The sequence below is a fragment of the Burkholderia sp. BCC1998 genome, from assembly GCF_905339875.1.
Taxonomy (GTDB): Bacteria; Pseudomonadota; Gammaproteobacteria; order Burkholderiales; family Burkholderiaceae; genus Burkholderia.
Genome location: NZ_CAJPHE010000012.1, coordinates 56813 through 112880 on the forward strand (window position 1 = coordinate 56813; position 56068 = coordinate 112880).

The following is a 56068-nucleotide window of genomic DNA, read 5'->3' on the forward strand; positions in this document are numbered from 1 at the left end:
ACCGTCGAAAGTGAACGCATTATATAACCACAATAATACCAGTCAACGGACTGGTATTAGAGAGGTGAAAATCGCCGGAAGCCTTGCCAGGCAAGCGGTTTAGTAGCGGGAAAGCCTTTGTTTACAACATGATGCAGGATAGGGATTTACCCGGATTGGTATCCAAGGGGACAATTCCGGTGCCGGATTTGACGGGTTTGGGGCGCTGAAAACGATACCTGAATAGAACCAGTTCGGCCGACTGGTATGCATCCGGCGGCGTGCCGGCGCGCCGCGTCAGTGGAACTCGCGGCTCGACGTGCGCAGGCCGCCGAGCAGCGGCGTCAGGTCCTCGAAATGCTGCGCGACGAGGTGCCGCACGTCGCTGACGACCTGCCACACGCCCGACGCCGCGAGCAGCCGCGAATCGAGCGTTTCGCGGCGCTGCCGCGCGAGCAGTTCGGGCCGCACGATCACGTTCACGCAGCCCGTCTCGTCCTCGAGCGTCATGAACATCACGCCCTTCGCGGTGCCCGGCATCTGCCGCGCGATCACGAGCCCGCACGCGCGCGCGAGCCGGCCGTCGGGACGGTCGCGCAACTCGGCCGCGGACGACAGCCGCTGCGCGCGCAACGCGGGCCGCAGCAGCGCGACCGGGTGGCGGTTCAGCGTGAGGCCGGTGGTGTGATAGTCGGCGAGGATGTCGTCGGCTTCCGACGGCGCGCCGAGCACGGGCTGCTCCGTTTCGTCGATCGGCGCGGCGGCGAGCAGGTCGCGTTCGGGGGCCGCGGCGACGGCTTGCCATAATGCATCGCGGCGATGGCCGGCGAGCGTCGCGAGCGCGTTCGCGGCGGCGAGCGCTTCGAGATCGCGCCGTTCGAGCTGCGCACGGCGCGCGAGCGCGTCGACGTTCTCGAACGGGCCGGCCGCGCGCGCGGCCTCGATGCGCCGCGCGGCGGCCTCGCCGAGACCGCGCACCAGCGACAGGCCGAGCCGCACCGCGGGCTGGCCGTGCGGCGGCGGCTGGCCGGGCAGCGCTTCGAGCGACGCTTCCCAGCCGCTGCGCGTGACGTCGGCCGGAAACACCTTCACGCCGTGACGCTTCGCGTCCTGCACGAGCTGCGCGGGCGCGTAGAACCCCATCGGCTGGCTGTTCAGCAGCGACGCGACGAAGATCGCGGGTTCGTGGCATTTGAGCCAGCTGCTCGCGTACGCGAGTTTCGCGAAGCTGGCCGCGTGGCTCTCGGGGAAGCCGTATTCGCCGAAGCCCTTGATCTGCTCGAAGATCTGCTCGGCGAATTCGCGCGTGTAGCCGCGTTCGAGCATGCCGTCGACGATCTTGTCGTGATACGGGCCGAGATCGCCCCTGCGCTTCCACGCCGCCATCGCGCGACGCAACTGGTCGGCCTCGCCTGGCGTGAATCCGGCCGCGACCATCGCGATCTGCATCACCTGCTCCTGGAAGATCGGCACGCCGAGCGTGCGAACGAGCACTTCCTTGAGCGCCTCGCTCGGATACGTGACTTCCCCCTCCTCTTCGCCGGCCACGATCCTGCGCCGCTTCAGATACGGATGCACGGCGCCGCCCTGGATCGGCCCGGGCCGCACGATCGACACCTGCACGACGAGGTCGTAGTAGTTGCGCGGCTTCAGCCGCGGCAGCATCGACATCTGCGCACGCGATTCGATCTGGAACACGCCGACCGTATCGGCGCAGCAGATCATGTCGTAGGTTGCTTCGTCATCCTGCGGAATATGCTTCAGCGTGAATGGCTCGCCGTCCTGCTCTGGCCCGCGCCATGCGGTGCGCATGTCGAACGCACGATGCAGCGCCGACAGCATGCCGAGCGCGAGCACGTCGACCTTCATCAGCTTGAGCGATTCGAGATCATCCTTGTCCCACTGAATGACGCGCCGTCCGTCCATCGCCGCGTTTTCTACCGGCACGAGCCGCGTGAGCTTGCCGCGGCTGATCACGAAGCCGCCCGAATGCTGCGACAGGTGGCGCGGAAAGTTGAGCAAGCGCCCCGCGAGTTCGGCCCATGCGCGAATGATCGGCGTGGCCGGATCGAGCCCGGTCGACGCGAATTGCTGCAGCAGGTCGCGGCTGCCGTCGAACCAGCGATGCCCCTTCGCGACGCGATCGACCAGCATCGGATCGACGCCGAGCGCCTTGCCGATTTCCCGCAGCACGCCGCGCGGGCGATACGTCGAAACGGCCGCCGCGAGCGCGGCGCGATGCTTGCCGTATTTTTCGTAGATATGCTGAATGACTTCTTCCCGGCGCTGATGCTCGAAGTCGACGTCGATATCGGGCGGCTCGCCACGTTTCTCGCTGATGAAGCGCTCGAACAGCATCGTGCTCTGGTCGGGATCGACTTCGGTGATGCCGAGGCAATAGCAGACGACCGAGTTCGCCGCAGAGCCGCGTCCCTGGCACAGGATGTTCTGGCTACGTGCGAACTTGACGATGTCGTACACCGTCAGGAAGAACGGTTCGTAGCTCAGCTTCGCGATCAGCGTCAACTCGTAGCCGATCCGCTCCATGACATGAGCCGGCGGCTCCCCGGCATAGCGACGACGCGCGCCCGCCAGGGTTTCCTGTTCCAGATAGCTCGTCGGCGTATGACCTTCAGGCACGATCTCGTCCGGATACTCGTAGCGCAGCGAGTCGAGTTCGAAATCGCACGCATCGAGAATCGCGCAGGTCTCCGCGATCTCGTCCGGCGCAAACAGCTTCGCAATCCGCCCGCGCGCACGCAGATGCTGCTCCGCATTCGGCGCGAGCGCATAGCCGCATTCCGACACCGGCATCCCGACGCGAATCGCCGTCATCACGTCCTGCAGCGGCTTGCATGAACGCCGATGCATCGTCACGTCGCCGAGCGCGACGACAGGTACGCCGCGCCGCTCGCCTGCGTCCCGAATCTCGTCGCGCTGCGGGCCGTCCAGCGCGCGCTGCAACTGCACGAGCCCGAGCCGCGCACGCTCGCCGAAGGTCGCGCGAAACCATGCGACCTGCGCATCGAGTACCTCCGCACGCACCGGATACGTGGGCACGAGAATCGCGAAACAGTCGGGCATACCGCGCAGATGAGCGAAAGCCTCGGGCGGCCTCGACAACATTCTCGACGTCAGCCGGTAGGTTCCCTTCGGCGCCTCCATCCGCCGCCATGAAATCAGCTCGGACAGGTTGCCGTAGCCTTCGCGGTTCTGCGCAAGCAACACGAGCCCGAACGCGCCGGGGCCCGGATCGTGGCCCGGTGCGACCTCATCCGGCGTGACGTCGAAATACGAACCGATGACGAGCGGCAGCCCTTGCGCTTTTGCCGCGACATGCATGCGCGGTGCGCCGGCGAGCGAGCATTCGTCGGTGATCGCGATCCCTCGATAGCCGAGTTCCACCGCGCGCTCGACCAGTTCCTCCGCATGCGACGCGCCATGCAGGAACGAGAAGTTCGAGCGGCAGAACAACTCCGCGTAATCTGGCAGCAAACCGAATTCCGCAACCATCGCCGCTCACCCGAACAGGCCGTGCAGGAACCAGTGCGGTTCGGCCTCGCTCCCCGCCCGCTCCCTGAACACCCAATAGCACGCGCCCTCTTCGTCCTGCGCGACGCAATAATCGCGCGCCACGTGCTGACCGTCGAACCACCCTGCCTCGATCCGTTCGGGCGACGACATCATTCTCAGCGGCGTATGAAATACCGGCCGTTCCCCGCGCATCAGCAACGGCAGCGGCTCGGCCAGCAGCCACGCGGGACGCGGCGGCGCAGCCGGCAGTCCGTCAGCCGGCTTGCCCGCCGGCGCATCGAGCGGCAGCCAGCGGTTCGCGGCCTCGGGCCGATAGTCGGCCACCGGCGCCGCGCGCAGCACGTTATCCGCGCCGAGCCGCGCGACCAGCAGTTCGAACAGCCGCGCGCGCGTCTCGCGCGTGCCGCCCGGCTCGGGGAAGAGATCGTCGGCCGGCGGTGCGACCGATTCGACGCGCGTGGCCTTCAGCCGCACCGCGATCACCGCGGCCGGCAACTCGACGCGCGCGAGCCGCTCGCCGAGCAGCCGCATGAAGTGCGTCTCGTCGCGCACGGGCGCGGCGAACGCGAGTTCGAGCGGCGTCGGCGGCACGGCCTGGCGGCCGCGCTCGTGCTCGAGATCGAGCGTCATCGCGGCCAGCGACAGCTGCCGCGCGGCCAGCCACCCGCAGAGCTGCACGACGAGCCGCCGCGCGGCGAACAGCACGGCTTCCGCGTATTCGACGCGCTCCGGCAATTCGAGCCGTACGTCGAACACGGGCGGCACCGCCATCCACGCGAGCGGCTCGACCGCATCGCCGTACGCACGATCGAGCGCGGCCAGCAGCGCGGGACCGCAGCGCCGCTGCAGCCCCGCGCGCGGCAGGCGGCGCAGATCGGCGAGCGTGCGGCAGCCGAGGCCGTCGAACCAGCCCGCATACGGGCGCGCGTCGGGCAGCAGCACGCACGGCAAACGATCGAGCGTACGAACTAGCGAAGCCGGCCCGGCCACGCGGCGCCGGATACGCGCACGCGCCGACATGCGCGCGAGCAGCCACGCGCCGCGCCCGGTCGGCGCGGCGGACAGGCGCGCCGCATAGCCGAGCGCCGCGAGCGTCGCGCGCACCTGGCGGCACAGCGACGGCAGGCCACCGAACAGGCGCAGGCTCGGACCGACGTCGACGATCAGCGTCGCTTCGTCGTCGAGCGCGACGCACGGCGAGAAGCGCAGCAACGCGAGCGCGACCGCGCGCAGCGCATCGGCCTCGCGGGCGGGATCGCGTTCGACGAGCCGCGTGTCGGGCGAAAGCGTCAGCACGCCGCCGCGCTTCATGCCCGCGCGCACGCCCTGCCGGCGCGCCGGCGCATCGGCAATCAGCACGACACCCTGCTCGAGCACCGCGCAGCCTGCGTCGTCTGCGTCGCCTGCGCCGTCCGCCGCGCCGTCAGACGGCGGCGGGGCGCACACGTCGAGCGGCAGGCGCGGCAGATGGATGCCGAGCAAGACGCGCATAGCGGCTCTCCACGATGGGCGACGGCAAATCGAGTGCGAGCGGCTCGCTGCGCGCGGGCCCGCGACGCTTGACGATGTCGAGCGACACGCCGCCCGGCACCGGATGCAGCGCGACGCGCAGCACGGCCGGCGACGGCTGTTTGGCCGCCGACAGCGGGCGCAGCATCACGAACAGCGTGTCGCCGGTGCGCGCGGCCGCGAGATGCAGGCGGCGCAGCGCATCGGGCCGCGCGTCCTGCCAGAGCAGCAGCGCACCGCAGCAGCCTGTCCTGAGCGCCTGCTCGGCAGCCCACAACGCATCGGTGCGGCTGCCGGCGCGCAGCCACAGCAGCGCGTCGGCCGGCACGCCGAGCGCGGCCAGCGCGGTCGCATGCGGCGACTGCGGCGGCGCGACGAGCGCGAGCGGCCGCCGCGCGTTGACGGTGCGCGCGAGCGCCGGCGCGAGCAGCCGCATCTCGCCGCAGCCCGGCTGCGCGGCCAGCAGTTCGACGAGCCCGCCGACCGGCCAGCCGCCGCCCGGTAGCTCGGCGGACAGCGGCGCGAAACCCGTGTCGATCGTGCGCGAATCGCCGCGCGCGAGCTGCGAGCCGCGCCAGAGCGATGGATGAAGGGATTCGGGAGAAATGGAGGATGCGAGCATGACGCCACCCACAACTGTATGGATATACAGTATATGGCAATGCGTTCATGTCGCACAGTACTAGTACGAAACGGGGGTTTCGTCAGAGGAAAAACGCAGGAAAAGCCGGCGCCCCGTCATGTGACGGCGAGCCGCCCCGGGCGTGGCGGGCGCGTGTCGGCGGAACGACCGCCCGCCGCAATCCTCCGGCTCCGAAGCGACGCCGATCCTGGCGCAACGCGTCAGCCGCCCTTTCCGCTTTACGTTATGCTGTCCGCCGACCCGATCCACACCATCGGAGGGCCTATGAAACGGGGGATCCGTGCGATCGCATGCGCGGCCATCGCGCTAACGCTGCCGGGTGCGGCATTCGCGCTGACCGACGGCTACGCGCAATACGACGACTGCATGCTGGGCGCGCTGCGCGAGAGCCGCAACGGCGTGGCCGCGCAGCTGATCCAGCGCTCGTGCGACGCGCTGTACCGCAACAACGCGATGCTGCTGCCGCGCGAGCGGCGCTTCCACGAGTGCGTCGTGCAGTCGCTGCCGGGCGTGCGCGACAACTACGCGATCCAGCAGATCATGGCGATCTGCTCGCGGCGCGGCGAGATGTGAGCCCGCGCTGAACGCCGCGCGCCGCGCAATGGTCTGCCGGCCGCACCAACGAAAAAGGCCTGCGCGATGCAGGCCTCTTCGTTTCAACGGTCCGACCGGTGTGCGGCGTTCAGAACGACGCAACCATCGAGCCCTTGAACTGCTTCTTGATGAACTCCCGCACTTCCGCCGACTGGTACGCCTTGACCAGCTTCTTCACCCACGGCTGATCCTTGTCCTTCGCGCGCACGGCGATCAGGTTCGCATACGGGCTCGTCAGCGATTCGAGCGCGATCGCGTCCTTGGTCGGCTGCAGGTTCGCGGCGAGCGCGTAGTTCGTGTTGATCACGGCGGCGTCGACGTCCGACAGCACGCGCGGCAGTTGCGCGGCGTCGAGCTCGGAGATCTTCAGCTTCTTCGGGTTCTCGGCGATGTCGAGCACCGTCGCGTTGTTGCCGCCCGTGCCGGCGCCGGCCTTCAGCTTGATCACGCCTTGCGTCTGCAGCAGCAGCAGCGCGCGGTTCTCGTTCGACGGATCGTTCGGCACCGCGAGCTTCGCGCCTTGCGGCAGGTCCTTCAGCGCCTTGAACTTCTTCGAGTACACGCCGATCGGCGAGATGTAGGTCAGGCCCGCGCTGACGATCTTGTAGCCGCGCTGCTTCACCTGGCTGTCGAGGTAGGGCTGGTGCTGGAAGCTGTTCGCGTCGAGGTCGCCCGAGTCGAGCGCCGCGTTCGGCTGCACGTAGTCGTTGAACTCGATGACCTTCACGTTCAGGCCTTCCTTCTCCTTCGCGACCTTCTGCACGACCTGCCACACTTCCGCATCCGGGCCGGCCACCGTGCCGACCTTGATGACCTTGTCCTCGGCGTGCGCGCCCGCCGACAGCGTCAGCGCGGCACCGGTGGCCAGCACGGAAAATACCTTCAGGAGACTGCGACGCTTCATCTGTTTCTCGCTTTCTTGCTAACTGAAAATGGGGCGCGATACGGGTATCCCCGGACTCGCAGGAAGGGGCAAATGGTGTCACAGGATCGGCCGGAAGTGAAATACATCCCGCTCATATGGGTATGCACCGCGGCGGTGCTGGTGGACGATGCGCGACGACGGCCGGCACGACAGGGAACGGCCGCTGTGCTAAAAAGACCGGCCGACCGGCACACCACGCGCCGGCGACAATTCCAGGGCCATCCATGTACGTCATCGACATCCACTACAACGCATCGCTCGAGCGCATCGACGATGCACTCGAACGCCACCGTGCGTATCTGCAGCCGCTGTTCGAGCGCGGCATCTTCATCGCGGCGGGGCCGAAGGTGCCGCGCGAAGGCGGCGTGATCCTCGCGGCCCGCATCGACCGCGACGAACTGGACGCGATCCTCGAGACCGATCCGTTCGTGACCGAAGGGCTCGCGACGTATCGCGTGACGGAATTCCGGATCACGCGTGCCGCGCAAGGCTTCAACGTGCCGGCGCTGCCGTAACGCGCGCAAGCGCGTCAGCGCACGAATGTTCATACGCAGCCGCCCCGCGAGGCGGCGCATGCAGATCGAGGAGAAGAAGGAGGAATGCGTGACGGCGCGTCGCGGCCGTCACGCGTAGCGCCAGGCGAGCGCCCGGGCGAACCTGCGGCGTACGCCGTTCAGTCGACCAGCAGCTTCAGGTCGTGGACCCACGGGCCGGGGCCCTGGCCGTCGCGCACGAACAGGCGCAGCTTGCCGTCGCGATCGAACACGTAGCTCGCGGCGGTGTGATCCATCGTGTAGCTGCCGGGCGTCTTGCCGGGCACCTTCGCGTAGTACACGCGGAAATCCTTTGTAACCTTCTTGAGCTGCGCCTCGTCGGCCGGCCGCAGGCCGATGAACGACGGATCGAACGCAGGCACGTACTGGCCGAGCAGCGCGGGCGTGTCACGCTCCGGATCGATGGTGACGAACAGCACCTGCACACGCTTCGCGGCATCGGGGCCGAGCTGCTTCAGCGCTTCGGACAGTTCGGCCATCGTCGTCGGGCATACGTCCGGGCAGTGCGTATAGCCGAAGAACACCACGACCGCCCGGCCCTTGAAGTCGCCGAGCGTACGCACCTTGCCCGCCGTATCCGGCAGCGAGAAATCGCTGCCGAACTGCGTGTTGCCGGTGATGTCGAGATTCTGGAATTTCGGCGCGTTGTCGCAGCCGGCGAGCAGCGTGGCTGCCGCGAATGCGCACGCGAGCATCCAGCCTTGGCGCACGCGGCGCCCGAACCATGAATGGAGCATTGCGTTCAAACCGTGCGGTTACACGCCGAGCAGCGGGCGCGCATAGTGATCGACGAGCAGCGCGGCGAACAGCAGCGACAGGTAGACGATCGAGTAACGGAAAGCCTTGCGGGCGAGTTCGTCCGAATAGTCGCGATGGATCTTCCACGCATATGCGAGGAACACCGCGCCGAGCAGCACCGCGCTCGTCAGGTAGACGGCCCCGCTCATCCCGGAGATGAACGGCATCAGCGTGACCGCGAACAGGATCACCGTGTACAGCAGGATGTGCAGCCGCGTGAACTTCTCGCCGTGCGTGACGGGCAGCATCGGCAGGCCCGCGTTTTCGTAGTCCTTGCGGCGATAGAGCGCCAGCACCCAGAAATGCGGCGGCGTCCACACGAAGATGATCAGCACGAGGATCCACGCGTCGCCGGGCACCGCGCCGGTGACCGCGGCCCAGCCGAGCGCCGGCGGCATCGCGCCCGATGCGCCGCCGATCACGATGTTCTGCGGCGTCATCGGCTTGAGCAGCAGCGTGTAGATCACCGCGTAGCCGACGAACGTCGCGATCGTCAGCCACATCGTCAGCGGGTTCGTGAAGGTATAGAGCGTCCACGCGCCGACGCTGCCGAGCACGGCCGAGAACAGCAGGATCTGCGGAGTCGTGATCTCGCCGCGCGCGGACGGACGCCACGCGGTACGGCGCATCATCGCGTCGATCTTCTGCTCGACGAGGCAGTTGATCGCGAACGCGGCGCCGGCCAGCAGCCAGATGCCGACCGTGCCGCCGATCAGCACATGCCACGGCACCATGCCCGGCGTCGCGAGAAACATGCCGATCACCGCGCAGAACACCGCGAGCTGCGTGACACGCGGCTTCGTCAGCGCCATGTACTGCGAGAACCGGCTACCGGGCGATTGGGAAAGGGTGCTTTGCATGGGGACGGTCACGCCGGGGCGGCGTCGCGCGCGGGCTGCACGACACGGCCGGGGCGGCTTGAAAGGATGCGAAAGTTTAACATGACGACGAGCAGCAGCAGGATCGCGGCACCGCCGTTGTGCGCGACGGCGACCGGCAGCGGCCACTGCAGCACGATGTTGGTCAGGCCCGTCAGGAACTGCAGCAGAACCACCAGCAGCACGCCGTTCGCGGGCCGGCGCAGCGACTCGAAGCGGCGCATCTTCAGCGCGAACGCGACCAGGTATGCGACGACGACGAACGCGAACGTGCGGTGGGTCCAGTGGATCGCGACCAGCGCGTCCTGCGTGATCGCGTCGCCGTCCTTCGTCATGCCGAGCGCGCGCCACAGATGGAAGCCCTGGCCGAAGTTCATCGGCGGCATCCACTGACCGTTGCAGGTCGGGAAGTCGGTACACGCGAGCACCGCGTAGTTGGTGCTCACCCAGCCGCCGAGCGCGATCTGCACGACCAGCAGCACCAGCGCCGCGAGCGCGGCCGCGCGGTAGCGGCCGGCCTCCGGGTCATGCGACGGCAGCGGCGTCTGCCGCGCCGCGAGCCAGCCGAGCGTGCCGAGCAGCATGAGGCCGAGCAGCAGGTGGGTCGTGACGATCACCGGCTGCAGCTTCATCGTGACCGTCCACGCGCCGAACACGCCCTGCACGACGATCAGCAGCAAGAGGCTCGTCGGCCACCACGGCGACACGTGCAGCGGGCGGCGGCGCAGCCGCGCGGACCAGGCGATCACGACCTGCGCGATGATCAGCACGCCGATCGCCATCGCGAAATAGCGGTGGATCATCTCGATCCACGCCTTCGTCATGCTGACGGGGCCGGTCGGCATCGCCTGGTGCGCGGCCGTGATCGCGGCGTGCGCGATGAACGGCGACGACGTGCCGTAGCAGCCGGGCCAGTCGGGGCAGCCGAGACCCGAATCGGTCAGCCGTGTGAAGCCGCCGAACATTACCAGGTCGAGGGTCAGGAACGTGGTGATCCACACCAGCTTGCGGAACTTGTCGTCATCGGCCTTCACCCACACGTACGACAGCGGCAGCAGCGCGATGCAGAGGCCGATCAGGCCGAGTTGCAGTAGATACGACATCGAATGGTTGCCTCGTCGTCTCGCCTTAGCCGATGCTCGACCACTTCAGCAGCTTGGTCACGTCCGACTTGATCTTGCTGGGATTCGGGTCCTTCGGGAAACGCATCATCAGGTTGCCGTTCGGATCGACCATGTAGAGGTGGTCGCTGTCCTTCGTGCCGGCGTCGGCCGGCAGCCATGCAGCCACCGCGGCCGGATCGGCGACCAGCCGGCGCGTGTCCGGATAGGCTTCCAGAACCTTCTGCGGAATCGCGTCCGCATCGCTGCGCAACCACACCATCGTGATCCGGTGCCGCTCGCCCGCCTGCGTGACGCGGATCTGGCGCATGAAGTAGAGCTTTTGCGCGCATGCATCGTCGCACGCGCTGCGGTCGGTCATCACGAACAGCCACACGCCGCGCAGCGACGACAGCGGCACCGTCTTGCCGGTTTCGTCGGTGACCTGCAGGTCGGCAGGGATCGGCCGCTGCGGCTCGATCAGCGTGCCGTAGTTGGTCGAGCCGCCCTTCGGCTTGATCACGTAATAGGTGAAGTACGACGCGATGATCGGCGCCGCGCACACGAGACCCAGCAGCACGAGCATCCAGCGGCCGCGCTTGCGGGCCGCGGGCGAGATCGGCGTAGCGGCCGGACCCTGACGGGAAGATTGCATGGACAAATCAGACCTCTCGAAACGAACCCGCGGCGCGTGCGCCGCGTCCTGCCATGGCGCTCACGCGCCGGCCGACTTCTTCGCCGCACGCCGCGCGGCGTACAGGCCGAAGCCGAGCGCGACCGCCGCCATGGCCCACCACTGAAACATGTAACCGTAATTGCGCTCGACGCCGGTCGTCGCCGCCGGCCAGTCGCGCACGAGCTTGTCGCCGTCGTCGCTCGTCTGCTGGATCACGAACGGCTGCAGCGGCAGCCCCGTTTCCTTCGCATACGCGGCGACGTCCAGGTTCTGCCGGATCTTCTGGTGCGCGGCCGAGCCGCCTTCGCCGAGTTCGAACGCGCGCGACGCGTCGGCGCGCGCGATGCCTTCGATCTCGATCTCTCCGTCGGGCGTCGGGAACGGCTCGATCGCCGTGCGATCGGCGATGTTGCGCGGCAGCCAGCCGCGGTTCACCAGCACGACGCCGCCGCCCGTGAGTTTAAACGGCATCACGACGTAAAAACCCGGCTGGTCGTTATACGGCCGATTGTCGAGGAAAACCGCCTGCTCCGGCAGGAAGCGGCCCTTCGCCCGCACGCGGTGGAACTCGATCGACGCGAGCGGAATCGGCTGCGCACCGACGTCGACCGGCGCCGCGTGCTCGTAACGCACGACGTTCGCCTGCAGCGCTTCCTTCTGGTGCGCGCGGTCGCGCTGCCAGAACCCGAGGCGAATCGTGACCGCGACGACGACGAGAATCAGCAGCGCAGGCAGCCAGCGGATCTTCATCGGGCCACCCGCGAGGCGCATTCGCGAAAGCGAAGTGCGATAATTATCCTCTTCCTTTCGAATTGCCGTCGTCCGGTTCGTGTCATGCACATCCTCGTTCCCATCGCCTTCGTCCTCATCGTCGCCAGCATGGGCTCGGCGCTCTACTTCATGATGCAAGACCGCGGCCATACGAAACGCATGGTGTGGTCGCTTGCCACCCGCGTCGGGCTGTCGGTCTCGCTGTTCCTGTTCATCCTGTTCGCGAACTGGATGGGCTGGATCCATTCGACCGGCCTGCCGATCGGGCGTTGACGCCTTCACCGCGCCGGCCTCTGTAATCGCTGTGACATTTCGCCGCACAGCGGCGCTACCAAGCAAAAGCGCCGCCTGACTGAGTCGCGGCGGCGCCGGATTGGCGTTGAGCGCAAGCAGCCGGCCGCTGCCCCGTCCCCGCCAATGAAAACGGCCCGCGCATCGCTGCGCGGGCCGTTGTTGCATTTACAGCCAGTAGACGACGACGTACAGGCCGAGCCAGACGACGTCGACGAAGTGCCAGTACCACGCGGCGCCTTCGAATGCGAAGTGGTGATCAGGCTTGAAGTGGCCGCGGATCATCCGCACCAGCACCACCGCGAGCATCGTGCCGCCGAGGAACACGTGGAAGCCGTGGAAGCCCGTCAGCAGGAAGAACGTCGAGCCGTACACGCCCGAGTTCAGCGTCAGGTTCAGTTCGTTGTACGCGTGGTAGTACTCGAAGCCCTGCGTGAACAGGAAGCAGACGCCGAGCACGAGCGTCGCGGCCAGCCATGCGATCGCCTTGTTGCGATGATTGTCGCGCAGCGCGTGGTGCGACACCGTCAGCGTCGCGCCCGACGACAGCAGCAGCGCCGTGTTCAGCGTCGGGATCGGCCACGGGCCCATCGTCTTGAAGTGACCGGCGAGCGCGGCCGGGCCTTCGTTCGGCCACACGGCGGAGAAATCCGGCCAGATCAGCTTGTAGTCGAGGCTGCCGAGCTGGTGCAGCGCGATTTCACGCGCGTAGAACAGCGCGCCGAAGAATGCGCCGAAGAACATGACTTCGGAGAAGATGAACCAGCTCATGCTCCAGCGGTACGACTTGTCGACGTTCTTGCCGTAATGACCGCCTTCCGACTCGGCGATCGAATCGCCGAACCAGTGGTACAGCGTGAAGAGCAACCACAGCAGGCCAAGCAGCGCCGTGTACGGAGCCCAGTCGTGACCGTTGATCCACAGCGCCACCGACGCGAGCATGACCAGCAGGCCGCAGGCCGCGCTGATCGGATGCTGCGACGGATGCGGCACGAAATAGTACGGGGTCTGGTTTTGACCGCTCATGCTTGATTCTCCACTTCAGTCCAATTTGTGTACCGGAAACCGCTCCGGCTTTATTTCTTGCACGGCACGACCGCCGCCGCTCTTTCCCGCACGCAGCGCCCGGGCGCTACGCACTGCATTCTTTCGTGGCCGCGAGCCTCAGCCCACGACCGCACGCACGATCAGGATCAGCACGCCGATGAACACACCGGCCGCGATCAACGCGACGATCAGCACGTGCAGCGGATTGAGCTGCGTCGCGTCGGCCTCCAGGTCGCGCCGCTTGCGCACCCCGAAGAACGACCACAACACCGCTCGCAACGCCTGGCCGAACGACCCGCTCCGCTTCGTCTCTGTCACTGCCCCGTCTCCGTCGTCATGCGTCCGGCTTCGCGTCGCCCTGCGCCGCCGTCTTGCGCGGTGCCGGCACTGGCGCGGCCGGCGTGTTCAGCTCGAAGAACGTGTACGACAGCGTGATCGTCTTCACGTCCTTCGGCAGCTTCGGATCGATCACGAACACCACCTGCATCTTGCGCGACTCGTTCGCAGCCAGCGTCTGCTGCGTGAAGCAAAAACATTCGATCTTCTTGAAGAACTCCGTCGCCTGCTTCGGCGCGTAGCTCGGAATCGCCTGCGCCACCACCGGCCGGCCCTGCCCGTTGGTCACGTCGTATACGATCGTCGTCAGCTCGCCCGGATGCACGTCGAGGCTGTTGCGCTCCGGCTTGAAACCGAGCGGGCCGCGCGCATTCGCATCGAACTCGACCGACACCGTGCGGCTCATGTCGACCTGCGAGTTCTTCACCTCGCGTTCGCTGACATCGCGCTGCACCAGGTTGTTGATGCCGGTGATCTGGCAGATCGCGCGATACATCGGAATCAGCGCGAAGCCGAAGCCGAACATCAGTCCGGCCACGACGAAGAGCTTCACCAGCATCGAACGATTGAATGCGCGATCGACGGCGCCCTCTTCCGGCTTCGACATACGACGACTTCCTCGCTACTGCGTCAGTTACTGCATATCAGTGAGTGGACAGCCACCACTGCTTGATCACGACACCCACAAAAAAAACGGCGGCGATGACGAGCAGGATGAGGCCGAGCCGCTTGTTGCCCGCGCGAATCTGCTCGGGCGTTCGTCTTTGTTGTGGATTCCGGTTCATCTGAAACTTCGCTGAAACTTCGCTGATACATCGATCCGGCGCCCGCCGCGCCTGCCTGCGCGGCAGGCAGCGGCGGAACGCCGGGTGAAACTTATTCGACGTGCGGCGGTTGCTCGAACGTGTGGAAGGGAGCCGGGCTCGGCACCGTCCACTCGAGGCCCGTCGCGCCATCCCACGGCTTGTCCGACGCCTTTTCCAGGTCGCCGCCGCCACGGTAGGCCGGCAGCGCGACCGCGAACAGGAAGTACACCTGCGCGAGGCCGAAGCCGAATGCGCCGATCGTCGCCACCTGGTTGAAGTCCGTGAACTGCGCCGGGTAGTCCGCATAACGACGCGGCATGCCCGCGAGACCGACGAAGTGCATCGGGAAGAACGTCAGGTTGAAGAAGATCATCGACGACCAGAAGTGGATCTTGCCGCGCGTCTCGTTGTACATCCAGCCCGTCCACTTCGGCGCCCAGTAGTACCAGCCCGAGAACAGCGCGAACAGGGAGCCTGCCACCAGCACGTAGTGGAAGTGCGCCACCACGAAGTAGGTGCCGTGGTACTGGATGTCGAGCGGCGCCATCGCCAGCATCAGGCCCGTCAGGCCGCCGAACGTGAACACGAACAGGAAGCCGATCGCGAACAGCATCGGGGTTTCGAACGTCATCGAGCCGCGCCACATCGTCGCGAGCCAGTTGAACACCTTCACGCCCGTCGGCACCGCGATCAGCATCGTCGCGTACATGAAGAACAGCTGACCGGTGACCGGCATGCCCGTGGCGAACATGTGGTGCGCCCAGACCATGAACGACAGGATCGCGATCGACGCCGTCGCATACACCATCGAGCTATAGCCGAACAGCGTCTTGCGTGCGAACGCCGGGATCACCTGCGACACGATCCCGAACGCCGGCAGAATCATGATGTACACCTCGGGGTGGCCGAAGAACCAGAAGATGTGCTGGTACATCACCGGGTCGCCGCCGCCTGCCGCGTTGAAGAACGACGTGCCGAAGTGGCGGTCGAACAGCACCATCGTGATCGCGCCTGCCAGAACCGGCATCACGGCGATCAGCAGGTACGCGGTGATCAGCCAGGTCCATGCGAACATCGGCATCTTCATCAGCGTCATGCCCGGTGCGCGCATGTTCAGGATCGTCACGACGATGTTGATCCCGCCCATGATCGACGACGCGCCCATGATGTGGACCGCGAAGATCGCGAAGTCCATGCCCGGGCCCATCTGCGTCGACAGCGGTGCGTACAGCGTCCAGCCGGCGGCCGTCGCGCCGCCCGGCGCGAAGAACGAACCAACCAGCAGCACGGCCGCGACCGGCAGCAGCCAGAAGCTGAAGTTGTTCATCCGCGCGAACGCCATGTCGGACGCGCCGATCTGCAGCGGAATCATCCAGTTCGCGAAGCCGACGAACGCCGGCATGATCGCGCCGAACACCATGATCAGGCCGTGCATCGTCGTGAGTTCGTTGAAGAACTCCGGACGCATGATCTGCAGGCCCGGCTCGAACAGCTCGGCACGGATGCCGAGTGCCATCACGCCGCCCGACAGGAACATGATGAACGAGAACAGCAGGTACAGCGTACCGATGTCCTTGTGGTTGGTGGCGAACAGCCAGCGCCGCCAGCCGTGCGGCATTTCGTGCGCGTGGTCGTCGTGCGCGTGGTCCGCGGCTACGTCGTGCCCGATGCTAGACATGAGAATCTCCTAATGCGAATACGTCGACTAACTCAGCGACACGTCAAGCCGCCGGCCCGATCTCGACCCGCCGGGCTTCCTTCGCGTCAGCCCCGCCCGTGATCGTTTCCGGCTTTTTGAGAATAATGTGGTCTTCCGCCACGCCTGCTGCCTTCAGCGCGTCGCGCACGGCCTGTGCACGATGCTTGGCCAGTTCGGCGTTCGCGTCGGCCGAGCCCGTCTTGTCGGTGAAACCCGACAGCGCGAGCTTCGCGTCCGGATGTGCCTTCGCATAGTCGGCCGCTGCGGCGATCGCCGCCTTCGCGTCGGCCGGCAGCACGCTCTTGCCCGTTTCGAAGTAGATCGTCGACACAGCCGCCGATGCCGACGCTGCCGCCGGTTGCTCGGCCGCACCCGACGCGGCTTGCGCCGGTGCCGAGGCCGCTTCGGCCGGCGCCGCGGCGCCCGCCACGTCTTCCGGCATCTTGCCGTTGCGCGCGTCGGTCACTTGCTTCGGCTGCAGCAGGTCGTTCTTGTGGTTGCCCCACGAGTTGCGCTCGTACGTGATGACCGATGCGATGTCGAGGTCCGACAGCGACGCCCACGACGGCATCGCACCCTTGCCGTGCAGCACGCGCTCGACGTGGCCGGCGATCGGGCCGTTCACGATCGGGCTGCCGTCCATCGCCGGGAAGGCGCCGAGGCCCTTGCCGTTCACCTGGTGGCAGGCCGCGCAGTTCGCCTTGTAGACTTCCTCGCCGTGCGCGACGAGTTCGGCCATCGTGTAAACCTTGTTCGGATCGACCGACGCGCTGGCCAGCTTGGCCTTCTGCGCGCTCACCCACTTCGCGTAGTCGTCGTCCGACAGCACGACGACCACGACCGGCATGAACGCGTGTTCCTTGCCGCACAGTTCGGTACAGAAGCCGCGGAACGTGCCGACCTTGTCGGCCTTGAACCACGTATCGCGCACGAAGCCGGGGATCGCATCCTGCTTCACGCCGAACGCCGGCACGTACCACGAGTGAACGACGTCGTTCGCGGTCGTGATGATGCGGATCTTCTTGTTGACCGGCACGACGAGCGGGTTGTCGACTTCCTGCAGGTAGGTCTCGGTGATCGGCTTCTTGCCCATCACTTCGTCACGCGGGGTGCTGAGCGTCGACAGGAAGCTGATGCCCTCGCCCGGACCCTTCACGTAGTCGTAGCCCCACTTCCACTGGTAGCCGGTGACCTTGATCGTGAGATCGGCGTTGGTCGTGTCCTTCATCGCGACGACGGCCTTCGTGGCCGGCAGCGCCATCAGCACGACGATGATGAACGGCACGATCGTCCAGATGATTTCGACGGTCGTGCTTTCATGGAAATTGGCGGCCTTGTGGCCTTTGGATTTGCGGTGCGCGAAGATCGAATAGAACATCACGCCGAACACGCCGACGAAGATCACCGTACACAGGATCAGCATCATCGTGTGGAGATCGTAGAGCTCCTCGGCGATCTTCGTGACAGGCGGCTGAAAGTTGATCTCGTTGACGCGGGGGCCGCCCGGGCTATCACCGACCGCCAGAGCCGCGCCGGCAAAGAGCAATCCGCTGCATGCCAGCACGCCCGTGAGGGCTCGCTTGATTGTTTTCATAGCATCCTTACCCAAAATTTCCATTCAAACCCTCCCCCGTCGCAAGGCGCCGGCCTGTTCCGGCCGGTGCCCGCGCCTCGTCAGCCGCAGCGCCTGAGCGACACGCGCAGTTCGTCGGCGAACTGCGCACGCTTGTGCTGCGCGAGATGCTGCCCGATTACGACGGTCTGCCCGCGCGATACCAGTCGAATCGGATCGCGTGGCGTCGCACCCGGCTCGACCCGCACCCAGCGCGGATTGAATTCGATCTGCGTGAGCCGCTCCGCATCCATCCGCTCGATCACGAGCCGGTGCGGAAACAGCCTGATGCGCTCGTAATCGACCGCATGACGGGCATGGACCGCAAACGCGACGCCGACCGCCAGCAATTCGATTCCCGTGAAGGGCATGACGAGCCAGGCCCCCCGCCACATCAGCACTGCCGCGATCACCAGCGAGAAGCCCGCGAGCGACGCGTAAAACAGCACGAACTGGCGCGGCGACACCGAACAGTTGCGTTTCATGAGCCAGTCTTCGAGGACCGGTTCATCGTTCGTCTCCGCCGACACCCTTGCTGCTTCCATCGCCGCCTCACGCGAATGGCATGCGATGCATGCCTGCATCGGACTCGTCGGCCCGTATTGCGGGGACCCCGGGACGACAAGCTGACGCATTATAGGCGGGTTCAATGGCATCCACAAGCAAGCGGCTATCGGCCCGCGAGCCAAGCGCCACAAGCTTCCCGGCCGTTTTTGGCGTCTATTCGACCCCGCTTTGCGCCGCTAATTTCAGACATAACAAAACCCCTCTTTACCGCTTTACCGATTCTTCGGACGCCCCTTTCCGATATCTTCGATGCGCACGATGCCGTGCCCCTCGGCGGTCGTGCGCGGCACGGCCTTCCATGCGTGGCCGTAGATCACCTCGAACGTCAGGGCAATCGTGCCGTCCGCGCGCCGGCGCGCTTCCAGCGCGTCGCCAAGCGCCGCGCGAAAGCGCCGCGCCGCATGCTGCGGCACTGCGCGGTCGAACGGATAGGCGCCCCAGCGGCGCACGTCGGCCAGCAGGGAATCGGGGGTCTTGTACGTGACGGTCAGCACTTCCTGGTCCATCACCGGAATCTCGAAGCCGCTCTCGACGAGCATGTCGCCGAGGTCGTGCATGTCGACGAAATCGACGACGCGCGCGGCCGGCGGCGCGATGCCGAGCGCCGCTTCGGCGTCCGCGCAGGCCGCGCGCAGCTCGCGCAGCGTGTCGGGGCCGAGCGTGCTGAACATCAGCAGGCCGTTCACGCGCAGCACGCGCTGCCATTCAGGGAACACCGTATCGGGACGCGAATGCCAGTGCAGCGCGAGATTCGACCAGATCAGGTCGAACGCGCCGGCCGCGAACGGCAGCACCGAGAAGTCGGCCTGCGCGACGCGCGGGCCGCGCTGGCCCAGCGCCCGGCCGAGCGACGCGGGCAGCCAGCGGCGCCAGCTCGCCTGCTCGACCTCGCGCTGGCCCGCCCGTGCGAGCATCGCGCCGGACAGGTCGACGCCGAACACCGGGGCTTCGGGAAAGCGCGCGCGCAGCGCCGGCAGGTCGTCGCCCGGGCCGCAGCCTGCGTCGAGCACGGCCGCGGGGCTCACCTTGATGTATTCGAGGCGCTCGTTCATCCGCTGCGCGATCTCGCGCGGCAGGAACGCGACCGCGTCGAACGTGGCGGCGCGGCGATCGAAGATCCGCCGCAGACGCCGGGCGTCATTGGCCGGACGGCCGGTTGAAGTCGAAGCTGGGGACATGTCGGGCACACTGGCGAAGAGCCCGAAGTATACTCGCTCGCCTCGTAGCCTTCATCGAGACGGGGCCGCCAGGAGTGTTCGCGATGGATCGCAGTTCCGCCCCGCGCCCGATGCGCGTCGTTTTGTCGCAGGTTCGCGCGCTGGCCGTGCGCGTCGTCGCACTCGCCTTGCCGAATCGGTGCGCGCTGTGCGGCAATTTGTCACATCCGGTGATTTGCAGCGCTTGCGACGCCGCGTACTGGAACGAAGCGCGGCTGCGTTGCGACGTCTGCGCGGTGCCGCTGGGCGTCGGGCGGCCGCGGCCGCGCGGAGCCCGCGGCCGGCACGGCGGCGCCGGCTCGGCGTCCGCGTACCGGTGCGAAGCATGCCGCGCGACGCCGCCGCCGTTCGATGCGACGCTCGCGCTCGCCGATTACCGCGCCCCGCTCGACGAGCTCGCACGCGGCCTGAAGTTTCATGCGCGGCTCGCGCTCGGCGCGGAATTCGCGGCCCGGCTCGCACAGCGGATCGACGACACGGACGCGCTGCGCGCCACCGGCGGCTTCGACGTGATCGCACCGGTGCCGTTGTCGCACGGGCGGCTCGTCGCGCGCGGCTACAACCAGGCGTGGGCGATCGCGCGGCCGCTCGCGCGCCGGCTCGGCGTGCGCGCCGACGCGGCGCTGCTGGCACGCGTGGCCGAAACCGCGCCGCAGTCGCGGCTCGACCGGCGCGCGCGGCGCGACAACGTGCGCGCGGCGTTCGCGGTGGCGGGCGACCTCACCGGCCGCCACGTGGCACTCGTCGACGACGTGATGACGTCCGGCGCGACGCTCGCGGCGGCCGCGCAGGCATTGAAGGCGGCGGGCGCCGCACGCGTGACGAATCTGGTTGCGCTGCGCACCGCCAGGGATTAATTAGATAGAGAGGCCGGCCGCCCGCGCGCGGCGCCGGCCGTCACGAACCGGCCGGCCGGGACGAGTGCACGTCGCTCCGTCCCGGCCGGCCCAGCCAGACCCAACCATGTTCAACGTCGTCCTCGTCGCCCCCGAAATTCCGCCGAACACCGGCAACGTGATCCGCCTGTGCGCCAACACCGGCGCGCGCCTGCACCTGATCGAGCCGCTCGGCTTTCCGCTCGACGACGCGAAGATGCGCCGCGCGGGCCTCGACTATCACGAGTACGCGGAAATGCGCGTGCATCGCGACTGGGACGCGTTCGTCGCGACCGAAGCACCCGATCCCGCGCGGATGTTCGCGTTCACGACCCGTGGCTCGGGCCGCTTCCATGACCATGCATTCGTGCCGGGCGACTGGTTCGTGTTCGGCTCGGAAACACGCGGCCTGCCGGCCGAGGTGCTCGAACGCTTCGCGAACGAACAACGCGTGCGCCTGCCGATGCGGCCGGGCAACCGCAGCCTGAACCTGTCGAACACGGTGGCGGTGGTCGTGTTCGAGGCATGGCGCCAGGCCGGCTTCGAAGGCGGCGCCTGACGCGCCCGCCCGGCCGCGCGCGGCCGGATCCGCTCACGCGCTAGATACGCGCGAGCCGCGCGCGATACAGGTCGTAGATGTCGGATGAAAAGCACGCGAATACCACGCGTGCGAGGTTCGGCGCCTGCGGCAGCATTTCGGCGACCGTGCCGACCGCGATGTCGACGGCCTCCTCGGCCGGATAGCGGTACACGCCGCAGCTGATCGCCGGGAATGCGATCGAGGTCGCCGCAACCTCCTCGGCCAGCTCGATCGCACGCCGGTAGCATGCCGCGAGCAACTCGGGCTCGCCGCGCCCGCCGCCGTGCCACACCGGGCCGACCGCATGAATCACGTATCGGGCCGGCAGCCCGTGGCCGCGTGTGAGCTTCGCGTCGCCGCTCTCGCAGCCGCCGAGCGTGCGGCACTCGGCGAGCAGGCCCGGGCCGGCCGCGCGATGGATCGCGCCGTCGACCCCGCCGCCGCCGAGCAGCGAACCGTTCGCAGCATTGACGATCACGTCGACGTCGAGCGTCGTGATGTCGACGCGTTGCGCGTCGAGCGTGGTGGAACCGATCTGCAGCATGACACCCTCCCGAAACGCCGGAGACGGTTCAAGCGTAGTGCGCTTTGGCGCCGCCCGCTTTGCGCGAGCGCGCCCGGCCGCAAAAAATCGGTGTGATTCGTCGGCGTTATTCGGCGCGCGCGTCGCGCCGCAGCAGGCCGCTGACCGCATCGCGCGGTGCGACGCCGTCGAACAGCACACCGCACACGGCTTCGGTGATCGGCATTTCGATCGCCTGTGCGCGCGCGAGCGCGAGCACGGCCTGTGCGCAGCGCACGCCTTCGGCCACATGGCCGAGCGCGCCGAGGATGTCGTTCAGCGAGCGGCCGGCCGCCAGTTGGAGGCCGACCGTGCGATTGCGCGACAGGTCGCCCGTCGCGGTGAGGATCAGGTCGCCGAGGCCCGTGAGGCCCGTGAAGGTCTCCGCGCGGCCGCCGAGCGCGACGCCGAGCCGCGACATTTCGGCGAGACCGCGCGTGACCAGCGCGGCGCGCGCGTTCAGCCCGAGCCCGAGGCCGTCGGCGATGCCGGTCGCGATCGCCAGCACGTTCTTCACCGCGCCGCCGACCTCGACGCCGACCACGTCGTCACCCGTATAGATCCGCATCGCGCCGTGATGGAACGCGGCGAGCGTGCGCTCGCGGCATTCGGCGGACGTGCTCGCGACCGTCAGCGCGACGGGCAGCGCGAGCCCGACCTCGCGGGCGAAGCTCGGCCCCGACAGCACGCCGTTGCTGTGCTGCCCCGGCAGCTCGGCCGCGATCACCTGGTGCGGCAGCAGATGCGTGTCGGCCTCGAAGCCCTTGCAGACCCACACGACATGCGCGGGCACGCAGCCCGCGTCGCGCATCGCGCCGAACAGCGTGCGCAGCCCGGCCACGGGTGCTGCGATCACGCACAGCGCGTCGTCCGCGGCGCCGTGCGCGAGCGCCGCGCCGAGATCGGCGTCGTAGCGCAGCGCATCGGGCAGCGCGATGCCGTCCAGATAGCGGGAATTTTCGTGCCGGGCCTGCAGCCCGGCGATCAGCGCAGCGTCGCGCGCCCAGAGAAGCGTATCGTGCCGCGCGGCCAGATGGCCCGCGAGCGCGGTGCCCCAGGCACCGGCGCCGAGAACGGCTACTTTCATACCCAGCACCGGTCCGGAGTGAAACGTCAGTTCAGCGTCGTGCCGTTCGGCGCGCCTGCCGCACCGGCCTGCTGCTGCTGAAGCTGCGCGAGACGCTGCTCGTACAGCGCCTGGAAGTTGATTTCCGCCAGGTGGATCGGCGGGAAGCCCGCACGCGTGATCGCGTCGGCGATGTTCGAGCGCAGGTACGGGAACAGGATCGTCGGGCAGGCGATGCCGACGAGCGGGTCGAGCTGTTCGTCGGGAATGTTGCGAATGTCGAAAATGCCGGCCTGCTTCGCTTCGATCAGGAACGCGACCTTGTCCTTCACCTTCGCGGTGACGGTGCCCGACACGACGACTTCGAAGACGCTTTCCGCGAGACGTTCGGCCTTGACGTCGACTTCGACTTCAACCGACGGCATGTCCTGCTCAAGGAAGATCGCCGGCGAATTCGGCTGCTCGAGCGACATATCCTTCAGGTAGACGCGCTGGATGTTGAAGAACGGTTGGTTTTCGACGTCGGACATGGTGTTTCCCTAAAAGTGGTGACGCGGCGGCCCGGCTTCACGCCGGCCGCCTCGGTTGAATCCTGCGCGCTCATGCCGCGGCGCGGCCGGCGGCCATTCTGCCCTAATCAGGCCGCTTGCAGAAGCGGCACGAGCCCGCCTTCGCGGTCGAGCTTCGACAGATCGTCATAGCCGCCGACGTGCGTGTCGCCTATGTAGATTTGCGGGACCGTGCGACGGCCGGTGCGCGTCATCATTTCCTCACGGCGGGCCGGATCGCGGTCGATCAGCACCTTTTCGATCTGCTCCACGCCGCGCAGCTTCAGCAGGCGCTCGGCCTGAATGCAATACGGACACACCTGCGTGCTGTACATCAAAACCTTGCTCACTTCGCCACTCCTTGTTTGACGACCGGCATCCCGGCCTGCTGCCAGGCGGCGACGCCGCCCTCGAGCACGTGTACCTCGGCATAGCCTGCCGCCTCGACCTCGCGCGCCGCCTTCTGCGACTGCTGGCCGTTCTGGCAGACGAGCAGCACGGGGGTGCTCTTGTTTTTCGCAACCTGCGCAATTTTCGCGCCGATCTCGCCGGCGGCGAGCTGGCGTGCCGACGGCAGGTGGCCGGCGGCGAAGTCGGACGCGGTACGCAGGTCGATCACGACCGCGTTGCGGCGATTGATGAGCTGCGTCGCCTCCGCGGCCGACAGGCCGCCGCGGCCGCGGCGCAGGGCCGGCCATGCGAGCAGGCCGCCGGAAACCAGAAGGATCGCGATAAGGGCCAGGTTCGTGTAATTGGTAAAGAACGTCACGGAATGCCGCCGGAAAAAGAGAAATCGGATGAGGACAATCGCGCCATTATAAAATAACCGCCTTGCGCGATGGCGGACCCGGGCCGGGTACCGCGCGACGCGCCCCGCTTCCCTATCACTACCGACCGCAAGATCCATGTACAAACTCGTTCTCATCCGCCACGGCGAATCGACGTGGAACAAGGAAAACCGCTTCACCGGCTGGGTCGACGTCGACCTGACCGAACAGGGTCGCAACGAGGCCTACCAGGCCGGCGAATTGCTCAAGGAGGCCGGCTACACGTTCGACATCGCCTACACGTCGGTGCTCAAGCGCGCGATCCGCACGCTGTGGCACGTGCAGGACAAGATGGACCTGATGTACCTGCCGGTCGTCCACTCGTGGCGCCTGAACGAGCGCCACTACGGCGCGCTGTCGGGCCTGAACAAGGCGGAAACGGCCGCCAAGTTCGGCGACGAGCAGGTGCTCGTGTGGCGCCGCAGCTACGACACGCCGCCGCCGGCGCTCGAGCCGACCGACGAGCGCGCGCCGTTCGGCGACCCGCGCTACGCGAAGGTGCCGCGCGAGCAGCTGCCGCTCACCGAATGCCTGAAGGACACGGTCGCGCGCGTGCTGCCGCTGTGGAACGAGTCGATCGCGCCGGCCGTCCGTGCGGGCAAGCAGGTGCTGATCGCCGCGCACGGCAACTCGCTGCGCGCGCTGATCAAGTACCTCGACGGCATCTCGGACAGCGACATCGTCGGCCTGAACATCCCGAACGGCGTGCCGCTCGTGTATGAGCTCGACGAGAACCTGAAGCCGATCACGCACTACTACCTGGGCGACCAGGACGCGATCGCGAAGGCGCAGGCCGCCGTCGCGAAGCAGGGCAAGGCGGGCTGATACCCGTCGTGCCGGGCGGGCCGCCTCGCGCGCGGCCTGCCCGGCTGCTCCGGCGCGCGGGGCGAACCTTCGCGGCCCCGGTGCTGTCGAACCCGCTTTCGAATCCGCTGCGCATCCGGCGCCCCCGCCGGGACCGGGCTCCCGGACCATTTCGCACCGGTCCACTGAGCAATCGGGCGAACAGTTATACTTGTCCGCTACATCCCCGCTACCGCCACGCGCTTCCCGACCGCACCAGACTCTCTATGCGAATGAAATTGAAGAACATCGGCCTGATTGCCGCGGGCCTCGCCACGGGCGTATTCGCCACGCTGCAGGTTTCGGCATCGGCCGAGCAGACCGCCACGGCACCGCTTCCCCTCGACCAGCTCCGCCTGTTCGCGGAAGTGTTCGGCCAGATCAAGCGCGAGTACGTCGAGCCGGTCGACGACAAGAAGCTGCTGACGGCGGCGATCAAGGGCATGGTGTCGAGCCTCGACCCGCACTCGTCGTTCCTCGACAAGACCGACTACGACGAGCTGCAGGAGCAGACCAAGGGCCGCTTCGCGGGTCTCGGCATCGAGATCTCGCAGGAAGACGGCCTCGTCAAGGTGATCTCGCCGATCGAAGATACGCCCGCGTTCCGCGCCGGCATCCGTCCGGGCGACCTGATCACGCGCATCAACGACAAGCCGGTGCGCGGCATGACGCTCGACAAGGCCGTCAAGCAGATGCGCGGCGAGCCGGGCACCAAGGTCACGCTGACGATCTTCCGCAAGAGCGACGACCGCACGTTCCCGATCACGGTCACGCGCGCGATCATCAGGGTCCAGAGCGTGAAGATGAAGCTGCTCGACCCGGGCTACGCGTATATCCGGATCACGAGCTTCCAGGAGCGCACGACGCCCGATCTCGCCGCGAAGCTGCAGGACATCGCGCGCCAGCAGCCGAACCTGAAGGGCCTGATCGTCGACCTGCGCAACAACGGCGGCGGCCTGCTGCAGAGCGCGGTCGGCGTCGCCGGCGCGTTCCTGCCGCCCGACTCCGTCGTCGTGTCGACCAACGGCCAGATCCCGGATTCGAAGCAGGTCTACCGCGACACCTACGACAACTACCGCCTGCCGTCCTTCGACGGCGATCCGCTGAAGAGCCTGCCGCCGATCTTCAAGACCGTGCCGATGGTCGTGCTGACGAACGCTTACTCGGCGTCCGCGTCGGAGATCGTCGCCGGCGCGCTGCAGGATTCGAAGCGCGCGCAGATCATGGGCAAGACGACGTTCGGCAAGGGCTCGGTGCAGACGGTCCGTCCGATGACGGCCGACACCGCGCTGCGCCTGACGACCGCCTACTACTACACGCCGAGCGGCCGTTCGATCCAGAACAAGGGCATCACGCCCGACGTGCCGGTCGATCAGTATGCGGACGGCGATCCGGACGACGTGCTCGTGACGCGCGAGGTCGACTACACGAACCACCTCGCGAACACGCAGGATCCGAACGAGAAGAAGGAACAGGAAGAGCGCGAGCAGCGCCGGATGGATCAGCTGCGCGTCCTCGAGGAGCAGAACGACAAGAAGACGCCGGAGCAACGCCAGAAGGACCGCGATCGCAAGCCGATCGAGTTCGGCAGCGCCGACGACTTCATGATGCAGCAGGCGCTCAACAAGCTCGAAGGCAAGACGGTGCAGGAATCGAAGTCGCTGCTCGCCGAGAGCACGACGAAGAGCCCTGCGACCAAGGCCGCGTCCCCCGCGAAGGCGTCGGGCGCGAAGGCCGCCGCACCGAAGCCCGCGTCGGCACCGCAGTAAGCGCCGGCCGGCATCCGACGGGCCATCGCGGGAAGACCGCGATGGCCCGTTTTTCATGTGCGCCTAGAATACGCAGATGGACGCAGAGGCGTCCGCGCCGCCGCCGGCGGCATGCCTCACCCGACCTCTCCCATGAACGACGATCAACTCCTCCGCTACTCCCGCCACATCCTCGTCGATGAAATCGGCATCGAGGCGCAGCAGCGCTTCCTCGACGCGCATGCGATCGTCGTCGGTGCCGGCGGTCTCGGCTCGCCGGCCGCGATGTATCTCGCGGCGTCCGGGGTCGGCACGATCACGCTCGTCGACGCCGACACGGTCGACCTCACGAACCTGCAGCGGCAGATCCTGCACGTGACGGCGTCGGTCGGCCGCAGCAAGGTCGAATCGGGGCGCGACGCGCTCGCGCAGCTGAACCCCGAAGTGACCGTGCATGCGGTCGCGGCGCGCGTCGACGATGCATGGCTCGACGCGCACGTGCCGCAGGCGACCGTCGTGCTCGACTGCACCGACAACTTCGCGACGCGCCATGCGATCAACCGCGCGTGCGTCGCGCACGGCGTGCCGCTCGTGTCGGGCGCCGCGCTGCGCTTCGACGGCCAGATCAGCACGTTCGACTTCCGCGACCCGGCCGCGCCCTGTTACGCGTGCGTGTTTCCGGAGGACCAGCCGTTCGAGGAAGTCGCGTGCGCGACGATGGGCGTGTTCGCGCCGACGGTCGGGATCATCGGCGCGATGCAGGCCGCCGAAGCGCTGCGCGTGATCGGCGCGATCGGCACGACGCTCAACGGGCGGCTGATGATGCTCGATTCGCTGCGGATGGAATGGACGACGATGAAGATCGCGCGCCAGGCCGACTGCCCCGTGTGCCAGGGCCGGCACTGACGCGCGCGGGATGCATGAACGCATGCGCCGGGCGGCGCATGCGCGACGTTTCGCTACCTTCGCGACGCCCGCGACGGTTTCGCCGCGCAGTCCGCGCCGCCTAGGCGGCCGCGTCCGCGCGCGGTTCCGCGACCGACAGGCGCTTGAGCGCGGCCTGCACTTCCTCCGGCTCGAACGCGGCCAGCACGTCGGCCGTCGGCTTCTCGAGCGCCTTCAGGTGCGCGCGCAGGATCTCCTGCTTCACGACCAGCAACTGGCTCGGGTGCATCGAGAACTCGGTGAGCCCCATCCCGAGCAACAGGCGCGTGAGCGCCGGATCTCCCGCCATCTCCCCGCACACCGACACCGACACGCCCGCGCGCTTCGCTTCGCGCAGCGTATAGGCGATCAGGTGCAGCACCGCCGGATGCAGCGGGTCGTACAGGTGGGCGACCGCGTTGTCCGCGCGGTCGATCGCGAGCGTGTACTGGATCAGGTCGTTCGTGCCGATCGACAGGAAATCGAAGCGCTTCAGGAACAGCGGCAGCGCGATCGCCGCGGCCGGGATCTCGATCATCGCGCCGACGCGCACGTTCGGATCGTATGCGAGCCCCGCGTCGTCGAGCTGGCGCTTCGCCTCGCGGATCAGGTCGAGCGTCTGGTCGATCTCCTGCGCGTGCGCGAGCATCGGGATCAGGATCTTCACCTGCCCGAACGCGGACGCGCGCAGGATCGCGCGCAGCTGCGTGAGGAACATCTGCGGCTCGGACAGGCTCCAGCGGATCGCACGCAGGCCGAGCGCCGGGTTCGGCGCCGTCTCGTAGCCTTCGTCGAGCGCCTCGAGCGGCTTGTCCGCGCCGACGTCGATCGTGCGGATCGTCACCGGCATGCCCTTCATCCACTCGACCGCGCGCTTGTACGCGGCGAACTGCTCCTCCTCCTCGGGCATCTCCTTCTGATGCATGAACAGGAACTCGGAGCGGAACAGCCCGACGCCGACCGCGCCGGCCTCGACTGCCGCCTTCGCGTCGTCGGGCAGCTCGATGTTCGCGTAGAGGTCGATCTTCGTGCCGCACAGGGTTTGCGTCGGCGAGAACTTCAGGCGCTGCAGCTTGCGCTGTTCGAGCAGCTTCTCGGACTGGCGGTACGAATATTCCTCGAGGACGATCGGCGCGGGATCGACGATCACGATCCCCTGGTCGCCGTCGACGATGATCAGGTCGTCCTGGCGGATCAGCGAACTCGCATGCTGGACGCCGACCGCGGCCGGAATGCCGAGGCTGCGCGCGACGATCGCCGTGTGCGACGTGCGGCCGCCGAGGTCGGTGACGAACGCCTGGAACGACTGCGTCTTGAACTGCATCATGTCGGCCGGCGCGATGTCGTGCGCGACGACGATCATCTCGTTCGTACCGTTCTTGGCCGCGCGATCGAGCGCCTGCGACGCCGACGGCGCACCGGCGAGCGCCTTCAGCACGCGCTCGACCACCTGCTCGATGTCGGCCTTGCGCTCGCGCAGGTATTCATCCTCGATATCGTCGAAGTGGCGCGTGAGCAGCTCGAGCTGCTCGGTCAGCGCCCATTCGACGTTGTAGCGTCGCGTGCGGACCAGGTCGATGGTTTCCTGCACGAGCATCGCGTCGCTCAGGATCATCGCGTGGACGTCGATGAACGCGCCCACTTCGGTCGGGGTGTCGTCGGTCAGGTCGGCGCGCAGCGCCTCGAGTTCGCGATGCACGACCTCGCGCGCCGTGCTGAAACGCTCGACCTCGGCGTCGATCTGGTTCGCCTCGACCAGGTAATGGGCGACGTCGAGCGCCGCCGGCGCGATCAGATACGCTCGCCCGATCGCGATACCACGTGAGACGGGAATGCCATGCAGCGTGAAGGACACGCGCACCTCCTCTGTACATGTAAAGCCGCGGCACACTGCTGCGATGCGCTTATGACCCCGGTTAGCGATTATAAATTCCGCACCTCCGTGCTGGCTGCATGCAGCGCAGCATTGCGATTTCCGCATCAATGCTACGGACGAAAAAAATGCCGCGACATACGCGGCATTCTGCTTCGAAACGGCAACGATCGCGGGGCAGGCCCCCGATCACTGACCTTCGCCGAACTTGTCCGCGATCAGCTTGAGCAACGCGTCCATCGCCTCGCGCTCGTCCGGACCTTCGGTCTCGATCGTCACGCTGCTGCCGATGCCCGCCGCGAGCATCATCACGCCCATGATGCTTTTCGCGTTGATCTTGCGTCCGTTGCGCGTCATCCAGACTTCCGACTGGAAGTTGCCGGCCAGTTGCGTAAGCTTGGCCGATGCGCGCGCATGGAGCCCCAATTTGTTGACGATGGTGGTTTCTTGTTGAAGCATGATTCTCGGTCGGGTCGGTCGAGGCCGCCGGCGACGTGCGTCGGCGGGTCGGTCTAAAACGGAAAACGGGACGGTCAGTGCGATTCGGTGCGCGGTTGCGGCTCGGGCGGAATCGGCGCGCACTGGCCGCAGCCGGTTTCCGAAGGCGGCGGCGGCGTGCCGGCCGACACCTCGTGGACGCCCTTCGCGCCGCCGGACAACGCCTTGTCGACGAGCTTGTCGAGCGGCACGGTACGGTAGCAGACGGCGCGCACCAGCATCGGCAGGTTCACGCCCGCCAGCACGCGCACGTTGTCGAGCTTCGCGAGCTGGCCCGCGATGTTCGCGGGCGTCGCGCCGTACATGTCGGTCAGCACGACGACGCCGTTCTCTTCCCTGAGCCGCGCGAGCTCCGCGTGCGCGAACGCCATCACCTGGGTCGGGTCGCTGTCCGCCAGCACGTCGATACAGCCGATGCGCGCGGGCACGCCGCCGTAGATGTGCGCGATGCAGTCCCGCAGCGCGGTGGCGAGCGGCGCGTGCGCGATGATCAGAATCCCGGCCATGTCAGACTGCCCCCGGCCGCCCTTGGCGGGCCGACGCCCCGCAGCGGGGCAACGAGCATAGCGAGTATGGGAAACGTTTCATGTTCAGCCTTGCAACGGTTTCGGCCCGACCGCCGGGCCTTCGGCGCGCTGGTCGCGGCACCGGGCAAGCGGGCATTGTAGCAGGCCGGTCGAACCGCTCCGGCGACGGGGGGCCTGCGCGGCCGCCGCCGGGCTTGCGCGGAAAGCGGGCTACGCGGCCGCCCGCTCCAGCGCGTCGATGAACATCGCGGCGACGTCGAAACCCGTCTGCTCCATGATTTCGCGGAAGCACGTCGGGCTCGTCACGTTCACCTCGGTCAGCCAGTCGCCGATCGCGTCGAGCCCGACCAGCAGCAGCCCGCGCGCGGCGAGCACCGGCCCGAGCGTCGCGGCGATCTCGCGGTCGCGCGGCGTCAGCGGCTGCGCGACGCCGAGCCCGCCCGCGGCGAGATTGCCGCGCACCTCGCTGCCCTGCGGAATCCGCGCGAGCGAATACGGCACCGGCTCGCCGGCGATCAGCAGAATGCGCTTGTCGCCCGCCGTGATCTCCGGAATGAACTTCTGGATCATCAGCGAGCGCGTGCCGTCGTGGCCGAGCATCTCGATGATCGCGCCGAGATTCATCCCGTCGGCCTTCACGCGGAACACGCCCATCCCGCCCATGCCGTCGAGCGGCTTCACGATCACGTCGCCATGCTCGGCATGGAACGCACGCAAGCGCGCGGCGTCGCGCGTGACGAGCGTCGGCGCGACGAACTGCGGAAACTCGCCGATCGCGAGCTTCTCCGAGTGATCGCGGATCGACTGGGGCTTGTTGAACACGCGCGCGCCCGCCCGTTCGGCAAGCTCGAGCATCCAGGTGGCCGTCACGTATTCCATGTCGAACGGCGGATCCTTGCGCATCAGCACCGCGTCGAACGACGTCAGCTGACGCGATTCGTGCGCGGCCGCCTCGAACCACGGATGGCGATGCAGGTCGGCCGTGTCGCCGACGATCGTCACGCGCTGCACGTCCGCCTCGACGCCCGAGCCCGTCCATGCGAGCTGGTGCGGCTGGCACGCGTACACCGCATGCCCGCGCCGCGCGGCCTCCGCCATCATCGCGTAGGTCGAATCCTTGTAGATCTTGAAGCGCTCGAGCGGGTCGGCGATAAAGAGAATGTCCATGCGGGTCCTGTACGTAGCGAAGCCGTTACACCTGGATGGCTTCGGGATCGGTCTTTTCCAGTTCGATCGACGACGCGATCAGCGACAGGCGCGCGACGACGCCGTACATGTAGAAACGGTTCGGCGGCGCGGCGCCCGGCTTCGCGCCGGCATCCGGCAGCGCGGTGTGCTCGAAGCCGAGCGGCACGTAGTGCATGCCGGGCGCATTCAGGTTCTGGTCGCGCTCGCGGCCGCCGTGCGTGCGGTAGAAACCGCCGACCACGTAGCGGTCGATCATGTACACGACCGGCTCGGCCACTTCGTCGCCGACGCGCTCGAACGTGTAGACGCCTTCCTGGACGATCACATCGCGCACCGCGAGCCCGGCCTTCGACTCGGCCATCTGCGCGCGCTCGGCCTTCGACATGCGGCCGATCTCGGCCGCGTCGTGCACGGTCATCACGCCGCGCCCGGCGGTGCCCGCGTCGGCCTTCACGACGACGTACGGCTTTTCGCTGATGCCGTATTCGCGGTACTTGCGCGCGATCTTCTTCAGCACGCCGTCGATCGCGTCGGCGAGCGCCTGCTCGCCTTCATGCGCCTGCCAGTCGACGCCTTCGACGTGCGCGAAATACGGATTCACCATCCACGGATCGACGCCGACCATCTTCGCGAACTTCTTCGCGACGTCGTCGTAGCACGAGAAGTGCGTCGACTTGCGGCGCACGGCCCAGCCCGCGTGCAGCGGCGGCAGCAGGTACTGCTCGTGCAGGTTCTCCAGCACGGCGGGAATCCCGGCCGACAGGTCGTTGTTCAGCAGGATCGAGCACGGATCGAAATTCTTCAGGCCGAGGCGGCGCTGCGAACGCTCGAGCGGTTCGAGCACGATCTTCTGGCCGTCGGCCAGCGTGATCGGCGTCATGTCGGTGATGCTCGGGTCGAGCGAGCCGAAGCGCACGTTCAGGCCGGCCTGGCGCATGATCGTCGCGAGCCGCGCGACGTTTTCCAGGTAGAACGCGTTGCGGGTCGGCAGCTCGGGAATCACGAGCAGGTTCTTCGCGTCCGGGCAGATCTTCTCGATCGCGGCCATCGCGGCCTGGACGGCGAGCGGCAGCACTTCGGACGGCAGATTATTGAACGCGCCGGGGAACAGGTTCGCGTCGACGGGCGCCAGCTTGAAACCGGCGTTGCGCAGGTCCACCGAACAATAGAACGGCGGGGTGTGTTCCTGCCATTCGAGCCTGAACCAGCGTTCGATCGCAGGCGTCGCGTCGAGGATCTTCTGCTCGAGCTCGAGCAGCGGACCGTTCAACGCGGTAACGAGGTGGGGAACCATGAATCACTCGCGAGCGGGAGAATGAAGATTGTAGAGCAATTGCCTTGCCCATTTGGGGATTGTTCCCGGCTTCACAAGGATATGGAGGAAGTTTTCGGCTATTGACCCGATAGCCTGAAGGGTTATGCGCTACGGCAGCACGCGGCAGGAGAAAAAAAGCCCGCCGGGTGGCGGGCCGAAGTCGCTGCGCTCATTCGTGGCGGGCGCCGTCTGCGCGGCGGCCCGCCGTCATCCTTGTGACTTATTCGACATGTTCGCCGTGCAGGATCACGTCGAGGCCCTCGCGCTCTTCCTCTTCGGACACGCGCAGGCCAATCGTCAGGTCGATCAGCTTCAGCAGCACGAAGCTCAGCACGCCGCTGTAGACCAGCGTGATCAGCACGCCCTTCGCCTGCAGCAGCAGGCTGCCGTCGGCGCCGCCGATGTCCTTGACCGCGAACACGCCCGTCAGCAGCGCGCCGAGAATCCCGCCAATGCCGTGCACGCCGAACGCGTCGAGCGAATCGTCGTAGCCGAGCTTCGACTTGAGCCACGTGGCCGACCAGAAGCAGATCACGCCCGCCGCGATGCCGATCACGAGCGCACCGGCGACGCCGACGAAGCCGGCAGCCGGCGTGATCGCCACGAGACCCGCGACCGCGCCCGACACGATGCCGAGCACCGACGGCTTGCCCTTCGCGACCCATTCCGCAAACATCCAGCCGAGCGCCGCGCAGGCGGTCGCCACTTGCGTGGTCAGCATCGCGAAGCCGGCACGGCCGTCGGCCGCGACCGCGGAGCCCGCGTTGAAGCCGAACCAGCCGACCCACAGCATCGAGCCACCGATCATCGTCAGCACCAGGTTGTGCGGCGCCATCGATTCGCGGCCGTAGCCGACGCGCTTGCCGAGCACGAGGCACGACACGAGGCCTGCGATACCGGCGTTGATGTGCACCACCGTGCCGCCCGCGAAGTCGAGCACGCCGTCGGCCGACAGCCAGCCGGTCGGCTCCCACACCATGTGCGCGATCGGCACATAGACGATCAGCGACCAGAGCGTCATGAACACGAGCATCGCCGAGAACTTCATGCGATCGGCGAACGCGCCGCAGATCAGCGCCGGCGTGATGATCGCGAACGTCATCTGGTAGACGAAGTAGACCGATTCCGGAATCGTCGTCGCGAGATGGCTGACGGTCAGCGTGGTCGCCTTGTCGCCCTTGATGTAGTTCATGCCGTGTAGGAACACGCGCGACAGGCCGCCGATGAAGCCGTTGCCCGGCGTGAACGCGAGGCTGTAGCCCACCACCGTCCACAGCACCGTGATCGCGGCGGTGATCGCGAAGCTCTGCATCACGGTCGCGAGCACGTTCTTCTTGCGGACCATGCCCGCATAGAACAGTGCGAGGCCGGGGATCGTCATGAACAGCACGAGCGCGGTGGACGTCAGCATCCACGCGGTGTCGCCGGCACTGATCTTCGACGAATCGACGGAGAACGGCTCGGTCGGCGCGGCGGGTGCGGCCGGCGCGGACGCGGCGGCGGCGGCCGATGCGTCGGAGGCGGCGCCCGAAGCGGGTGCGGCGGCAGCGGCAGGTGCCGATGCGTCGGTGGCGGCCGGCGCCGAAGCGGCGGGAGCCGCGGCTGCCGATGCATCGGACGCCGTGGCGGCGGGCGCGGACGCTGCCGCGGCGGAGGCCGCGTCGTCGGCGAGCGCGGGACCGACGCCAGCCGCGATCAGCGAGCCAGCCATCAGCAGGGACATCAGAAGTTTGCGCATCTCGGGTTTCCTCTTGTCGCTTGTCTTGGTCTGTTACAGCGCGTCTGCGCCGGTCTCCCCGGTCCGGATCCGGATCACTTGCTCGATCGGCGTGACGAAGATCTTTCCGTCGCCGATCTTGCCGGTGCGGGCCGCACGCTCGATCGCCTCGACCGCCTGGTCGACGAGATCGTCGGACACGGCCGCCTCGATCTTCATCTTCGGCAGGAAATCGACCACGTATTCGGCACCCCGGTACAGCTCGGTGTGCCCCTTCTGGCGCCCGAACCCTTTCACCTCAGTGACCGTGATGCCCGAGACGCCGAGCGCGGAGAGCGCTTCGCGCGTCTCATCGAGCTTGAACGGCTTGATGATTGCGGTAATCAGTTTCATGGAGTCCTCTCGCAGGTTGATCCCGTCGAATTGGTTGGAATGGTGTGACCGTCTCTCCTCAGCAACTCGCATGCCATGTTCGCGCGAGCACCGCCTCGAACGGCTCCGAAACGGGGTTGCATCGCGTGCTGAAAGGTACGGAAAGATGCGAAAGCCCGGCCGAATGGCCAACGTGGCCCAGGTTTGCTGGCGCGCCGAAAGGATCATTGCTAGAGTGCACGCACGTCCCGGATCTCCGGGCCATTCACCCATGCGGGCGCCATGCCCGGAATTCGCGCCGCGCGCGCACCATTTCCGGTCATGCGTGCATCATGGGCACGTACGCAACTGAAGATGCACACTTTTTGTGCAAGGAAGGAAATCTCATGAAGCAACCCAGCGATGTTTTCAACGACCTGCAGTCGCGCGTCAGCGACCTGCTGAAAAACTCGCCGGCCAAGGATGTCGAGCGCAACGTGAAGGCCATGCTGTCGCAAGGCTTTTCGAAGCTCGATCTCGTCACGCGCGAGGAGTTCGACACGCAGGCACAGGTGCTCGCCCGCACCCGCGTGCGTCTCGAGGAACTCGAGAAGCGCGTCGCGGAACTCGAGCAGAAGCTCGCAGCGTCCCAGGCCTGACGCCCCACCCGACCGACAGGTCCGGGCGCGGGCCGCCTCGTGCGGCCCGCGCCTGACATCCGGGCCGGTCAGCCGTTCCGTCGTTCCTCGCAATCCCCCGCTCTTCGCTGTTCGTCGCTCTTCGCTCTTCGCTCTTCGCTCTTCGCTCTTCGCTCTTCGCTCTTCGCTCTTCGCTCTTCGCTCTTCGCTGTTTGTAGCGCTTCGCTGTTCGTCGTTCCTCGTTCTTTTCCGCGCCACGCCGGCAAGCGCGCACCGATTCCTCCGATTCCCGCGGCATGCGGCCCGAATGGCCGTTGCCCGTCCGATTCATTTAAAGGAGCCTCGCCATGTCGCTCGCCGTGGTGCGCAGTCGCGCGCCGGCGGCCGGCCGCGCGCCGGACGTCACCGTCGAAGTCCATCTTGCCAACGGATTGCCGTCGTTCTCGATCGTCGGCCTGCCCGATCTCGAAGTCCGCGAAAGCCGCGAGCGCGTGCGCGCCGCGCTGCAGAACTGCGGATTCGACTTCCCCGTCAGGCGCATCACCGTCAATCTCGCGCCGGCCGACCTGCCGAAGGAGTCCGGCCGCTTCGACCTGCCGATCGCGCTCGGCATCCTCGCCGCGAACGGCCAGCTCCCGGCCGACGCGCTGGCCGGCCGCGAATTCGCGGGCGAACTGTCGCTGACCGGCGCGCTGCGGCCGATGCGGGGCGCGTTCGCGATGGCGTGCGGCGCGGCACGGGACTGGCGCGCCGCGGCGACTGGAGCGGGCTTCGGGTCCTGCGCCACGGAGACCGGATCCGGCTTCGGGCCCGCCGCCGCGGGGACCGGCGCGGGCTTCGGGTCTCGCGCCGCGGCCGTCGCGCCGTCCGGGCCGGCGGCCGCAGCCCGTCCGCCCGAGCTGTACCTGCCGCTCGACAGCGCGGCCGAGGCCGCGCTGGTGCCGGGTGTCACCGTGTTCGGCGCGCCCGACCTGCCCGCGCTGTGCGCGCACCTGGCCGGTGCGCCGGATGCGCGGCTCGCGCCGGTCGAGGCGCCCGGCCTCGACGGCGTGCCGGCGCCGGCCGCCCCCGATCTCGCGGACGTCGTCGGCCAGCGCGGCGCCCGGCGCGCGCTCGAAGTCGCCGCCGCGGGCGGGCATCACATGCTGATGATCGGGCCGCCCGGCGCCGGCAAGTCGATGCTCGCCGCGCGGCTGCCCGGCCTCCTGCCGCCGCTGACCGACGACGAGGCGCTGGCGTCGGCCGCGCTCCTTTCCGCGAGCCGCATCGGCTTCTCGCCCGCGCACTGGCGGCGGCGCCCGTTCCGCGCGCCGCACCACTCGTCGAGCGCCGCCGCGCTGGTCGGCGGCCGCAACCCGCCGCAGCCGGGCGAGATCACGCTCGCGCACCTCGGCGTACTGTTTCTCGACGAGTTGCCCGAATTCGACCGGCACGTGCTGGAGATGCTGCGCGAGCCGCTGGAAGTCGGCCGCATCACAATCTCGCGCGCGGCGCAGCAGGCCGACTTCCCTGCCGCGTGCCAGCTGATCGCCGCGATGAATCCGTGCCCGTGCGGCTGGCATGGCGATCCGTCCGGGCGCTGCCGCTGCACCCCGGAGCTCGCCACGCGCTATCTGCGCAAGCTGTCGGGGCCGTTGCTCGACCGCATCGACATCCAGATCGACCTGCCCGCGCTATCGCCGGCCGAACTCGCGTCGCGCGCGACGGCGCCCGGCGAGCCGAGCACCGCGGTCGCCGCGCGGGTCGCCCGGGCGCGTGCGCTGCAGCTCGACCGGCAGGGCAAGACCAATCACATGCTGAGCGGGCGCGAGACCGACGACCTGTGCCGGCCGACCGACGACGGCGAGCGGCTGCTGCGCGAGGCCGGCGAGCGCTTCGGCTGGTCGGCACGTGCGTATTTCCGCGTGTTGAAGGTCGCACGGACGATCGCCGACCTGGCCGGCGACCCGTTGCCGACGGCCGCGCAGATCGCCGAGGCGATCCGCTACCGGCGTGCGCTCACGGCACTATGAATGCCCGCGGAGGACAAAATATGACTGTCAAGACTTGACTTATGCACAATTTCGCGAATCCGGCCCCTGATCAACCGGCGCGGGCACCCCTTCGCCACGAGATTCGTATCCCTTTGTTTTTATTGATTTTTCCGAAATGAATGGCCAACCGTCAAATGCGCCGGAAGGCCGTCCGGCGCGGCTTTGCGGGCGATTCGGTCAACTTTTCAACAAAGTTATCCACATGCGCTGTGGATAGCCGAAAAATCCCCGCAAAATCCGGCGATTAGCGTCGAAAGCTGCGAATGAACTTTCAATTGTCATGAAGTGTCTGAGCACCCTCGCCGGCCGCTGTTCAGTCGAGCTTGAACGAGCCGAAAAACTGGTCCAACTGCTCCTGCGCGAGCGGCCCGTCGGCGATCGCGACGGCCTGGTACGCGTGCCGGCCGCGCGCCACGAGCCGCGCGACGATCGTCTTGCGCGAGCGGTCGCCGCCGCTCGCCGCACCCGCGATGCGCAGCTCGAGCCCGTTCACCGCGCCGCCGGCCGCGAGCGGCACCGGCACCGAGGCCGTCTGCGGCACGCCTTCGAGATTGCGCGACAGCCCGGAGCGCAGGAACTCGAGCGCCGCGCGGCGCGTGTCGTCGCGGTCGTCGGGCAGCGTCAGCGTGCCGACCGCGAACACCGCGCCGTCGACGTGCGCGGCCTGCATCCGCATCGGCATCGACGCGCCGCCGACCGCCACCGGCTGGTTCTCGACGGTCGGCTTCGCCGGCAGGTCGATCGTGTAGCCGGCGTCGTTGTGCAGCGTACGCCAGTCATATGACGGCGAGCACGCGGCCAGCGCCGCGCTCACGCACGCGAGCGCGGCGAAGTGTCGCAGCGGACGAAAAAGGGGGCGCAACGAATCGATGACTTCCTTCGGCATGGCAGTGATGGGGACAGGCAAAAGGCCCATTATCCGCCGAAGCCGACACCCGGGATGTGTGGCGGCCGCCGGTGCGTGCGCCGCATTCGCGCTAAAATAACCGCCGAATTTCGACGTCCTTTGCATCGACCCGCGTCATCGACCGACTCCGAGAGCACCGCAGATGAACACCACGCCTCCCGCCCAGCGCCGCACCGGCCCCGCCCGCTATATCGTCGCGGCCGTCGTCGTCGCGGCCATCGCCGTTGCCGGCTTCTTCGCGTTCAACGGCAAGTCCACCGTGCCGGACGCCACGTTCACGCTGCTGTCCGGTCAGAAGGTGTCGACGGCCGGCGACCTGAAGGGCAAGGTCTACCTCGTGAATTTCTGGGCGACGAGCTGTGCGACCTGCATGCAGGAAATGCCGCAGATGGTCGATACCTACAATCGCTTCAAGGGTCAGGGGCTGGAGTTCGTCGCGGTCGCGATGAACTACGATCCGCCGATGTACGTCGCGAACTATGCGCAGACGCGCCAGCTGCCGTTCAAGGTCGCACTCGACGACGGCAGCGTCGCGAAGCAGTTCGGCAACGTGCAGCTTACGCCGACAACCTTCGTCGTCGACAAGGACGGCAAGATCCTGAAGCGCTACGTCGGCGCCCCGCAATTCGCGGAACTCGACGCGCTGCTCAAGAAGGCGCTCGACGGCAACGCGGCCTGAGCGCAGCCTCCGCACGACGCGACGCGCAGAGCCGCCCGCCGCGCCCTGCCCCGCATGACGGACCGCACGACCGGCCAGCCCGGTTCCGCGGTCCGTCTCTTTTTCAGCGCTCGGTTTCGCCTTTCGCCGACAGCCCGTAGCGCTTCATCTTCTCGTACAGCGTCGCCTTGCCGACATGCAGCCGGTCGGCCGTCGCGGCGACCGCGCCGCCCGTCTGGTTCAGCGCCTCGGCGATCACCGCGCGCTCGAACTGCTCGATGCGCTCCTTCAGCGTCTGGTCGCTCTCGGCGTCGTCGCCGCTCGCACCGGCTTCCTGCGGCATGTCGGCGACGCCGAGCACGAAGCGGTCGGCCGCGTTGCGCAGCTCGCGCACGTTGCCGGGCCAGTCGCGCTGCATCAGGCTCGCGCGCTGCCGGTCGGTCAGCACGGGGGCCGGCCGCCCGTAGCGCACGGCCGCGTCGAGCATGAAGTGCTCGAATAGCGGCACGATGTCCTCGCGGCGCTCGGCGAGCGGCGGCAGCGCGATCGTCACGACGTTGAGCCGGTACAGCAGGTCGCGCCGGAACGTGCCGGCCGCGACGAGTTCGCTCATGTCGCCTTTCGCGGCCGCGACGACGCGGCAGTTCACGCGGATCGGCTGATTCGAGCCGAGCCGCTCGAGCACGCCGTCCTGCAGCACGCGCAGGAGCTTCACCTGCAGCGCGAGCGGCATGCTTTCGATTTCGTCGAGGAACAGCGTGCCGCCGGACGCATATTCGAGCTTGCCGACGCGGCGCTTCGCGGCGCCGGTGAACGCGCCGGGCTCGTAGCCGAACATCTCTGACTCGAACATCGGCTCGGGCAGCGCGCCGCAGTTCACCGCGATGAACGGCTTGTCGCGGCGCGGCGACAGCTCGTGCAGGCTGCGCGCGATCAGCTCCTTGCCGGCGCCCGTGTCGCCGTTGATCAGCACCGATGCGTCGGTGGGCGCGACGTTCGCGATCAGCTTGCGCACCTGTTCGATCGCCGGACTGCGGCCGATGATGCGCGGCGCGACGATGTTCTGGCCGGCCAGCTCGCGCCGCAGCGCATGGTTCTCGAGCACGAGCTCGCGCCGCTCGAGCGCGCGGCGGACCGTCTCGATCAGCCGCTCGGCCGCGAACGGCTTTTCGATGAAGTCGTACGCGCCGTCGCGCATCGCCTGCACGGCCATCGAGATGTCGCCGTGGCCGGTGACGAGGATCACGGGCACGTCGGGCACGCGCTCGCGGCACTGCGCGAGCAGGTCGAGCCCGCTTGCGCCGGGCAGCCGGATGTCGCTGACGATCGCGCCGGCGGTTTCCGCGACGATCGCCTTGTCGGCCGCCTCGGCCGATTCGAACCCGACGACGTCGAACCCGGCGAGCTGGAGGCTCTGCACGCTCGCCCGGCGAACGAGCGCATCGTCTTCGATATAGATCACTTGCAGCCGGTTGGCCATCGTAGTCACTTGCTCCTGACAGACCGCGCGGCGGTGGTGCGCGCGGCTCTCGTTGATGCGGTCGTGCGGTGCCTAGCGCGAGCCCGCCGGCTCGGACACGGCGTCCGGATGATGCGTGCGCGCGCGTCGCAGCGTCAAGACGAACAGCGCGCCGCCGGACGGCGCATTGCGCGCGGTCAGCGCGCCGCCCGCGTCGCTCGCGATCGACGACGAGATCGCGAGCCCAAGCCCGAGCCCGCGCCCCATTTCCTTGGTCGTGAAGAACGGTTCGAACAGCCGCGGCAGCAGCTCGGGCGCGATGCCGGAGCCGTTGTCGCGCACCTCGACCGCGAGCGTCGCGACCGACACCGCGATCGTCACTTCGATCGCCGGCGCGGCGACGCCCGCGACCGCGTCGAGCGCGTTGCCGAGCAGGTTGATCAGCACCTGTTCGAGGCGCAGGTCCTCGCAGCGGGCGACGAGTTCCGGATAGTCGCGCGCCAGGTCGAGCGGCGCATCCTGCGCGGGCGACACCGTCGCATCCTGCAGCGTCAGCGTGAGCGCGACGCCGCGCAGCCGGTCGCCGAGCAGCGACAGCACGCTGCGCAGCGCGCGCACGACGAGCGCCTGTTCGTTGCGCGGCTTCGCGCGGCCGACGAACAACTTCAGCTGGTTGGTGATCTTGCCCATCCGCTCGGTCAGCGCGGCGATCGCCTCGAGGTTCTCGCGCGCGGCCGCCTGCTCGCCGCGATCGAGCAGAACGCGCGTGTTGTCCGAGAAGCTGCGCAACGCCGCGAGCGGCTGGTTCAGTTCATGCGTGATGCCGGCCGCCATCTGGCCGAGCGCGGCGAGCTTGCTGGCCTGGATCAGTTCGTCGTGCGCGGCGCGCAATTCCTGCTCCGCGCGGATCCGGTCGCCGACTTCCTTCTGCAATTGCTCGTTCGCTTCCGACAGGTCGGCCGTGCGTTCCTCGACGCGCCGGTTCAGCTCCGCATACGCCTGCTGCAGCAGCGCGCGGCCGCGGATCATCTCGCGCACGCGCGCGCGGCGCATGCGCCAGTAGAACGCGAGCAACGCGACCGACACGAAGCCGAAGCCCGTGACGATCGTCGCGTTGCGCGCGTCGGCGTCGATGGGCGCGATCGGCGCGAGCGTGACGAGCAGCCAGTCGGGCTCGCCGATCCGCCGCTTGCTGGCGAGGAAACGCGGCGCGCGCAGGCCAGGGCCTACGCCGGCCGCACCGAGGCGCACGATCTCCGAATCGGCGCCGAGCACCTGCTCGACGCGCAGCGGCAGCGGCGTGACGGGCTGCTGCGCGTACTGGCGCGTCTCGTAGATCGACGCGGCGACGGGCCCCGTCAGCGGATGCAGCGTGTGGTACTTCCAGGCGGGCACGGACGACAGGAACACGACGCCGTGATCGTCCGCGACGACGAGCGGCTCGGACGCATCGGCGCCCTGGAACCATTCGAGATTGAGCTTCACGACGACGACGCCCGCGATCCTGCCGTCGCGCCACACCGGCTGCGAGATGTAGTAGCCGGGATCGCGCGAGATCGTGCCGATCGCGAAGAAGCGGCCGACCCGGCCGTTCATCGCGTCGATGAAATACGGACGAAACTGGTAGCCGTTCCCGACGAAGCTGTCCGGCGCGCGCCAGTTGCTGGCGGCGACGCACAGACCGTCCGCGCCGATCACGTAGGTGACGGTCGCGTGCGCGTGTTCGTTGAGGTCTTCGAGATAGCGGTTCGCGCGTGCGGTGAAATCGGCGCGCTTCGGCTCGGCGAGCAGGTCCAGCACGTACGGATGGCTGCCGAGCAGATAAGGCAGCGATTCGTAGCGGTCGAGCGTGCTCTTGAGCGCGTTGGTGGTGCGGTCGACCCGCACCGCGGCGTTGCGCTGCAGCTCGGCGACGCCGCGCTGCCACGTGATGGTCCAAGTCAGCGCGCACGCCGCCGCGAGCGCGGCGGCAAGCACGACGAGGATGAGCAGGCGGCGCTTCACGGACGTGACTTCCTGGCGATGCGGATCGCCTATTGTGTCATAGGGCGCCTCGTCGCTGCCCCGGCCGCCGCGCGGCGCACCGCCCGCGGGCGGTGCCGCCGCCTGCTCCTTCATGACGTCAGACGCCGGCCGTCTCGGTCGGCGTGACCTCGCCGCCGCCCTTCAGCGCCTGGCGCAGCTTGTTGCGGTCGAGTTCCTTCTCCCAGGCCGACACGACGACCGTCGCGACGCCGTTGCCGACGATGTTGGTCAGCGCGCGGCATTCGCTCATGAAGCGGTCGATGCCGAGGATCAGCACCATGCCCGACAGCGGGATCGTCGGCACGACGGCGAGCGTCGCGGCGAGCGTGATGAAGCCCGCGCCCGTGACGCCGCTCGCGCCCTTCGACGTCAGCATCGCGACCGCGAGCAGCGTGAGCTGCTGCATCCACGTCAGTTCGATGTTGGTCGCCTGCGCGATGAACAGCACGGCCATCGTCATGTAGATGTTGGTGCCGTCGAGGTTGAACGAATAGCCGGTCGGCACGACGAGGCCGACGACCGAACGCGAGCAGCCGGCCTTCTCGAGCTTTTCCATCAGTTGCGGCAGCGCGGCTTCCGACGAGCTCGTGCCGAGCACGATCAGCAGCTCTTCCTTGATGTACGACACGAAGCGGATGATCGAGAAGCCCGTGAAGCGCGCGATCGCGCCGAGCACGACCAGCACGAACACGACCGACGTCAGGTAGAACGTGCCGATCAGCTTGAGCAGCGGCACCAGCGAGCCGACGCCGTACTTGCCGATCGTGAACGCCATCGCGCCGAACGCGCCGATCGGCGCCAGCTTCGTGACGATGTGCACGATGCCGAACAGCACGCGCGTGAGGCCGTCGATGAAGTCGGTCACGACCTTGCCGCGCTCGCCGAGGTGCGCGAGCACGCTGCCGAACAGCAGCGCGATCAGCAGGATCTGCAGGATTTCACCCTGCGCGAACGCGTCAACCATCGTGTTCGGGATGATGTGCATCAGGAAGTCGACCGTCGACTGTCCGTGCGCCTTCGCCGCGTACGATGCGACTTCCTTGCCGTTCAGCGTCGCCGGATCGATGTTGAAGCCGACGCCCGGACGCAGGATGTGCGTGGCCGCGAGGCCGAGCAGCAGCGCGAAGGTCGACACGATCTCGAAGTACAGCAGCGCCTTGCCGCCGACGCGGCCGACCTTCTTCATGTCCTCCATGCCGGCGATGCCGGTGACGACCGTACAGAAGATGATCGGTCCGATCACCATCTTGATCAGCTTGATGAAGCCGTCGCCGAGCGGTTTCATCTCGGTGGCGAGCGACGGATAGAAGTGGCCGAGGATCACGCCGACGATGATGGCGAAGATCACCTGCACATAGAGCACTTTGTAGAAGGGTTTCTTCTTCACGATGGTTCCTGCTGAAGTAGATGATGAGCCGGTGGAAACGGCGTCACGCGCGCAGGCGAATGTCTCAGGGGAGAAGGCATTCGCCCGCGCGGCTGCCGTGCCGCAACAAGCGATGCCTCAGGACATCCGGAGGGGGAGGAAGGCATTGGTCATCGGTTGTCTCCTTGCTTGCTGTAGTAGTTCGGCCGGGGGATGGCCGTGCGCTTTATATCGCAAGGTCGATGCCAGGTTTCCGGAGCCCCTCAAGCCATTGTTTTCATTGTATTTCTCATAATGCGGCAGGCAAGGAAATCCGGGGTTCCGGATTTCCGGAAAATATCCGTCCGGCGATCCGGACGGAGCGATCGTTTCATATGATGAATCAATGCTGCACGGCTTCACCGGCCAGCACGCCCGTCTGCGCATAGAACTCCTGCTGCGCGAACGCGTCGCGCTCGCGCCGCGCGCGCTCGCCGCGGTCCGCGAGCGAACCGACGACGATCCCGACGAACGCGAGCGGCACCGACACGAGCGCCGGGTTGTCGAGAAACACCGGCGCGTGCGCGTGGTGCAGCACGTCGACCCACACCGACTTCGACAGCACCGTCAGCGCCACCGCCGACGCGAGGCCGAGGCCGCCGCCGAGCACCGCGCCGCGCGTCGTCATCCCGCGCCAGAAGATCGACATCGCGAGCACCGGGAAATTGGCGCTGGCGGCCACCGCCGCGACGAGGCCGACCATGAACGCGACGTTGACGTGCTCGAACAGGATCGACAGCGCGATCGCGACCGCGGACAAGCCGATCGTCGCCGCGCGCGAGATGCGCATTTCCAGCCGCTCGTCGGGCTTGCCGCGCGCCCACATCTGCGCATACAGGTCGTGCGAGATCGTGGTCGCGCCGGCGAGCGTCAGCCCGGCAACCACCGCGAGGATCGTCGCGAACGTGACGGCCGCGATGAAGCCGTAGAACCAGTTGCCGCCGACCGCCTGCGCGAGCTTCACCGCGACCATGTTCGAGCCGCCGAGCAGGTCGTGCGTCAGGTTGAAGGTGCCGTTCGCGCCGAGCCGGAAGAATTCCGGATGCTGCGCGAGCAGCACGATCGCCGAGAAGCCGATCACGAACGTCAGCAGATAGAAATAGCCGATGAAGCCCGTCGCGTAGAGCACCGACTTGCGCGCCTCCTTCGCGTTCGGCACCGTGAAGAAGCGCATCAGGATATGCGGGAAGCCGGCCGTGCCGAACATCAGCGCGATGCCGAGCGACAGCGCGTTGGCCGGATCGCGGATCAGCTTGCCGGGCCCCATGATCGACAGCGCGCCCGGATGCACGGCCACCGCGCGACGGAACATCTCATCGACGCTGAAGCCGAACTCGCCGAGCGCGAGCAACGCGAGCAGCGTTGCGCCGCACAGCAGCAGCACGGCCTTGATCACCTGCACCCAGGTGGTCGCGGTCATCCCGCCGAAGAACACGTAGACGACCATCAGCACGCCGACGATCAGCTCGGCCGTGCCGTACGACAGCCCGAACAGCAGCTGGATCAGCTTGCCCGCGCCGACCATCTGCACGACCAGGTACAGCACGACGATCGTCAGCGCGTTCGCGGACGTCAGGAGCCGGATCGGCCGCTGTGCGAAGCGGTACGCGACCACGTCGACGAACGTGAACTTGCCGAGATTGCGCAGCGGCTCGGCGATCAGGAACATCACGAACGGCCAGCCGACCAGGAAGCCGATCGAGTAGATCAGCCCGTCGAAGCCGAACATGAACACCATCCCGGAGAGCCCGAGGAACGACGCGGCCGACATGTAGTCGCCCGCGATCGCGAGTCCGTTCTGCAGCCCGGTGATACCACCGCCGGCCGTGTAGAAGTCGCGCGTCGAACGCGTGCGGCGCGCGGCCCAGCGCGTGAGCGCGAGCGTCGCGAACACGAACGCGAAGAACATCGCGATCGCCACCGGGTTCAGCTCGACCTTGTCGGGCATCGGGCCTGCGACGCCGGTCGCGTGCACGGTGGAGGAAACGAGAACGGCCAGCGCGCCGAGCGCGCTCGAAGTGCGTCGCATGTCGGCCTCCGTCACGAACGCTGCAGGATCGCGTCGACGCGGCGGTCGAACGCACGGTTCGCGCGCAGCACGTAGCACGCGGTCAGGCCGATCGCGACCAGGATGATCGCGACGCCCGCGGCGATCCCGACCGTGGTCGTCGCGCCGCGGTACAGCGGCGCCGCAAGCACGTGCGGCGCGAGCGCGACGAGCAGGATGAAGCCGTAGTACGTGGCGATCATCAGTGCCGTGAGCGTGAAGCTGAAGCGGCGCCGTGCGCGCACGAGCTGCTGGTAGTCACGGCGCGCCGTGACCGATTCGATGACGGAAAGCTCCATGGTGTCTCCAATGTCTCCTCGTCGTTTCGCGAGAAGTGTCTTGTGGATGGCCGGCGCGCCAATCGATCCGCCCGCGCCGTGGCGGCACGTCAATGCGTTACACGACGCGATCCGCGCGCAGTCGCGCGACCTCGTCGGCCGACAGCCCGAGCCAGCCGCCGAGCACGTCGTCCGTATCGGCGCCGAGCACCGGCGGCGCGCCGCGCACCGGCAGCCGCGCGCCGTCGAAGCGGTACGGCGGTGCCAGCACGTCGACGCCGCCCGCGACCGGATGCGGCTGCCGCGTGACGAGCCCCGCCCGGGTCGCGCGCTCGGAGGTCAGCGCCTCGTGCAGCCCGAGCACTTCGCCGCACGGAATGCCGCCGGCGGCGAGCGCCGCGAGCAGCGTCGCGCGCGGCCGCCGCGCAAGTTCGCCGCGAATCTCCGGCAGCAGCGCGGCGCGGTTCTCCGAGCGGCCGAGATTGGTCTTGTAGCGTTCGTCCGCGGCGAGGTCGGGCCGCGCGATCGCATCGCAGAAACGCGCGAACTGCGTGTTGTTGCCGACCGTGATCACGAGCGGGCCGTCGGCCGCGTCGAACACGCCGTACGGCACGATCGACGGATGCGCATTGCCGTAGCGCGGCGGATCCTCGCCCATCAGCAGCGCATCGAGCCCGTAGTACGCGGTGATCATCAGCCCGCAGTCGAACAGCGCCATCTCGATGCGCCGCCCGCGCCCCGTCGCATGACGCTCGTACAGCGCGGCGAGGACCGCCTGCGCCGAATACATGCCGGTGAACAGGTCGACCGCCGCGACACCGAATTTCAGCGGCGGCTGGCCGGCCTCGCCGTTCAGCGCCATCAGCCCGGCCTCGCCCTGCACGACGAGGTCGTAGCCGGGCCGCGCGGCTTCCGGGCCCGAGCGGTCGTAGCCGGAAATCGCGCAATGCACGAGCCGCGGATTGAGCGCGGCCAGCGCGTCGTAGCCGAGCCCGAGTTTTTCCGCGCCGCCGAACTTGAAGTTGTGCAGCACCACGTCGGCCTGCGCGGCCAGCTCGCGCGCGAGCCGCCGCCCTTCGTCGGTCTGCAGGTCGAGACAGATCGAGCGCTTGCTTCGGTTCACGCTGTTGAAGTAGGTCGTTTCGGTGTCGCCGATCCGCAAGCCCCAGTCGCGCGTGTCGTCGCCGCGCGCCGGATGCTCGACCTTGATCACTTCCGCGCCGAAATCGGCAAGCACCATCGCGCACCACGGGCCTGCCAGCACGCGCGAGAAATCGAGCACCTTCACGCCGGCCAGCGGCAACGCGCGCGATTCGTTCGTCATCCTTGTCTCCTCCATTCGCGTCGTTCGTCTTTATTGTTTCGACAGCGCGATGTAGCGCGCGAGATGGTGATCCTCGTCGCCGAGCTGGTGATCGATCATCACGAGCCGCTTCGCGTAATGCGACAGCGGCAGCTCCCAAGTCATCCCGATCCCGCCGTGCAACTGGATGCTCTCCTCGGCGACCAGCGTGCCGATCCGGCCGATGGTGTACTTGGCCGCCGCGAGCGCGCGTTCGCGCACCGCGCGCGGCGCATCGAGCTGCGCGGCCGCGTTGATCACCGCCGAGCGCGCCTGCTCGACTTCGAGCAGCAGGTCGGCCATCCGGTGCTGCAGCGCCTGGAAGCTGCCGATCGGCATGCCGAACTGCTTGCGCGTGCGCAGGTAATCGAGCGTCGCTTCCTTCGCGACGTCCATCGCGCCGAGCGCCTCCGCCGACAGCGCGAGCAGCCCGTAGCCGAGCACGCGTTCGAGCAATGCGGCGCCTGCTTCGTCGTCTTGCGTTTCCGGCACGCCGAGCGCCGCATCGCCCGGCAGCACGACGCGCTCGAAGCGCACCTCGGCCGCGCGGCCGCCGTCGATCTTCTTGTAGTCCCGCAGCGACACGCCCGGCGCGTCGGCCGGCACGACGAACAGGCCGATGCCGGCCGCGTCGTCGTCCTGACCGGAGACGCGCGCGCTGACGACGAAGAACGCCGCCTGCGCGGCCTGGTCGACGACGCCCTTCGCGCCCGTCAGCACCCAGCCGTCGCCGGCACGCTCGGCGCGCGTGCGCACGGTCGTCAGTTCGTAGTGCGAGCCCGGCTCGTCGTGCGCGAACGCGGCGCTCGCGCTGCCGTCGATCAGCGCGGCCAGCCGCGCGCGATGCGCGTCGCCGCCGGCCAGCGCCAGCGCGCGACCCGCGAGCAGCGTGCCGAGGAACGGCTCGACCACGAGCCCGCGGCCGAGGCATTCGAACACCACGGCGATGTCGAAACCCGCGCCGCCGAAGCCGCCATCGGCTTCGGCAAACAGCGCGCCGACCGCGCCGAGCTCGGCGAAGCGCCGCCACATCGCGCGATCGAAGCCTTCGGCCGACTGCGCGATGCGGTCGCGCACCGGGAACGCGTACCGTTCGGCGATGAAGCGGTTCAACGTGTCCGCCAGCATCCGGCGGTCTTCTGTGTGCTGGAAATCCATCGTCGCGTCCCTCGTTACAGCCCGAGCATCATCTTCGCGATGATGTTCTTCTGGATCTCGTTCGAGCCGCCGAAGATCGACAGCTTGCGGTTGTTGAAGTACTGCTGCGCGGCGCTCGCGGCCTCGTCCGGGCCGACCGGCTCGCCGTCGTAATCGGCATCGAGCGCTGCGTCGACGAACGGCTGCGCGTACGGCCCCATCGCGCGGCGCATCAGCGCGGTGATCTCCTGGCGGATCTGCGTGCCGCGGATCTTCAGCATCGAGCTTTCCGCGCCCGGCACGCCGCCGCCCGCGACCGCCGCCAGCACGCGCAGGTTGGTCGTGCGCATGTTCTCGAGTTCAATCTCGACGCGCGCGATGCGCGCTGCGAAGAACGGATCGTCGGCGAGCGGCCGGCCGTTCTTCGTGACCTTCGCGGCCACCGCGCGCAGCCGCTCGAGCGCGGCCGTCGAGAAGCCGATCCCGGCGATGTTGGTGCGCTCGTACGTGAGCAGGTATTTCGCGCAGGTCCAGCCGCGGTTTTCTTCGCCGACGAGGTTCGCCACGGGCACGCGCACGTCGGTGAAGAACACTTCGTTCACTTCGTGCTCGCCGTCGAGCGTGATGATCGGGCGCACCTCGACGCCCGGCGTGTTCATGTCGATCAGCAGGAAGCTGATGCCCTCCTGCTTGCGCACGTCGGTCGCGGTGCGCACGAGGCAGAAGATCATGTTCGCGTAGTGGCCGAGCGTGGTCCACGTCTTCTGGCCGTTCACGACGTAGTGATCGCCATCGCGCACCGCGCTCGTCTTCACCGATGCGAGGTCGGAACCGGCGCCCGGCTCCGAATAGCCCTGGCACCACCAGTCGGTGCCGTCGAGAATGCGCGGCAGCCAGTGGCGCTGCTGCGCTTCGCTGCCGTACTTGATCAGCACGGGCCCGAGCATGTTGACGCCGAACGGCACGATGCGCGGCGCGCCGGCGAGCGCGCATTCGTTGTCGAACAGGAACTTCTGCGCGACGCTCCAGCCAGGGCCGCCGTATTCGCGCGGCCAGTGGCTCGCGAGCCAGCCGCGGGCGTTCAGGATTGCGTGCCATTCGCGCATGTCGTCGCGTGTCAGGTGCAGGCCGCCCTTCACCTTGCGCGCGGTGCGCGCGGGCAGTTCGGCGGCGAGGAAGCGCTGCACTTCGGTGCGGAACGCTTCCTCTTCGGGAGTGAAATTGAGGTCCATCGTGGGTCCGTTGCGAATGCGGTTGGCGTTCAGTCGATACGGTTCAGGCTCGCGAAATCCGCGCCGCGCCCGACCAGCTCGACGAGCAGCGGCGACGGTTTCCAGAACAGCGGATCCTCCTGCGCGAACGCGCGGATGTCGGCGAGCACGTTCGCGAGGCCGACCGTGTCCGCGTAGTGCATCGGGCCGCCGCGATGGCGCGGGAAGCCGTAGCCGTACAGGAACACCGCGTCGACATCGAGCGGGCGCAGCGCGATCTTCTCGTGCACGACGTTCGCGCCTTCGTTGATCATCGCGGCAAGGTAGCGGCGCAGGATTTCGTCGTCGGTGAACGCGCGCGGCGTGATGCCCTTCTTCGCACGCTCCTGCGCGACGATCGCCTCGACTTCCGGGTCCGGCGTGCCGACGCGCGCGCCGTCCGGATACAGGTAGTAGCCGCGCCCCGTCTTCTGGCCGAACCAGCCGCGCTCGCACAGCCGGTCGGAAATCTCCACGTAGCGCGCGCGCGGGTCGCGCGTCGCCGCGCGGCGCTTGCGGGTCGCCCAGCCGATGTCGCCGCCCGCGAGGTCGACGACCTGGAACGGCCCCATCGGGAAGCCGAATTCGCGCACCGCGCGATCGATCTGGTACGGCGACGCGCCGTCTTCCATCAGGTAGTCGGCCGCGGTGCGATAGACGGCGAGGATCCGGTTGCCGATGAAGCCGTCGCACACGCCGGCGCGCACCGGTGTCTTTTTCAGCTGTTTGGCCAGCGCGAATGCGGTCGCGACGACGTCATCGGCGACGCGCGCCGGCACGACGATCTCGAGCAGCTTCATCACGTTCGCCGGCGAGAAGAAATGCAGGCCGATCACGTCGGCTGGCCGGTCGATGCTGGCGGCCAGCTCGTCGATGTCGAGATACGACGTGTTGGTCGCGAGCACCGCGCGCGGCTTGCACGCGCGCGCGAGCTCGGCGAACACCGCCTTTTTCACGGCCATGTCCTCGAACACCGCCTCGATCACGACGTCGGCCTGCGCGAGCGCGTCGTACGACGTGCTGCCCTTGAAGCGCGCGAGGCGCGCCGCGTGCGCGGCCGGCGTCATCCGCCCCTTCGCGACGAGCCCGTCGTACACCTTCTCGACATGCGCGCGGCCGCGCGCGAGCGACGCTTCGTCGCGTTCGATCATCGTCACCGGCAACCCGGCGTCGAGTGCCGCGACCGCGATGCCCGCGCCCATCGTGCCGCCGCCGACCACGCCGATCCGCTCGACCGGGCGCGCGCTCGCGCGGCGCGCCTCGGGCGCCTTCGCGGCCTCGCGTTCCGCGAAGAACGCGTGCACGAGGCCCGCGCGCTGCGGGCTGTCGAGGCACTGCAGGAACAGGCTGCGTTCGAGCTTCATCCCCGCGTCGAACGACAGCGTGAGCGCGGCCTCGACCGCGTCGACGATCTTCGCCGGCGAGAACAGGCCGCGCGACTTCTTCGGCAACTCGGCGCGCGCCGCGTCGATCGCGGCCTGCGCGGCCGCGCGGTCGGCGAGGCCCTGCGCATCGCGCGTGCGCCGAGCCGGCGCGCCGAGCGACACGAGTTCCTGCGCATAGGCGAGACCTTCGGCGAGCGTGTCGTCGCTGTGCGCGACGCGATCGACGAGGCCGAGCGCGAGCGCTTCGTCGGCGCTCGCGTGACGCCCCGTCAGCATCAGGTCGAGCGCGGCCTGCGCGCCGATCAGGCGCGGCGCGCGCTGCGTGCCGCCCGCGCCGGGCAGCAGGCCGAGCGTGACTTCGGGCAACCCGAGCTTCGCGCCGGGCACCGCGAGCCGGTAATGCGCGGCGAGCGCGACTTCGAGGCCGCCGCCGAGCGTCGCGCCGTGCAGCGCCACCACGACCGGCTTCGCGCTCGACTCGATCCGCTCGCAGACGTCGGGCAGCGACGGCGGCACGGGCGGCTTGCCGAATTCGCGGATGTCGGCGCCCGCGATGAAGTTGCGGCCGGCGCCGACGATCAGCACCGCGCGGATCGCGGCGTCGGCCTGCGCGGCGTCGAGCGCGTCGGCGAGGCCGCGCCGCACATCGGCGGAAAGCGCGTTGACGGGCGGATGGTCGATCGTGACGACGAGCACCTTGTCGCGCCGTTCGCGCGTGACGGTGCCGGTCTGGGCGGGTTCGGGGGAAGCGGTTGAATTCATCGTGTCTCCATTGCGGTGCGCCATGCAGGCGGGACCGGTCGCCGGGTCGGCGAGCGGCGCCGCGTCCCGATCCCGCGCGGCGGGAAACGATCCGGCGCATGTGCCGGGCATGACTCGATTCTCGATTGATCGAGATTCATTGACAATTCCCGCTCGACTTTACAAGCTGTCAAGTCTGACTTGACATTGAATGCTTTCGGACCGCTTCGGGTCCTTAAGCGGGACGGATCAGGAGACACCGGGCATGGACCTGAACGCGCTGACGCTGCTCGTCGAGATCCTCGACGCGGGCAACCTGAGCAAGGCCGCGCAGCGGCTCAAGATGAGCCGCGCGAACGTCAGCTACCGGCTGAACCAGCTCGAGCGCTCGATCGGCCAGCAGCTCGTGCGCCGCACGACGCGCCGCATCGAGCCGACCGAAATCGGGCTGAAGCTGTACGAGCACGGCCGGCGCATCCGCAACGAGCTGCTCGCCGCGCAGGAATCGGTGACGACGCTCGGCCAGGACCTGCAGGGCCGCGTGCGGCTGTCGGTGCCGAGCGGCTATGGGCAGATGGTGATGTCCGACTGGCTGCTCGCGTTCAAGCGGCTGCATCCGGGCATCGTGCTCGACGTGGTGTTCGAGAATCGCGTGGAGGACCTGATGCGCGACGAAGTCGACATCGCGATCCGCGTGATGTCCGAGCCGCCGCAGAACCTCGTCGCGCGCGACATGGGCGCGGTGCGCTACGTCGCGTGCGCGTCGCCCGCGTTCGCGGCCGCGCACGGGATGCCCGCGAGCCTCGGCGCGCTGGCCGCCGCGCCGGTCGTCACCGCGACGGTGCTGGGGCGGCAGCTGCGGATCGCCGCGTACCTCGGCGACGAGCGCCACGAGGTGCTGCTCGAGCCCACGCTGATTTCGGAGAACTTCCTGTTCCTGCGCCAGGCGATCCTCGCCGGGATCGGCGTCGGCATCGTGCCCGACTACGTGATGCAGGACGACATGCGGCGCGGCACGGTCGTCACGTCGCTCGACGCGTATCGTCTCAGCATCTTCGGCACGCACATGTACATGCTCTACATGCCGAACCGGCACCACACGCGCGCGACCGCGACGTTCATAGAGTTCATCCTCGAACAGGCCGGAAAGGCCGGCCGGGGCGGGCCCGGCGGGATGCGTCAGGGTTTCCTGTCGGATGACAATCCGCCGGCCGCACGGCGACAATAGCGCGCCGTCCGTGCGGAGCGCGTGCCGCGCACACGCCGCCTCCTTCGAATTCACTGTTGCCGAGGGTTTCAATGTTCGACCGGATCCGTCCGCATTCGCGTCCCCGGACGCTCGTCGCCACGCTCGCGCTCGCCGCGCTCGTCACGTTCGGCGCCGGCTGCACATCGCCGTCCGCGCCGTCGGGCGCCGTCGTCCCGGTCGCTGCCGCATCGGGCGCCGCGGTGCCGCTGCCCGGCGTTCACGCGCCCGAACTGTCGTCCGGCTGGACCGACAAGCCGGGCTGGACCTCGCAGCGCTTCATGATCGCGGCCGCGAACCCGCTCGCCACGCAGGCCGGCTACGAGATGCTGAAGGCCGGCGGCACCGCGATCGACGCGGCGATCGCCACGCAGATGGTGCTCGCGCTCGTCGAGCCGCAATCGTCGGGGCTCGGTGGCGGCGCGTTCATGCTGTACTTCGACGGCCGTTCGACGCAGGCGTACGACGGCCGCGAGACCGCGCCGGCCGCCGCGACCGACCGGCTGTTCTACGGCCCGACCGGCCAGCCGATGGGCTTCTACGAAGGTGTCGTGGGCGGCCGTTCGGTCGGCACGCCGGGCGTGCTGCGGATGCTCGACGCCGCGCACCGCGCGCACGGCAAGCTGCCGTGGCGCCGGCTGTTCCAGCCCGCGATCCGGCTCGCCGAGCACGGCTTCACGATCAGCCCGCGCCTCGCGATGCTGATCGCGAACGACAAGTACCTGATGAACGACCCGGCCGCGCGTGCGTACTTCTACAACAAGGACGGCACGCCGAAGGCGGCCGGCACGGTGCTGAAGAACCCCGCGCTCGCGACCGTGCTGCGCCAGGTCGCCGATCGCGGCGCGAATGCGTTCTACACCGGCGCGATCGCGCGCGACATCGTCACGAAGGTGCGCAAGCACCCGACCAATCCGGGCCTGCTGTCGCTGCAGGATCTCGCGCGCTACAAGGCGAAGGTGCGCGCGCCGCTGTGCACCGACTACCGGCGCTCGGTGGTGTGCGGGATGCCGCCGCCGTCGTCGGGCGGCCTCGCGATCGCGCAGATGCTCGGCATTCTCGAGGCGATGCCCGACTGGCAGCAGATCGGCGCGCAGAAGCCGGTGCGCAACGAAGTCGGCTACGAGCCGACGCCGTTCGCCGCGCACCTGTTCAGCGAAGCGGGACGCCTCGCGTATGCGGACCGTGCGCGCTACGTCGCCGATCCGGATTTCGCGCCGCTGCCGGGCGGCAGCTGGGCGAGCCTCGTCGACCGGGCCTATCTCGCGCAGCGCGCGCGCCTGATCGGCGACACGAGCATGGGCGTCGCGCAGGCCGGCACGCCGCAGGGCGCGACGCTCGCGCTGGCCGACGACCGCAGCCCCGAATTGCCGTCGACGTCCGACATCGCGATCGTCGACCGCTACGGCCAGGCGCTGTCGATGACGACCAGCGTCGAGGACGCGTTCGGTTCGCGGCTGATGGTGCGCGGGTTCATGTTGAACAACCAGTTGACCGATTTCTCGTTCGTGTCGAACGAGAACGGGCGGCCGGTCGCGAACCGCGTGCAGCCGGGCAAGCGGCCGCGCTCGGCGATGTCGCCCGAGCTCGTGTTCGACCAGAAGACGAAGCAGGTGACGATGATCGTCGGCTCGGCCGGCGGCCCCGCGATCATCAATCACGTCGCGAAGACGATGATCGGCGTGCTCGACTGGGGGATGACGATGCAGCAGGCGATCGCGCTGCCGAACGTCGGGTCGATGAACGGGCCGACGCAGCTCGAACGCGGCCGCGTGTCGGACGCGCTCGTCGACGGGTTGAAAGGGCGCGGGCACGACGTGCGGGTCGTCGAGATGAATTCGGGACTGCAGGGGATCCAGCGGCTGAACGTGCAGGGGCAGACGGTGTGGTTCGGCGGGGCCGACCCGCGGCGGGAAGGCGTCGCGATGGGCGAATGACACGACCGGCACGGGCGGCGCGCATGCCGCCCGCGGGCCTCATCCTGGCCTCATCCGGGCATCACCCGCGGCCCTTCCACGGCACTACCCGCCGCTCGACCCACCGCATTGCGAGATCGAACAGCCACGCGATCGCGCCGATGATCAGGATCCCCATCACGACGAGATCGGTACGCAGGAAGCTCGACGCGTTGAGCACCATCTGCCCGAGCCCGGCCGTCGCGGCGACCATTTCGGCCGCGACCAGCGTCGTCCAGCCGAACCCGATCGCGATCCGCAACCCGGTGAGGATTTCCGGCAGCGCGGCCGGCAGCACGACATGCCGCACGATCAGCGCGAAGCTGCCGCCGAGCGAATACGCGGCGTTGATCTGCTCGACGGTTGCCGCGCGCACGCCGGCACGGGCGGCCATCGCGATCGGCGCGAAGCATGCGAGGAAGATCACGACGAGCTTCGCCGTCTCGTCGATGCCGAACCAGATCACGACGAGCGGCAGATACGCGAGCGGCGGCAGCGGCCGGTAGAACTCCAGCAGCGGATCGAGCACGCCGCGCGCGATGCGGCTCACGCCCATCAGGATCCCGGCCGGCACGCCGATCGCA

General features: G+C 68.0%; 53 protein-coding genes (1 of these 53 only partly in view). 13 read left to right on the plus strand and 40 right to left on the minus strand.

All coding sequences use genetic code 11. The features are described from left to right. Positions 1-276: 276 nt before the first annotated feature. Genes U5A56_RS20975 through imuA form a run of 3 tightly spaced genes read right to left on the minus strand, consistent with a single transcriptional unit; the run spans position 277 to position 5644 of the window. Positions 277-3492: an error-prone DNA polymerase gene (locus U5A56_RS20975; protein WP_321924367.1), complete on the minus strand. Its 3216-nt coding sequence runs from the start codon at positions 3490-3492 to the stop codon at positions 277-279. 6 nt (positions 3493-3498) lie between these two features. Continuing rightward, positions 3499-5004: a DNA polymerase Y family protein gene (locus tag U5A56_RS20980; RefSeq protein ID WP_321924369.1), complete on the minus strand. Its 1506-nt coding sequence runs from the start codon at positions 5002-5004 to the stop codon at positions 3499-3501. Beyond that, positions 4937-5644 carry a translesion DNA synthesis-associated protein ImuA gene (imuA, locus tag U5A56_RS20985; protein ID WP_321924371.1) on the minus strand — a complete coding sequence of 236 codons (708 nt, stop codon included), beginning with the start codon at positions 5642-5644 and terminating at the stop codon, positions 4937-4939. The genes U5A56_RS20980 and imuA overlap by 68 nt, the downstream gene beginning before the upstream one ends. Before the next feature lie 285 nt (positions 5645-5929). On the opposite strand from imuA, the gene U5A56_RS20990 reads away from it, so the two are divergent. Continuing rightward, a complete protein-coding gene (locus U5A56_RS20990; RefSeq protein WP_321924373.1) occupies positions 5930-6238 on the plus strand; it encodes a VF_A0006 family four-cysteine protein in 309 nt (102 codons plus the stop codon). A gap of 109 nt (positions 6239-6347) precedes the next feature. Here U5A56_RS20990 and U5A56_RS20995 read toward each other — a convergent pair whose 3' ends face one another. Continuing rightward, positions 6348-7163: a MetQ/NlpA family ABC transporter substrate-binding protein gene (locus U5A56_RS20995; RefSeq protein ID WP_257773566.1), complete on the minus strand. Its 816-nt coding sequence runs from the start codon at positions 7161-7163 to the stop codon at positions 6348-6350. Positions 7164-7408: 245 nt separating this feature from the next. On the opposite strand from U5A56_RS20995, the gene U5A56_RS21000 reads away from it, so the two are divergent. Continuing rightward, entirely contained in the window at positions 7409-7699 is a 291-nt protein-coding gene (locus tag U5A56_RS21000; protein WP_044848209.1) for a YciI family protein, read from the plus strand. 158 nt (positions 7700-7857) lie between these two features. On the opposite strand, the gene U5A56_RS21005 is transcribed toward U5A56_RS21000, so the two are convergent. From U5A56_RS21005 to U5A56_RS21025, 5 genes are read right to left on the minus strand one after another with little or no spacing between them, the layout of a single operon-like run. Next, positions 7858-8475 carry an SCO family protein gene (locus tag U5A56_RS21005; protein ID WP_321924376.1) on the minus strand — a complete coding sequence of 206 codons (618 nt, stop codon included), beginning with the start codon at positions 8473-8475 and terminating at the stop codon, positions 7858-7860. An 18-nt stretch (positions 8476-8493) separates the two neighbouring features. Then, positions 8494-9396, minus strand: coding sequence for a heme o synthase (cyoE, locus tag U5A56_RS21010; RefSeq protein ID WP_006477738.1), 903 nt, complete (start codon positions 9394-9396; stop codon positions 8494-8496). Positions 9397-9404: 8 nt separating this feature from the next. Continuing rightward, the gene (locus U5A56_RS21015; RefSeq protein WP_321800722.1) at positions 9405-10517 is read right to left on the minus strand and encodes a COX15/CtaA family protein; all 1113 of its coding nucleotides are present in this window, start codon (positions 10515-10517) and stop codon (positions 9405-9407) included. Between the two features lie 25 nt (positions 10518-10542). Next, complete coding sequence (locus U5A56_RS21020) at positions 10543-11169, minus strand: cytochrome C oxidase subunit I (RefSeq protein WP_321924378.1); 627 nt, start codon at positions 11167-11169, stop codon at positions 10543-10545. 60 nt (positions 11170-11229) lie between these two features. Beyond that, positions 11230-11940, minus strand: a complete 711-nt coding sequence (locus tag U5A56_RS21025) for an SURF1 family protein (protein WP_321924380.1) — start codon at positions 11938-11940, stop codon at positions 11230-11232. A gap of 84 nt (positions 11941-12024) precedes the next feature. Between U5A56_RS21025 and U5A56_RS21030 the strand changes: the two genes are divergently transcribed. Further along, complete coding sequence (locus U5A56_RS21030; protein ID WP_059599872.1) at positions 12025-12234, plus strand: twin transmembrane helix small protein; 210 nt, start codon at positions 12025-12027, stop codon at positions 12232-12234. 186 nt (positions 12235-12420) lie between these two features. On the opposite strand, the gene U5A56_RS21035 is transcribed toward U5A56_RS21030, so the two are convergent. From U5A56_RS21035 to U5A56_RS21070, 8 genes are all read right to left on the minus strand, one after another. Beyond that, positions 12421-13278, minus strand: coding sequence for a cytochrome c oxidase subunit 3 (locus U5A56_RS21035; protein ID WP_044848214.1), 858 nt, complete (start codon positions 13276-13278; stop codon positions 12421-12423). A 138-nt stretch (positions 13279-13416) separates the two neighbouring features. Beyond that, positions 13417-13617 carry a DUF2970 domain-containing protein gene (locus U5A56_RS21040; protein ID WP_006760730.1) on the minus strand — a complete coding sequence of 67 codons (201 nt, stop codon included), beginning with the start codon at positions 13615-13617 and terminating at the stop codon, positions 13417-13419. A gap of 16 nt (positions 13618-13633) precedes the next feature. Then, complete coding sequence (locus U5A56_RS21045) at positions 13634-14242, minus strand: cytochrome c oxidase assembly protein (RefSeq protein ID WP_321924382.1); 609 nt, start codon at positions 14240-14242, stop codon at positions 13634-13636. Between the two features lie 37 nt (positions 14243-14279). Continuing rightward, positions 14280-14420: a cytochrome oxidase small assembly protein gene (locus U5A56_RS21050; protein WP_027789063.1), complete on the minus strand. Its 141-nt coding sequence runs from the start codon at positions 14418-14420 to the stop codon at positions 14280-14282. Between the two features lie 91 nt (positions 14421-14511). Continuing rightward, positions 14512-16119: a cytochrome c oxidase subunit I gene (ctaD, locus tag U5A56_RS21055; RefSeq protein WP_044848217.1), complete on the minus strand. Its 1608-nt coding sequence runs from the start codon at positions 16117-16119 to the stop codon at positions 14512-14514. A gap of 43 nt (positions 16120-16162) precedes the next feature. Beyond that, positions 16163-17758: a cytochrome c oxidase subunit II gene (gene coxB / locus U5A56_RS21060; RefSeq protein ID WP_124486532.1), complete on the minus strand. Its 1596-nt coding sequence runs from the start codon at positions 17756-17758 to the stop codon at positions 16163-16165. Between the two features lie 56 nt (positions 17759-17814). Further along, positions 17815-18336, minus strand: a complete 522-nt coding sequence (locus U5A56_RS21065) for a DUF2244 domain-containing protein (protein ID WP_321924492.1) — start codon at positions 18334-18336, stop codon at positions 17815-17817. 195 nt (positions 18337-18531) lie between these two features. Continuing rightward, on the minus strand, positions 18532-19497 hold the full coding sequence (locus U5A56_RS21070) for a methyltransferase domain-containing protein (RefSeq protein ID WP_044848220.1): 966 nt from the start codon (positions 19495-19497) through the stop codon (positions 18532-18534). Between the two features lie 83 nt (positions 19498-19580). On the opposite strand from U5A56_RS21070, the gene U5A56_RS21075 reads away from it, so the two are divergent. Next, positions 19581-20393 (plus strand): ComF family protein, encoded by an 813-nt coding sequence (locus U5A56_RS21075; RefSeq protein ID WP_321924384.1) that lies wholly within the window; start codon positions 19581-19583, stop codon positions 20391-20393. Between the two features lie 106 nt (positions 20394-20499). Next, entirely contained in the window at positions 20500-20970 is a 471-nt protein-coding gene (gene trmL / locus U5A56_RS21080; RefSeq protein WP_044848221.1) for a tRNA (uridine(34)/cytosine(34)/5-carboxymethylaminomethyluridine(34)-2'-O)-methyltransferase TrmL, read from the plus strand. Positions 20971-21010: 40 nt separating this feature from the next. Here trmL and U5A56_RS21085 read toward each other — a convergent pair whose 3' ends face one another. The 5 genes from U5A56_RS21085 to U5A56_RS21105 form a co-directional block, all read right to left on the minus strand. Then, a complete protein-coding gene (locus U5A56_RS21085; RefSeq protein WP_321924386.1) occupies positions 21011-21535 on the minus strand; it encodes an O-acetyl-ADP-ribose deacetylase in 525 nt (174 codons plus the stop codon). 106 nt (positions 21536-21641) lie between these two features. After that, positions 21642-22640: an NAD(P)H-dependent glycerol-3-phosphate dehydrogenase gene (locus U5A56_RS21090; protein ID WP_044848223.1), complete on the minus strand. Its 999-nt coding sequence runs from the start codon at positions 22638-22640 to the stop codon at positions 21642-21644. A gap of 26 nt (positions 22641-22666) precedes the next feature. After that, positions 22667-23149, minus strand: a complete 483-nt coding sequence (secB, locus tag U5A56_RS21095) for a protein-export chaperone SecB (RefSeq protein ID WP_014895954.1) — start codon at positions 23147-23149, stop codon at positions 22667-22669. A 107-nt stretch (positions 23150-23256) separates the two neighbouring features. After that, positions 23257-23517 (minus strand): glutaredoxin 3, encoded by a 261-nt coding sequence (gene grxC / locus U5A56_RS21100; RefSeq protein WP_044848224.1) that lies wholly within the window; start codon positions 23515-23517, stop codon positions 23257-23259. Further along, complete coding sequence (locus U5A56_RS21105; protein WP_044848225.1) at positions 23514-23936, minus strand: rhodanese-like domain-containing protein; 423 nt, start codon at positions 23934-23936, stop codon at positions 23514-23516. Before U5A56_RS21105 ends, grxC begins: the two co-directional genes overlap by 4 nt. 136 nt (positions 23937-24072) lie before the next feature. Here U5A56_RS21105 and gpmA point away from each other — a divergent pair, with 136 nt between their 5' ends. The 3 genes from gpmA (at position 24073) to U5A56_RS21120 (ending at position 27491) form a co-directional block, all read left to right on the plus strand. Beyond that, on the plus strand, positions 24073-24819 hold the full coding sequence (gene gpmA / locus U5A56_RS21110; protein WP_321924388.1) for a 2,3-diphosphoglycerate-dependent phosphoglycerate mutase: 747 nt from the start codon (positions 24073-24075) through the stop codon (positions 24817-24819). Between the two features lie 245 nt (positions 24820-25064). Continuing rightward, a complete protein-coding gene (locus U5A56_RS21115) occupies positions 25065-26606 on the plus strand; it encodes a S41 family peptidase (RefSeq protein ID WP_321800708.1) in 1542 nt (513 codons plus the stop codon). Between the two features lie 132 nt (positions 26607-26738). Then, on the plus strand, positions 26739-27491 hold the full coding sequence (locus U5A56_RS21120; protein ID WP_044848228.1) for a HesA/MoeB/ThiF family protein: 753 nt from the start codon (positions 26739-26741) through the stop codon (positions 27489-27491). A gap of 100 nt (positions 27492-27591) precedes the next feature. On the opposite strand, the gene ptsP is transcribed toward U5A56_RS21120, so the two are convergent. The 7 genes from ptsP to U5A56_RS21155 all read right to left on the minus strand — a co-directional run bounded on the left by ptsP (position 27592) and on the right by U5A56_RS21155 (position 35020). Then, positions 27592-29364 (minus strand): phosphoenolpyruvate--protein phosphotransferase, encoded by a 1773-nt coding sequence (gene ptsP / locus U5A56_RS21125; protein WP_044848237.1) that lies wholly within the window; start codon positions 29362-29364, stop codon positions 27592-27594. A 207-nt stretch (positions 29365-29571) separates the two neighbouring features. Continuing rightward, positions 29572-29841: an HPr family phosphocarrier protein gene (locus tag U5A56_RS21130; protein WP_006752075.1), complete on the minus strand. Its 270-nt coding sequence runs from the start codon at positions 29839-29841 to the stop codon at positions 29572-29574. A 74-nt stretch (positions 29842-29915) separates the two neighbouring features. After that, positions 29916-30386 carry a PTS sugar transporter subunit IIA gene (locus U5A56_RS21135; protein ID WP_044848229.1) on the minus strand — a complete coding sequence of 157 codons (471 nt, stop codon included), beginning with the start codon at positions 30384-30386 and terminating at the stop codon, positions 29916-29918. 231 nt (positions 30387-30617) lie between these two features. Further along, positions 30618-31574, minus strand: coding sequence for a glutathione synthase (gene gshB / locus U5A56_RS21140; protein ID WP_044848230.1), 957 nt, complete (start codon positions 31572-31574; stop codon positions 30618-30620). A 25-nt stretch (positions 31575-31599) separates the two neighbouring features. Beyond that, positions 31600-32889 carry a glutamate--cysteine ligase gene (gene gshA, locus U5A56_RS21145; RefSeq protein WP_044848231.1) on the minus strand — a complete coding sequence of 430 codons (1290 nt, stop codon included), beginning with the start codon at positions 32887-32889 and terminating at the stop codon, positions 31600-31602. Between the two features lie 241 nt (positions 32890-33130). Next, positions 33131-34648: an ammonium transporter gene (locus tag U5A56_RS21150; protein ID WP_124486541.1), complete on the minus strand. Its 1518-nt coding sequence runs from the start codon at positions 34646-34648 to the stop codon at positions 33131-33133. Between the two features lie 33 nt (positions 34649-34681). Beyond that, positions 34682-35020, minus strand: a complete 339-nt coding sequence (locus tag U5A56_RS21155) for a P-II family nitrogen regulator (protein ID WP_006398175.1) — start codon at positions 35018-35020, stop codon at positions 34682-34684. 365 nt (positions 35021-35385) lie between these two features. On the opposite strand from U5A56_RS21155, the gene U5A56_RS21160 reads away from it, so the two are divergent. Then, on the plus strand, positions 35386-35637 hold the full coding sequence (locus U5A56_RS21160) for an accessory factor UbiK family protein (protein WP_006398174.1): 252 nt from the start codon (positions 35386-35388) through the stop codon (positions 35635-35637). Between the two features lie 326 nt (positions 35638-35963). Then, the gene (locus U5A56_RS21165) at positions 35964-37628 is read left to right on the plus strand and encodes a YifB family Mg chelatase-like AAA ATPase (RefSeq protein ID WP_321924393.1); all 1665 of its coding nucleotides are present in this window, start codon (positions 35964-35966) and stop codon (positions 37626-37628) included. Positions 37629-37962: 334 nt separating this feature from the next. Here U5A56_RS21165 and U5A56_RS21170 read toward each other — a convergent pair whose 3' ends face one another. Then, positions 37963-38535: a hypothetical protein gene (locus U5A56_RS21170; RefSeq protein WP_044846738.1), complete on the minus strand. Its 573-nt coding sequence runs from the start codon at positions 38533-38535 to the stop codon at positions 37963-37965. A gap of 163 nt (positions 38536-38698) precedes the next feature. On the opposite strand from U5A56_RS21170, the gene U5A56_RS21175 reads away from it, so the two are divergent. Next, the gene (locus U5A56_RS21175) at positions 38699-39235 is read left to right on the plus strand and encodes a peroxiredoxin family protein (RefSeq protein WP_044846739.1); all 537 of its coding nucleotides are present in this window, start codon (positions 38699-38701) and stop codon (positions 39233-39235) included. Between the two features lie 103 nt (positions 39236-39338). Here U5A56_RS21175 and U5A56_RS21180 read toward each other — a convergent pair whose 3' ends face one another. From U5A56_RS21180 to U5A56_RS21220, 9 genes are all read right to left on the minus strand, one after another. After that, complete coding sequence (locus U5A56_RS21180) at positions 39339-40694, minus strand: sigma-54-dependent transcriptional regulator (RefSeq protein WP_044846740.1); 1356 nt, start codon at positions 40692-40694, stop codon at positions 39339-39341. 72 nt (positions 40695-40766) lie between these two features. Then, positions 40767-42791 (minus strand): sensor histidine kinase, encoded by a 2025-nt coding sequence (locus tag U5A56_RS21185; protein ID WP_321924395.1) that lies wholly within the window; start codon positions 42789-42791, stop codon positions 40767-40769. A gap of 4 nt (positions 42792-42795) precedes the next feature. Further along, positions 42796-44085: a dicarboxylate/amino acid:cation symporter gene (locus U5A56_RS21190; protein ID WP_044846742.1), complete on the minus strand. Its 1290-nt coding sequence runs from the start codon at positions 44083-44085 to the stop codon at positions 42796-42798. A gap of 361 nt (positions 44086-44446) precedes the next feature. Next, positions 44447-46132, minus strand: coding sequence for a cation acetate symporter (locus tag U5A56_RS21195; protein ID WP_321924397.1), 1686 nt, complete (start codon positions 46130-46132; stop codon positions 44447-44449). An 11-nt stretch (positions 46133-46143) separates the two neighbouring features. Then, entirely contained in the window at positions 46144-46449 is a 306-nt protein-coding gene (locus tag U5A56_RS21200; protein ID WP_014895931.1) for a DUF485 domain-containing protein, read from the minus strand. A gap of 97 nt (positions 46450-46546) precedes the next feature. Continuing rightward, positions 46547-47752, minus strand: a complete 1206-nt coding sequence (locus U5A56_RS21205; RefSeq protein WP_321924398.1) for a CaiB/BaiF CoA-transferase family protein — start codon at positions 47750-47752, stop codon at positions 46547-46549. A 30-nt stretch (positions 47753-47782) separates the two neighbouring features. Beyond that, on the minus strand, positions 47783-48928 hold the full coding sequence (locus U5A56_RS21210; protein ID WP_321800692.1) for an acyl-CoA dehydrogenase: 1146 nt from the start codon (positions 48926-48928) through the stop codon (positions 47783-47785). A 14-nt stretch (positions 48929-48942) separates the two neighbouring features. Next, entirely contained in the window at positions 48943-50139 is a 1197-nt protein-coding gene (locus U5A56_RS21215; protein WP_044846745.1) for an acyl-CoA dehydrogenase family protein, read from the minus strand. A 29-nt stretch (positions 50140-50168) separates the two neighbouring features. Beyond that, positions 50169-52304 (minus strand): 3-hydroxyacyl-CoA dehydrogenase NAD-binding domain-containing protein, encoded by a 2136-nt coding sequence (locus U5A56_RS21220; RefSeq protein WP_321924399.1) that lies wholly within the window; start codon positions 52302-52304, stop codon positions 50169-50171. Positions 52305-52548: 244 nt separating this feature from the next. On the opposite strand from U5A56_RS21220, the gene U5A56_RS21225 reads away from it, so the two are divergent. Then, positions 52549-53511, plus strand: a complete 963-nt coding sequence (locus U5A56_RS21225; RefSeq protein ID WP_124486547.1) for a LysR family transcriptional regulator — start codon at positions 52549-52551, stop codon at positions 53509-53511. A 71-nt stretch (positions 53512-53582) separates the two neighbouring features. Next, positions 53583-55466: a gamma-glutamyltransferase gene (gene ggt, locus U5A56_RS21230; RefSeq protein ID WP_321924400.1), complete on the plus strand. Its 1884-nt coding sequence runs from the start codon at positions 53583-53585 to the stop codon at positions 55464-55466. Between the two features lie 61 nt (positions 55467-55527). Here ggt and U5A56_RS21235 read toward each other — a convergent pair whose 3' ends face one another. Continuing rightward, positions 55528-56068, minus strand: partial view of an ABC transporter permease subunit gene (locus U5A56_RS21235; RefSeq protein WP_321924495.1) — the 3' portion only. It continues 425 nt past the right edge of the window; only the last 541 of its 966 coding nucleotides appear in the window; its start codon lies beyond the right edge, outside the window; its stop codon occupies positions 55528-55530.

Excerpts from the sequence above, each read along its gene's own strand:
- gshA (WP_044848231.1), bottom strand. The coding sequence starts at position 32,889 with ATGGTTCCCCACCTCGTTACCGCGTTGAACGGTCCGCTGCTCGAGCTC.
- U5A56_RS20980 (WP_321924369.1), bottom strand. The coding sequence starts at position 5,004 with ATGCGCGTCTTGCTCGGCATCCATCTGCCGCGCCTGCCGCTCGACGTG.
- gshB (WP_044848230.1), bottom strand. The coding sequence starts at position 31,574 with ATGGACATTCTCTTTATCGCCGACCCGCTCGAGCGCTTCAAGATCTAC.
- U5A56_RS21065 (WP_321924492.1), bottom strand. The coding sequence starts at position 18,336 with ATGCAGGCATGCATCGCATGCCATTCGCGTGAGGCGGCGATGGAAGCA.
- U5A56_RS21160 (WP_006398174.1), top strand. The coding sequence starts at position 35,386 with ATGAAGCAACCCAGCGATGTTTTCAACGACCTGCAGTCGCGCGTCAGC.
- ctaD (WP_044848217.1), bottom strand. The coding sequence starts at position 16,119 with ATGTCTAGCATCGGGCACGACGTAGCCGCGGACCACGCGCACGACGAC.
- U5A56_RS20975 (WP_321924367.1), bottom strand. The coding sequence starts at position 3,492 with ATGGTTGCGGAATTCGGTTTGCTGCCAGATTACGCGGAGTTGTTCTGC.
- U5A56_RS20995 (WP_257773566.1), bottom strand. The coding sequence starts at position 7,163 with ATGAAGCGTCGCAGTCTCCTGAAGGTATTTTCCGTGCTGGCCACCGGT.
- U5A56_RS21085 (WP_321924386.1), bottom strand. The coding sequence starts at position 21,535 with ATGCTGCAGATCGGTTCCACCACGCTCGACGCGCAACGCGTCGACATC.
- U5A56_RS21195 (WP_321924397.1), bottom strand. The coding sequence starts at position 46,132 with ATGCGACGCACTTCGAGCGCGCTCGGCGCGCTGGCCGTTCTCGTTTCC.
- U5A56_RS21020 (WP_321924378.1), bottom strand. The coding sequence starts at position 11,169 with ATGCAATCTTCCCGTCAGGGTCCGGCCGCTACGCCGATCTCGCCCGCG.
- U5A56_RS21185 (WP_321924395.1), bottom strand. The coding sequence starts at position 42,791 with ATGAAGGAGCAGGCGGCGGCACCGCCCGCGGGCGGTGCGCCGCGCGGC.
- ggt (WP_321924400.1), top strand. The coding sequence starts at position 53,583 with ATGTTCGACCGGATCCGTCCGCATTCGCGTCCCCGGACGCTCGTCGCC.
- U5A56_RS21115 (WP_321800708.1), top strand. The coding sequence starts at position 25,065 with ATGCGAATGAAATTGAAGAACATCGGCCTGATTGCCGCGGGCCTCGCC.
- U5A56_RS21130 (WP_006752075.1), bottom strand. The coding sequence starts at position 29,841 with ATGCTTCAACAAGAAACCACCATCGTCAACAAATTGGGGCTCCATGCG.
- U5A56_RS21035 (WP_044848214.1), bottom strand. The coding sequence starts at position 13,278 with ATGAGCGGTCAAAACCAGACCCCGTACTATTTCGTGCCGCATCCGTCG.
- U5A56_RS21155 (WP_006398175.1), bottom strand. The coding sequence starts at position 35,020 with ATGAAACTGATTACCGCAATCATCAAGCCGTTCAAGCTCGATGAGACG.
- U5A56_RS21030 (WP_059599872.1), top strand. The coding sequence starts at position 12,025 with ATGCACATCCTCGTTCCCATCGCCTTCGTCCTCATCGTCGCCAGCATG.
- U5A56_RS21045 (WP_321924382.1), bottom strand. The coding sequence starts at position 14,242 with ATGTCGAAGCCGGAAGAGGGCGCCGTCGATCGCGCATTCAATCGTTCG.
- U5A56_RS21170 (WP_044846738.1), bottom strand. The coding sequence starts at position 38,535 with ATGCCGAAGGAAGTCATCGATTCGTTGCGCCCCCTTTTTCGTCCGCTG.
- coxB (WP_124486532.1), bottom strand. The coding sequence starts at position 17,758 with ATGGAAATTTTGGGTAAGGATGCTATGAAAACAATCAAGCGAGCCCTC.
- U5A56_RS21025 (WP_321924380.1), bottom strand. The coding sequence starts at position 11,940 with ATGAAGATCCGCTGGCTGCCTGCGCTGCTGATTCTCGTCGTCGTCGCG.
- U5A56_RS21215 (WP_044846745.1), bottom strand. The coding sequence starts at position 50,139 with ATGGACCTCAATTTCACTCCCGAAGAGGAAGCGTTCCGCACCGAAGTG.
- trmL (WP_044848221.1), top strand. The coding sequence starts at position 20,500 with ATGTTCAACGTCGTCCTCGTCGCCCCCGAAATTCCGCCGAACACCGGC.
- U5A56_RS21210 (WP_321800692.1), bottom strand. The coding sequence starts at position 48,928 with ATGGATTTCCAGCACACAGAAGACCGCCGGATGCTGGCGGACACGTTG.
- U5A56_RS21175 (WP_044846739.1), top strand. The coding sequence starts at position 38,699 with ATGAACACCACGCCTCCCGCCCAGCGCCGCACCGGCCCCGCCCGCTAT.
- U5A56_RS21135 (WP_044848229.1), bottom strand. The coding sequence starts at position 30,386 with ATGGCCGGGATTCTGATCATCGCGCACGCGCCGCTCGCCACCGCGCTG.
- secB (WP_014895954.1), bottom strand. The coding sequence starts at position 23,149 with ATGTCCGACGTCGAAAACCAACCGTTCTTCAACATCCAGCGCGTCTAC.
- U5A56_RS21005 (WP_321924376.1), bottom strand. The coding sequence starts at position 8,475 with ATGCTCCATTCATGGTTCGGGCGCCGCGTGCGCCAAGGCTGGATGCTC.
- U5A56_RS21090 (WP_044848223.1), bottom strand. The coding sequence starts at position 22,640 with ATGAAAGTAGCCGTTCTCGGCGCCGGTGCCTGGGGCACCGCGCTCGCG.
- U5A56_RS21150 (WP_124486541.1), bottom strand. The coding sequence starts at position 34,648 with ATGCGCAAACTTCTGATGTCCCTGCTGATGGCTGGCTCGCTGATCGCG.
- U5A56_RS21050 (WP_027789063.1), bottom strand. The coding sequence starts at position 14,420 with ATGAACCGGAATCCACAACAAAGACGAACGCCCGAGCAGATTCGCGCG.
- U5A56_RS21205 (WP_321924398.1), bottom strand. The coding sequence starts at position 47,752 with ATGACGAACGAATCGCGCGCGTTGCCGCTGGCCGGCGTGAAGGTGCTC.
- U5A56_RS21000 (WP_044848209.1), top strand. The coding sequence starts at position 7,409 with ATGTACGTCATCGACATCCACTACAACGCATCGCTCGAGCGCATCGAC.
- U5A56_RS21120 (WP_044848228.1), top strand. The coding sequence starts at position 26,739 with ATGAACGACGATCAACTCCTCCGCTACTCCCGCCACATCCTCGTCGAT.
- imuA (WP_321924371.1), bottom strand. The coding sequence starts at position 5,644 with ATGCTCGCATCCTCCATTTCTCCCGAATCCCTTCATCCATCGCTCTGG.
- U5A56_RS21220 (WP_321924399.1), bottom strand. The coding sequence starts at position 52,304 with ATGAATTCAACCGCTTCCCCCGAACCCGCCCAGACCGGCACCGTCACG.
- gpmA (WP_321924388.1), top strand. The coding sequence starts at position 24,073 with ATGTACAAACTCGTTCTCATCCGCCACGGCGAATCGACGTGGAACAAG.
- U5A56_RS21200 (WP_014895931.1), bottom strand. The coding sequence starts at position 46,449 with ATGGAGCTTTCCGTCATCGAATCGGTCACGGCGCGCCGTGACTACCAG.
- U5A56_RS20990 (WP_321924373.1), top strand. The coding sequence starts at position 5,930 with ATGAAACGGGGGATCCGTGCGATCGCATGCGCGGCCATCGCGCTAACG.
- U5A56_RS21015 (WP_321800722.1), bottom strand. The coding sequence starts at position 10,517 with ATGTCGTATCTACTGCAACTCGGCCTGATCGGCCTCTGCATCGCGCTG.
- U5A56_RS21075 (WP_321924384.1), top strand. The coding sequence starts at position 19,581 with ATGGATCGCAGTTCCGCCCCGCGCCCGATGCGCGTCGTTTTGTCGCAG.
- U5A56_RS21180 (WP_044846740.1), bottom strand. The coding sequence starts at position 40,694 with ATGGCCAACCGGCTGCAAGTGATCTATATCGAAGACGATGCGCTCGTT.
- U5A56_RS21070 (WP_044848220.1), bottom strand. The coding sequence starts at position 19,497 with ATGTCCCCAGCTTCGACTTCAACCGGCCGTCCGGCCAATGACGCCCGG.
- U5A56_RS21165 (WP_321924393.1), top strand. The coding sequence starts at position 35,964 with ATGTCGCTCGCCGTGGTGCGCAGTCGCGCGCCGGCGGCCGGCCGCGCG.
- U5A56_RS21225 (WP_124486547.1), top strand. The coding sequence starts at position 52,549 with ATGGACCTGAACGCGCTGACGCTGCTCGTCGAGATCCTCGACGCGGGC.
- cyoE (WP_006477738.1), bottom strand. The coding sequence starts at position 9,396 with ATGCAAAGCACCCTTTCCCAATCGCCCGGTAGCCGGTTCTCGCAGTAC.